Below are 56,000 nucleotides of genomic sequence, written 5' to 3'. Positions count from 1 at the left end.
CAGTCTCTCCTGGGCCGCCAGCCTGCCCGCGGGGCCGTCCATCGTGCTTACCGCCAGCGCGCTGTTCTTTATTTCCATTTTATTTGGCACGCGCAGCAGGCTGGCTGGCAGCCTGCGTGCGCTTTTTTAACGGAAGGGGAAACGATGAAACGTACGGGATTCGTAGTGGCGCTCGCGCTGGGGATGATGTCGCAAACGGTGATGGCGAAAACGCTCAATGTGGTGACCAGCTTTTCCATACTGGGGGATATGACCCGGGAGGTGGGCGGTGACCATGTGAACGTCACGACGCTGGTGGGTCCGGACGGCGATCCGCATACCTTCGAGCCCTCGCCAAAAGATAGCGCGGCGCTAAGCAAGGCAGATGTTGTGGTGGTCAATGGTCTGGGACTGGAAGGGTGGCTGGATCGCCTGGTGAAAGCCTCCGGGTTCAAAGGCCAGCTGGTGGTGGCGTCGCGTGGTGTGCAGACGCATACCCTCGAAGAAGAGGGCAAAACCGTCACTGACCCGCACGCCTGGAACAGCGCGGCGAACGGGGCGCTGTACGCGCAAAATATTCTCAACGGGCTGGTGAAAGCCGACCCAGAAGATAAAACCGCGCTGGAAGCGACCGGAAAACCGTACATCGCGCAGCTTAAGCAGCTGGATAGCTGGGCCAAAACGCGTTTTAGCCAGATCCCGCTGGTGAAACGTAAAGTGTTGACCAGCCATGACGCGTTCGGCTATTTCAGCCGCGCCTACGGGGTGACGTTTATGGCGCCCCAGGGGTTGTCGTCAGAGAGCGAGGCCAGCGCGGCACAGGTCGCTGAGATCATTAATCAGATTAAAGCGGACGGCGTGAAAACCTGGTTTATGGAAAACCAGCTCGACCCGCGGCTGGTTAAACAGATTGCTACAGCCACCGGCGCGCCGCCGGGAGGCGAGCTTTACCCGGAAGCGCTCTCGGCAAAAGGGGGCGTGGCAGAGACCTACGTTAAGGCGTTCCGCCACAATGTGGATACCCTCGCTGACAGCATGAAATAATCCTCGCCACCGCCGGTGCGCTCGCATCGGCTTTTTTCTGAAGCCCCCTCGTAAATCCTGCAGCGCATCCCCATATCTGACGAGAAAGTGCTATCTTGTGCTGCATGTTTTTCTAAGGCCTGGAGCGAGAATGACTGACCATGAATTGATGCAGCTTAGCGAAGTGGTAGGGCTGGCGCTTAAGCAACGCGGGGCGACCCTCACCACCGCGGAGTCCTGCACCGGCGGCTGGGTGGCGAAAGCGATTACCGATATTGCCGGCAGTTCCGCCTGGTTTGAACGTGGTTTTGTGACCTACAGTAATGAAGCTAAAGCGCAAATGATCGGCGTGCGGGAATCTACGCTCGAACAGCATGGCGCGGTCAGCGAACCGGTGGTGATTGAGATGGCTATTGGTGCGCTCAAAGAGGCGCGCGCAGATTATGCAATATCGATTAGCGGCATCGCGGGTCCGGACGGGGGCAGTGACGTGAAGCCTGTCGGCACCGTCTGGTTTGGTTTTGCTACCGCCAGAGGTGAAGGGATCACCCGCCGGGAGTGCTTTAGCGGCGATCGCGAAAGCGTGCGTCGTCAGGCAACCGTTTATGCGTTAAAAACGCTCTGGCAACAATTTCTACAAAATACTTGATACTGTATGACCATACAGTATAATTGCACCAACAGAACAGAAATCCACGGTGAAGCACAGTCGCTTCTCCCGGCATGACAGGAGTAATAATGGCTATCGACGAAAACAAACAGAAAGCGTTGGCGGCAGCACTGGGCCAGATCGAAAAGCAATTCGGTAAAGGCTCCATCATGCGCCTGGGTGAAGACCGTTCCATGGATGTGGAAACTATCTCCACCGGTTCGCTTTCTCTGGATATCGCGCTGGGCGCTGGCGGCCTGCCAATGGGCCGTATCGTAGAAATCTACGGGCCCGAGTCCTCAGGTAAAACAACCCTGACGCTGCAGGTTATCGCTGCGGCACAGCGTGAAGGTAAAACCTGTGCGTTTATCGATGCTGAGCACGCGCTGGACCCTGTTTATGCTCGTAAGCTGGGCGTTGATATCGACAACCTGCTGTGTTCTCAGCCGGACACTGGTGAGCAGGCGCTGGAAATTTGTGACGCGCTGGCCCGTTCCGGTGCGGTTGACGTTATCGTGGTCGACTCCGTTGCCGCTCTGACGCCAAAAGCTGAAATCGAAGGCGAAATTGGTGACTCTCACATGGGCCTCGCGGCACGTATGATGAGCCAGGCAATGCGTAAGCTGGCCGGTAACCTGAAGCAGTCCAACACGCTGCTGATCTTCATTAACCAGATCCGTATGAAAATTGGTGTGATGTTCGGTAACCCGGAAACCACTACCGGTGGTAACGCGCTGAAATTCTACGCTTCTGTCCGTCTGGATATCCGCCGTATCGGCGCGGTGAAAGAGGGTGAAAACGTAGTGGGTAGCGAAACCCGCGTGAAGGTTGTGAAGAACAAAATCGCAGCGCCGTTCAAACAAGCTGAATTCCAGATCCTCTATGGTGAAGGTATCAACTTCTACGGCGAACTGGTTGACCTGGGCGTGAAAGAGAAGCTGATTGAAAAAGCGGGCGCATGGTACAGCTACAACGGCGACAAGATTGGTCAGGGTAAAGCAAATGCAATCTCCTGGCTGAAAGAGAACCCGGCTGCGGCGAAAGAAATTGAGAAGAAAGTGCGTGAGCTTCTGCTGAACAACCAGGACGGTACGCCTGATTTCGTGGTGGATAACGCGGGTGCTGAAGAAACCAACGAAGATTTCTAATTCTCTCGTTTAAAGATGAAGGGCTGCTAATGCGGCCCTTTTTGCATTTCTGAATCAGCAGGTTTTTTATGAGTGAATCGACTTCACGCCGCCCTGCCTATGCACGCTTACTGGACCGTGCGGTGCGCATTCTTGCCGTCCGTGACCACAGCGAACAGGAGTTGCGGCGAAAACTGTCGGCCCCCGTCATGAGTAAAAACGGGCCGGAAGAGATTGATGCGACTGCGGAAGATTACGACCGCGTCATTACCTGGTGCTATGAGCACCGCTATCTGGATGACGAGCGTTTCGCTTCCCGGTTTCTTGCCAGCCGTGGCCGCAAAGGGTATGGCCCCGCGCGTATCCGCCAGGAGCTGAACCAGAAAGGGGTCGCCCGTGAAACCATTGAAAAGGCCATGCGAGAATGCGACACAGACTGGTGCGCACTGGCAAAAGAACAGGCCATCCGCAAGTACGGCGAACCCTTGCCACGTGAATTTTCAGAAAAAGTTAAAATCCAGCGCTTTTTGCTCTACCGCGGCTTTCTGATGGAAGATATTCAGGATATCTGGCGTAATTTTGCGGATTGAACGCATGCGGGATTTTACTTCCCACTAAAGAAAACTTATCTTATTCCCACTTTTTCCAGTAGCTGGTCTGTCCAACGTTTTACCGATACAGGCTTGCTACGACATTTCGTTAGCTTGATTTCAGGATAATTATGAGCAAGAGCACCGCTGAGATCCGTCAGGCGTTTCTCGATTTTTTCCATAGTAAGGGACATCAGGTAGTTGCCAGCAGCTCCCTGGTACCGAACAACGATCCGACTCTGCTGTTTACCAACGCCGGGATGAACCAGTTCAAGGATGTGTTCCTTGGTCTCGACAAACGTAATTATTCCCGCGCCACAACCTCACAGCGTTGCGTGCGTGCGGGCGGTAAACACAATGACCTGGAAAACGTCGGTTACACCGCGCGTCACCACACGTTCTTCGAAATGCTGGGTAACTTCAGCTTCGGCGACTATTTCAAACACGATGCCATTCAATATGCGTGGGAACTGCTGACCGGTGAAAACTGGTTCAACCTGCCGAAAGATCGTCTGTGGGTTACCGTCTATGAAACCGATGACGAAGCCTACGAAATCTGGGAAAAAGAGGTTGGTATCCCGCGCGAGCGTATTATTCGCATCGGTGATAACAAAGGCGCACCTTATGCGTCTGACAACTTCTGGCAGATGGGCGATACCGGCCCTTGCGGTCCGTGCACCGAGATCTTCTACGATCACGGCGACCATATCTGGGGTGGTCCTCCAGGCAGCCCGGAAGAAGACGGCGATCGCTACATTGAGATCTGGAACATCGTCTTCATGCAGTTCAACCGTCAGGCTGACGGTACGATGGAGCCGCTGCCGAAACCGTCCGTGGATACCGGTATGGGTCTGGAGCGTATCGCGGCTGTTCTGCAGCACGTTAACTCCAACTACGAAATTGACCTGTTCAGCACCCTGATTAAAGCCGTTGCGCAAGTGACGGGTGCAACCGATCTGAACAACAAATCGCTGCGCGTTATTGCAGACCACATCCGTTCCTGCGCGTTCCTGATTGCCGACGGCGTGATCCCGTCGAATGAAAACCGTGGCTATGTGCTGCGTCGTATCATTCGTCGTGCTATCCGTCACGGCAACATGCTGGGCGCGAAGGACACCTTCTTCTATAAACTCGTTGGGCCACTGATTGGCGTGATGGGCGCAGCCGGTGATGAGCTGAAACGTCAGCAGGCGCAGGTTGAGCAGGTTCTGAAAACGGAAGAAGAGCAGTTTGCTCGTACTCTGGAGCGCGGACTGGCGCTGCTGGATGAAGAGCTGGCGAAACTTAAGGGCGATACGCTGGACGGCGAAACCGCTTTCCGCCTGTACGATACCTACGGTTTCCCGGTTGACCTGACGGCGGACGTTTGCCGTGAGCGCAACATTAAAGTGGACGAAGCAGGCTTTGAAGCCGCAATGGAAGAGCAGCGCCGCCGTGCGCGCGAGTCCAGCGGTTTTGGTGCTGACTACAACGCGATGATCCGCGTTGATGGCGCATCAGAATTCAAAGGCTACGAAAATCTGGAACTGACTGGCAAAGTGACCGCCCTGTTTGTTGACGGTAAAGCCGTAGACAGCATCAACGCGGGTCAGGATGCGGTTGTCATTCTGGACAAAACGCCGTTCTACGCAGAATCCGGCGGCCAGGTTGGCGATAAAGGCGAACTGAAAGGCAACGGTTTCAGCTTCAGCGTAAGCGACACGCAGAAATACGGTCAGGCGATTGGCCATCAGGGCAAACTGACTGCCGGTTCTCTGAAAGTGGGCGAGGGTGTCCAGGCGAACGTTGATGAAGCTCGTCGTGCGCGCATTCGTCTGAACCACTCAGCTACGCACCTGATGCACGCTGCCCTGCGTGAAGTTCTGGGAACGCACGTTGCACAGAAAGGTTCTCTGGTTAACGATAAAGTGCTGCGCTTCGACTTCTCTCATTTTGAAGCGATGAAGCCGTCAGAAATCCGCGCGGTGGAAGATCTGGTGAATGCGCAGATCCGTCGTAACCTGCCAATCGAAACCCATATCATGGATCTCGAGGCGGCGAAGAAGAAAGGCGCGATGGCACTGTTCGGCGAGAAATACGACGACCGCGTTCGCGTGCTGAGCATGGGCGACTTCTCGACTGAACTCTGCGGCGGTACGCATGCCTCCCGTACCGGCGACATTGGTCTGTTCCGCATTGTTTCCGAATCAGGAACGGCGGCGGGCGTGCGTCGTATTGAAGCGGTAACCGGTGAAGGCGCGATTGCCAGCCTGCATGCGCAGAGCGATCAGCTGCACGACATCGCGCAGTTGTTGAAAGGTGATAGCCAGAACCTGGGCGAGAAAGTGCGCGTTGCGCTGGATCGCACGCGTCAGCTGGAAAAAGAGCTGCAGCAGCTGAAAGAGCAGGCTGCGGCGCAGGAGAGTGCAAACCTCTCCAGCAAAGCTGTAGACATTAAGGGCGTCAAACTGCTGGTCAGCGATCTGGCGGGCGTTGAGCCTAAGATGCTGCGTACTATGGTCGACGATCTGAAGAACCAGCTCGGTTCCACAGTTATCGTGCTGGCGACAGTGGCAGAAGGTAAGGTTTCTCTGATTGCGGGCGTCTCTAAGGATGTGACCGACCGCGTAAAAGCAGGGGAACTGATTGGTATGGTCGCCCAGCAGGTGGGCGGTAAGGGTGGCGGTCGTCCGGACATGGCGCAAGCCGGTGGTACGGATGCGGCGGCACTTCCTGCGGCATTGGCCAGTGTTGAAAGCTGGGTGAGCGCGAAACTGTAATAACTACAAAGCACAAGCAGACGCCATAGCGGTAACGTTATGGCGTCTTGTTCACTGCGCTATCGATAACGATAAAGTCAGGTTGAGTTTGTGTATATCGGCTAAACTTACGTTTAACAGAATGTGATGCCGTGACTGCTTACACTTTACGTGTTTGTCATCGCTTACTTTTTGGCGTTATATGATGGATAATGCCGGGATACAAGAGACCCGACTCTTTTAATCTTTCAAGGAGCAAAGAATGCTGATTCTGACTCGTCGAGTTGGTGAGACCCTCATGATTGGGGATGAGGTCACCGTGACAGTTTTAGGGGTAAAGGGTAACCAGGTACGTATTGGTGTAAACGCTCCTAAAGAAGTATCTGTCCACCGTGAAGAGATCTACCAGCGTATCCAGGCTGAAAAATCCCAGCAGTCCAGTTACTGATATTGTCGCGTCTCGCTGTCGGGCGAGACGCAACCTCTCCCGCCATTTTTCCTGCTTAAAGTTACCGTTTAATTTCAATCGCTCTGTTTTTAACCACTCTCTTACCCTTAACTCGCCTCAACATCACTATTCTGTCATCAGTTTTCTGAGAAGATGCCTGCAAAATCCGCTTATAAAACACCCTCTTTGCAGCTTTTGCATGCGAATTGCGTGTGATTTGTGCAAACGATAAAAGCTTTTGGAAAATTGTTTGACTTATAAGTCCCAGAAAGTAATATATGCGCCACGCAGCGACGAGAAGCTCTTAACGAGTTACTCGGAGCACTCGAAAGAGGCGTTGTGTGGTGAGGTGGCCGAGAGGCTGAAGGCGCTCCCCTGCTAAGGGAGTATGCGGTCAAAAGCTGCATCCGGGGTTCGAATCCCCGCCTCACCGCCATTTTGCATCCGTAGCTCAGCTGGATAGAGTACTCGGCTACGAACCGAGCGGTCGGAGGTTCGAATCCTCCCGGATGCACCATCTATTACTTCATATTGCTTTCGAAGTGATATGAATATCGAGTAGTACAATAGTAAATCCCGATGCATCCGTAGCTCAGCTGGATAGAGTACTCGGCTACGAACCGAGCGGTCGGAGGTTCGAATCCTCCCGGATGCACCATCTTCTCCGAGATAACAGCAAAGCTGTTGTTTCAAGGTCTGCGGGTTAGCCGCAAGCACCAGGGAGGATAACGTTGCTTTAGCAACGGCCCGAAGGGCGAGGYGCAGCCGAGTAATCCTCCCSGATGCACCATTTACTRTTTCTGAAAGCAKTWCCCTGATGCATCCGTAGCTCAGCTGGATAGAGTACTCGGCTACGAACCGAGCGGTCGGAGGTTCGAATCCTCCCGGATGCACCATCTATTACTTCATATTGCTTTCGAAGTGATATGAATATCGAGTAGTACAATAGTAAATCCCGATGCATCCGTAGCTCAGCTGGATAGAGTACTCGGCTACGAACCGAGCGGTCGGAGGTTCGAATCCTCCCGGATGCACCATCTATTACTTCATATTGCTTTCGAAGTGATATGAATATCGAGTAGTACAATAGTAAATCCCGATGCATCCGTAGCTCAGCTGGATAGAGTACTCGGCTACGAACCGAGCGGTCGGAGGTTCGAATCCTCCCGGATGCACCATCTTCTCCGAGATAACAGCAAGGCTGTTGTTTCAAGGTCTGCGGGTTAGCCGCAAGCACCAGGGAAGATAACGTTGCTTTGCAACGGCCCGAAGGGCGAGGCGCAGCCGAGTAATCCTCCCGGATGCACCATCTTCTTTTCTGTACCACTCTCTTTCTCCCTGGTTATTCCTTCGACGTTCCGTCAGCAATCATTTCTCTTTGAGCGACAAAAACCACCGTTTACGATAAAGTAATGCTTTGTTAATCGTTTAGCGAGAGCACGATGTACGCAAAGTATGACGGTTTGATCTTCGATATGGATGGCACTCTCCTGGATACCGAACCCACGCATCGTCAAGCCTGGACTGATGTCCTTGCTCGTTACGGTATGCGTTTCGATCTTCAGGCGATGATCGCCCTCAACGGAGCCCCAACCTGGCGTATAGCGCAGGCCGTGATTGAACGTAATCATGCCGATCTCGACCCGCACCTTCTGGCCCGTGAAAAAACCGATGCGGTAAAAGCGATGCTTTTAGATACCGTGCGCCCGTTACCGTTAATTGACGTCGTAAAAGCATGGCACGGGCGTCGCCCTATGTCCGTTGGCACGGGCAGTGAAAGCGCTATTGCGGAAGCGCTGCTCACCCATCTTGGCCTGCGTCATTATTTCTCTGCGGTGGTTGCCGCCGATCATGTTCAAAATCACAAGCCCGCACCGGACACTTTCCTGCGTTGTGCAGAACTGATGGGTGTGCCTGCGGTGAAATGTGTTGTGTTCGAAGATGCTGATTTTGGTATTCAGGCCGCGCGCGATGCCGGGATGGATGTTGTGGACGTCCGCTTACTGTGAGTGACGCGCTGTCACTTTTATCATTATTCGCCAGCAGTTTTTTAAGCGCTACGCTCTTGCCGGGAAATTCGGAAGTAGTGCTGGTAGCGATGCTGTTGTCTGGCGTGAGTCAGCCCTGGTTGCTCGTGTTAATAGCAACAATGGGTAATAGCTTTGGAGGGCTGACTAACGTTATTCTTGGGCGTTTCTTTCCGCTGCGTGAAAAATCGCGCTGGCAGGAAAAGGCAGTCGGCTGGCTAAAACGCTATGGCGCTGCCACGCTGTTATTAAGCTGGATGCCTGTAATAGGTGATTTACTGTGCCTGCTGGCGGGATGGATGCGCATCTCCTGGGGGCCAGTGCTCTTTTTTTTGTGCCTTGGCAAGGCGTTGCGCTATGTTCTCGTGGCATGGGCAACACTACAGGGTATGACGTGGTGGCACTAATTGGTGGAATGAATACGCGACCTTCAATCGTCAACCATTACAATTATGCTGAGTAACAATACTTTGACAGGCGGGAGGTCAATTTGATCCCGGACGTATCTCAGGCGCTGGCCTGGCTGGAAAATCACCCTCAGGCACTGAAGGGTATTCAGCGTGGTCTTGAGCGTGAAACGCTGCGCGTTAACGCGGACGGTAGCTTAGCGACAACGGGTCACCCGAAGGCGTTAGGCTCGGCGCTGACACATAAATGGATCACAACCGATTTCGCTGAAGCGCTGCTGGAATTCATCACGCCAGTGGATGGTGATATTGATCATATGCTAACGATTCTGCGCGACATCCATCGCTACACTGCCCGCAATCTGGGTGATGAGCGTATGTGGCCGCTCAGCATGCCGTGCTATATCGAACAAGGCCAGGAGATTGAACTGGCGCAATACGGCACGTCAAATATCGGTCAACTGAAAACGCTCTATCGTGAGGGGCTGAAAAACCGCTACGGTGCGTTGATGCAGACCATTTCTGGCGTGCATTACAATTTCTCTTTACCCATGGCGTTTTGGCAGGCGAAGTGCGGCGAAACGGATAAAGACGCGATCTCCGCGGGCTATTTCCGCCTGATCCGCAACTACTATCGTTTTGGCTGGGTCATTCCGTATCTGTTTGGGGCATCGCCTGCGATATGCTCGTCATTCCTGCAGGGGAAACCGACCACGCTGCCGTTCGAGAAGACAGAGTGTGGAATGTACTATCTCCCGTACGCCACCTCCCTGCGTCTTAGCGATCTGGGTTATACCAATAAGTCGCAAAGCAATCTCGGTATTACATTTAACGAATTGCACGAATATGTGGCAGGATTGAAGCGGGCGATCAAAACGCCGTCGGAAGAGTACGAGAAAATCGGCCTCGAAAAAGACGGTAAGCGCCTGCAGATCAACAGCAACGTGCTGCAGATTGAAAATGAACTGTACGCGCCTATTCGTCCGAAGCGCGTCACGCGCAGCGGTGAAACCCCGTCGGATGCACTGCAGCGCGGCGGGATTGAATACATAGAAGTGCGCTCGCTGGATATCAACCCGTTCTCACCCATCGGCGTTGATGAGCAGCAGGTTCGCTTCCTGGATCTGTTTATGGTCTGGTGCGTACTGGCGGATGCGCCGGAAATGAGTTCAGAGGAACTGCTCTGTACCCGTACCAACTGGAACCGCGTGATTCTGGAAGGGCGCAAGCCGGGTCTTACGCTGGGTATTGGCTGCGAGACAGCGCAGTTCCCGCTGACGAAAGTCGGCAAGGATCTGTTCCGTGACCTGAAGCGTGTTGCCCGAACCATGGACAGCATTGACGGTGGTGAAGCCTATCAGAACGTGTGCGACCAGCTGGTTGAATCGTTTGATAACCCGGAACTGACGTTCTCAGCGCGTATTCTGCGTTCTATGATTGATCAGGGTATTGGCGGCACCGGGCGTTCGCTCTCTGCGGAATACCGCGAGATGCTGAAGCAGGAGCCGTTAGAGATTCTGAGTGAAGCTGATTTTGTGGCAGAACGAGACGCGTCTGTCGTGCGTCAGAAAGAGGTTGAAGCGGCGGATACGGAGTCGTTTGAGGCGTTTCTGGCGAAACAGGCTTAACAGAAAAGAAAAAGGCCACATCGCTGTGGCCAAAATATACATCTCTGAATTCAGGGATGATGATAACAAATGCGCGTCTTTCATATACTCAGACGTGCATTTTGTAGAAGAGTTCAGTTTATTTTAAAAAAAATCACTATCGGAGGTGACGTATGCCGTTATTAGATAGCTTTACTGTCGACCATACCCGTATGGAAGCACCTGCAGTACGTGTGGCGAAGACCATGCACACCCCGCACGGCGACACGATCACCGTATTCGATCTGCGCTTCTGCGTGCCTAACAAAGAAGTGATGCCAGAGAAAGGCATTCACACCCTGGAGCACCTGTTTGCCGGGTTTATGCGCGACCACCTGAATGGTAATGGCGTGGAGATCATCGATATCTCTCCGATGGGTTGCCGTACCGGTTTCTACATGAGCCTGATTGGTCAGCCTGAAGAGAAACGCGTCGCGGATGCCTGGAAAGCGGCAATGGAAGATGTGCTGAAGGTGAAAGAGCAGAACCAGATCCCTGAGCTGAACGTATATCAGTGCGGAACTTACCAGATGCACTCTCTGGAAGAAGCCCAGGAGATCGCGCGTCATATCATCGAGCGTGACGTTCGCGTAAACAGCAACGAAGAGCTGGCGCTGCCAAAAGAAAAACTGCAGGAACTGCACATCTAGTGCACCTTTTCCCTCTCCCTCAGGGAGAGGGTAGGGTGAGGGGCGTTTAACCTCATGACCACAACCTCAACCTTCTCCTTTACCCATCGCCCACTTGTTCCTTATGCCCATGATTACCTTCATGGCGACAGCGAGCCGTGGCATCAGCACGACTGCGCGCAATTGCTGCACACCCTGAGTGGGGTGGTGAGAGTCGATACCGCATCAGGTTGTTGGGTGGTGCCGCCCGGACGCGGCGTCTGGCTACCCGCGGGCACTCCGCACTCTCTGCGTATTACCGGCAACGTTGCGGCGCGAACGCTGTTTATCGATCCCCTGGCGCGAGCCGATCTTCCGGCAACCTGTCAGATAGTCCAGATCTCCGGTCTGTTACGCGAACTTATCCTCACCTCGCTGACGCTTGAGGCGTCCTACTCGCCGGGCAGTCGTGATGAGCGCGTATATGAGCTCATTCTGGATGAAATCCGCACGATGCGGGTGCTGCCGTTTCACCTGCCTGAGCCGGAAAGCGAGCCGTTGCGTACCCTTTGCCAGCGGATCCGGTTGTTGCCGGGGGAAAGCTGGGGCAGCATGCAGGCCGCAAACACGCTTGGTATGAGTGAACGTACGATGAACCGCCATTTCAAGCAGCAGACGGGGTTAAGCTACGGTGAGTGGCTAAGAAGGGCGCGCCTGCTGGAAGCGCTGCTGCGCCTGGGACAAGGTCAGCCAGTGCTACGTGTGGCGCTGGATCTGGGCTACGGCAGCCACAGTGCCTTTACGGCGATGTTTCGCCGGGTGATGGGGATATCACCCAGCGATTATTTCAAAGACAGCTAGCTGACAGCATTGAACAGGGCCTGAAGAGACGCGCGGGCCACGTCGCTGTCAATGCCGACGCCCCAGCGGCTGCTACCATCCTGAAACAGACAGCGGATATACGCCACCGAGCGGCTGTCGCTGCGCTCCCCAAGCGTATGTTCGTGATAGTCCTTAATGACAAACGGGGTCGTGACCCAGCGGCTTAGACCATTGGCCGCCGCGGATAACAGCCCGTTGCCTTGCCCCTCCAGCTGGCGCATCCCGCCCTGCGTCGTGACGCTTGCCGTCAGATGTAACTGCCCGTCCTGCTGGCTGTCGCTACGGTAAGCGTGCAGGGCAAAGCCTGGCGTCTCTACCAGCCCATAACGTGTGCGGAACAGTTGCCACAGCGCATGCTGCGTCATCTCTTTACCGTGCTGGTCGGTTTCCTGCTGTACGTGCTGGCTAAAGTCCTGCTGCAGGGCGCGGGGTAATTTCAGACCATGGTTTTGTTCAATAAGCCACGCGCTGCCGCTTTTCCCTGACTGGCTGTTAACCCGGATCACCGCTTCGTAGGTGCAACCAATATCCTGCGGGTCAACCGGCAGATAGGGCATTTCCCAGCGTTCGTCAGGCTTGCGGGCATCAAAGCCTTTCTTGATGGCATCCTGATGTGAACCCGAAAATGCGGTATACGCCAGCCGTCCTGCCCACGGATGGCGCGGATGCACCGGCAGCTGGTTGCAGGTTTCTACCACCTCCACCACGTGATTCATGTCGCTAAAGTCCAGATTCGGGCTAATCCCCTGGCTGTAGAGGTTCATTGCCAGCGTGACCAGGCAGACGTTACCGGTTCGTTCTCCGTTACCAAACAGACACCCTTCGACACGGTCTGCACCGGCCATCAGGGCCAGCTCCGCGCTGGCGACACCGGTGCCGCGGTCGTTATGCGGATGGACGCTGATGCAGACATCGCTGCGGCGGCTGAAATGACGGCAGAAATACTCAATCTGATCGGCATAGACATTCGGTGTACTGACCTCAACGGTGGCCGGTAAGTTGATCACCATCGGGCGTTCGGCGCACGGCTGCCAGATGTCTGCCACGGCTTCGCAAATCGCCAGCGCAAAGTCCGGCTCAGTAAAGCAGAAAGTTTCCGGAGAGTATTCGTATTGCCAGCGAGTGGCGGGGTTCTCTTCGCACAGCGAGCGGATAAGACGCGTGGAACGGGTCGCCAGCTCAACGATTTGCGCTTTCTCCATGCCGAACACCAGGCGGCGGAACAGCGGGGCGGTGGCGTTATACAGGTGTACGGTGGCCTGCTTCGCCCCGCGCAGCGACGCAAAGGTGCGCAGGATAAGGTCTTCTCGCGCCTGGGTTAATACCTGAATGGTGACGTCATGCGGAATGCGGTTTTCGTCGATCAACTGACGCACAAAATTGAAATCCGTCTGCGAGGCAGAGGGGAAAGCGACTTCGATTTCTTTGAATCCGCAACGCAGTAACAACGCCCAGAACTGCAGTTTGCGGTTGCTGTCCATCGGCTCGGCAAGGGCCTGATTACCGTCGCGTAAATCGGTGGAAAGCCAGCGCGGCGCCTGCGTGAGGCGTTGCTCAGGCCAGCGGCGATCGGGCAGGGAAATAGCAGGTTGAGGTTGGTATTTGTCGGAAGGTGTTTTCAGCATGGTGCGCTCCTGTTGTCTTTTCACTATCGTGAATCGATTTCAGGAGCGCTGCTTTATCGTTACTGACAATCGCTGTCGCGATCTGGACACCGCACGTTAGTGCGCACCGCCGCCACCGCCTCCGGCGCCAAACGGTGGTCGGGCAAACCATACCAGTCCCAGCAGGATGATAAAGATCCCCGCCGATATCCAGAATATCTCGTTTGCCGAGATAATCAGGCCCTGGTTGGTGATCTGCTGGGCGATCCAGCCGGACGCCTGCTGCTCCGTCATCCCCATTCCCTGAAGCTGACTGTACATCTGCTGCGAGTTAGGGTTGAACGGGTTCACCGCTTCGGTCAATTGCGCATGGTGCATCGACTCGCGATTGGTCCAAAGGGTCGTGGTGATCGACGTCCCGATGGAGCCTGCCAGCGTACGCGTAAAGTTCGACAGGCTTGATGCCGCCGCCATGCGCTCAGGCGGCAAGCCGGAAAGCGTAATGGTCGTCAGCGGCATAAAGAAGCACGCCACGGCGAAGCCCTGAATGAACTGCGGCCATGCGGATGCGCCAAAGTCCATGCCCGGCTCGAACGTATACGCGCGCCAGTAGAAGCACACCGCGTACATGATAAAGCTGAAGGTCACCAGCCTGCGCATGTCGAGCTTGTGAGCGAAGCGGCCGATAATCGGCGACAGCAGGACCGGAATTAACCCCACTGGCGCAGAAGCCAAACCTGCCCAGGTTGCGGTGTAGCCATATACCTCCTGCAACAGCTGCGGCAGCAGAACGATTGCGCCGAAGTAGAGCATGTAGGCCAGGCTGATACACAGGCAGCCGATGGTGAAGTTTCGCGACTTAAACAGCGAGAGATCGACGATCGGATTATCGTCCGTCAGCTCCCAGACGATCAGGAAGCTCAGCGATATCACCGCCACAACGGTCAGGATGATAATCTCTGTCGAGTTAAACCAGTCCAGCTCTTTACCCTGATCGAGCATCACCTGCAGGCTACCGATCCCGACCACCAGCAGTGCCAGGCCAATGGCGTCAATTCGCCGCTGCTCTGTTCGGGTTTCGCGACCGCGCAGCGTTTGCAGGGTCAGCATCACCACCAGCGCACCAATTGGCACGTTGATGAAGAAGATCCAGCCCCAGTGGTAGTTGTCGCTGATATAGCCGCCGAGGATAGGCCCGCAAATCGGTGCGACAATCACCGTCATTGACCACAGCGCCAGCGCGATAGAGCGCTTAGCGGGCGGATAGTTGTTCAGCAGCAAACTCTGCGACAGCGGAATCAGCGGCCCGGCCACAATCCCCTGAATGACGCGGAAGATGATCAGCATCGTCAGGCTGTTGGACATGCCGCACGCCCAGGAGGCGAGCACGAACAATACCGTTGACCACAGGAACAGCTTCACTTCACCGACGCGCTTCGCCAGCCAGCCGGTGATAGGGATGGAGATGGCGTTTGCCACCCCAAACGAGGTAATGACCCAGGTCCCCTGGCTCAGTGACGAGCCAAGGTTACCGGCGATGGTTGGGATCGCCACGTTTGCGATGGTAGAGTCCAGCACCTGCATGAATGTCGCCAGCGACAGCGCAATGGTCATGATAACCAGTTGCGCCCCCTCCAGCGGTTTTTGCGGCTTTTGCTGTTGCATAACGCTCACCTTCGGATTAACCGGCGTTTGCCTTCACGATGTCATCGATCAGTTTATTGACCGGATCGAGGCTAATTTCACGGGCGTTACTTTCATAAGCCGGGGTGCTGCGCACCTGACTAGCCAGGATCTGACCATCGCGGTTGGCGGTATCAACCGTTACCAGCGTAGAGAGGCCAATACGCAGCGGATGGTCCGCAAGCTGTTTTGCATCCAGTTCGATACGTACAGGCAAGCGCTGAACTACTTTGATCCAGTTCCCGGTGGCGTTTTGCGCTGGCAACAGGGAGAAGGCACTGCCGGTCCCCATATCCAGGCCGACCACTTTCCCGGTGTACTTCACGTCATCACCGTAAATATCGCTGATCACCGTCGCAGTCTGGCCGATACGCATATGGGCAAGCTGCGTCTCTTTAAAGTTCGCATCAACCCACAGGTTGTCCGCCGGAACGACCGCCATCAGCGGCGTGGTTGGGCTAATTTGGGCGCCAGGCTGGACGGAACGACGAGAGACGTAGCCGGTCATCGGGCTGACAATTTTAGTACGCTGCAGGGCAAGCCACGCGTTGCGCACGTCGGTGGCAGCCTGTTGCACGGTAGGCTGGTTTTCCAGGCTGGTGCCCAGCACCATCGCTTGGTTGGCGTTGTACTGTTGAATCGCCACGTCCAGCTGCGCCTGTGCGCTGGCAACGGCATCACGCGCGTGCTGCAGCTCTTCACGGCCAATCAGGTTGGCAGTGCCGAGGGGAACGCGACGGTTCAGGTCGCTCTGCGCCTGCGCCAGTGCGGTTTTCTGCACGTCGATGTTGGCCTGCAGCTGCTTGCTGTTGATCATCAGCTGGCGGGTCTGACGGACGCTGGAGGCCAGCGCGGTCTGGGCTTTTTCAAAAGCCTGTTGGGCGTCGGTCGGATCGAGCGTGACCAATACATCCCCTTTTTGCACAAAATCGGTGTTATCAGCCCAGACTTTCGTCACGCTGCCCGATACCTGCGCCATAATTTGTACCTGGTTCCCTGCCACGTATGCATCGTCTGTATCTTCAGCATGACGCAATACTAAAAACCAATAGATCCCATATGCCACGGCAATAATAATAAAGAGCAATGTCAGTACAATAAGGGCGCTTTTGCGTTTGCCCTTTTTATTGACCGGTTGCTGCGGGGTAGTGCTCTCCGCATTTGCGCTCATTGTTGTTCTCCACGATCTTCTTATTTTCACATCGGCTGAGCCGAGCTGTTGTCAGAAAGGCCAGCAGTGTGACGTGCTGGCCTGTCGGTTTTCTTATGAGTCTGGGATTGTTGAGCGTGTTGTCGCGTTAGCGCAGCGCCTCTAGAACAGCGCCGTCTTCATCCATCTGGTCCAGACGGGTCAGCAGCTTGCGAGTAATGTGCTCAAGCTGGTCGCGCTCGGTGGTGCTGAGGGCAGACCACAGTTGATGCAGGCAATTATGCTGAGGTGGCAGCACCTCACGCAGGAATTGGTGACCTTTGTCGGTCAGCTGCAGATGCAGGCAGCGGCGATCGTTATCGCTTTCACGGCGTTCAATCCAGCCGCGTTTTTCCAGTTCATCGGCAATACGGGTGGCATTAGTACGGGATGAACCCAGCGCGCAGCTCAGCTCTGACGGCTGAATGCTGTGATTTTCCTGAGACTCCAGCGTAATTAACGCCATAAACAACGTCTCGTTAATCCCTTGAGCTTTCAGCATTTTATTACGATTTTCCAGTAGCTTACCCTGCATGTGCATGCACAGGCGGGTCAGCAGGATCTCCTGATACGGGAAGTCCTCATGACGACTGGCGCGGAATTTAAGCATTTGTTCAATGGGCGTAAACGAACTATCCATTTGGGCATAACCTCATTAATTACAGCCGATATAGTAACGATAGTGACAAATAATGTAAATGAATTATTTGTGCGGTTATATCCGCCAAACTTATGTCACCATCAGAAAGCGCCGGGTAAGTCCGTGACCCGGTGAGCACAGAGAGCGTTGGGAGTGAACCCGCGGAAGAGAGGATGTGAGGACGGGGGTCTGAACTATTCATGCCGGTAGAAAATATGTCACCCACATTAAAATTTCTGGGATAAATGATTACGTTTACATTAACAGACTGCAGGGCCCCTTTACACCCTAAGAGGCCCAAAGCAATGTAAAACTTAGTTAATTACATCCTGGCGATGGTACCCACGCCACCATACTAGCAGATTCAGCGCGGCGACGATTGCCCCTATCCCGCACACGCCTGACCAACCGGCATGCTGCCACGCCGAGGCTGAAATTAACGAACCCGCTGCGCCGCCAATAAAATAGCTGGTCATGTATCCGGCCGTGAGGCGGTTACGCGCCTCTGGCTTCACGCGGTAGATGACGGTCTGGTTAGTGATATGCACACCCTGCACGGTGAGGTCGAGTACCAGAATACCGACGATCAGCGCCAGTACAGAGGTATGGCCATACCAGATGGCTGCCCAGGAGAGCAGGAGCAGAACCAGCCCGGCAGAGGTCGTCAGATGGGATTTGCCTTTATCCGCCAGTCCGCCCGCCGGACGCGCGCCCAGGGCTCCCGCAGCGCCCGCCAGACCAAACAGACCAATCACCGCTTCGGAATAATTGAACGGCGGTGCGGCCAGCAGAAACGCCATTGAGGTCCATAAGATGCTGAAGTTGGCGAAGGTCAAACAGCCCAGCAACGCACGCGTACGCAGCAGTTTATCGTGTGTGAAGAGGCTGAAAACGGAGGCGAGAAGCTGCGGATAATTAAGGTGATTTTCCTGCTTCACCTTTGGCAGCCCGCGCCACAGAGCAAGCGCCATCACGGCCATCAGTACGCTCGCCACCCAATACACGGTACGCCAGCCACCAAGACTCGCCAGCAGCCCGGCGACGGTCCGCGCCAGCAAAATCCCCAGCAGCAGGCCGCTCATGATTGTTCCCACCACCTTGCCGCGCTTTTCCGGTGAGGCGAGAGTGGCGGCGAGCGGAACCAGAATCTGCGCCACGACGGAGAACAGACCCGTTAACGCGGTGCCGATAATCATCATCGTTAACGAGTGGCTGCTGGCGGTGATCAGCATCCCGCCTGCAGCCAGCAAGGTCATGGAGACAATCAGCATCCGACGCTCAAACATATCGCCCAGCGGCACGAGGAAAAGCAGCCCGGCGGCATAGCCAAGCTGCGCGGCGGTGACAATAAAGCCAGCTGAGCTGGCAGAAAGGTTAAATGCGCGGGCGATGGTATCGAGCAGTGGCTGCGCGTAGTAGTTACTGGCGACTGCCAGACCCGTTGCCACGGACATTAAAAGGATGAGTGCCGGGCTAAGCCCTTGAGTTGTTTTAGTCATCAGGTTCAGGAATCGTGAGTTAAGTGATTATTTTTCCGTGAACCATAATAGCGAATGATTGTGAATGTGGTGGGATTGTTACGTGCTGGATTGTGCGGTTTAGGGGAGTTCACCCTCTCCCGTGGGGAGAGGGCAGGTCTGAAGGGCTCTTATGACTTCTGCGCGTCCATCGCTTCTTTTACCCAGCCATCAAACTGCTGCTGGTGGGCTTTGATCCAGCCATCCACGTGGCCTTTGATGTCAGCTTCGGACGATTTCCCCGCGTGCATCATTGCGTTCTGGGCGTTGATGTCCGCCAGAGGCAGTTTCATCACCGAGAACAGCTTCGCTGCCGCCGGGTTTTTCTCAGCCCAGGTTTTGTTAGCAACGATATGCATCGTGTTTACCGGGAAGCCATAGTTCATGCCGTTTGGCAGTTTGGTGTCGATATCTTTCTGCTCGCCCGGCAGGGAAGAGAAGGGCACCTGCAGCCACACCACGTCTTTCCCCGGCTTCAGCACGTCGCTCACCCAGTACGGTGTCCAGGTGTAATAGATAACCGGTTTACCCTCTTTGAAGCGGGCAATGGTGTCGGCCATCATCGCCGAGTAGTTACCGTGGCTGACGTCGACCGTTTTCGCCAGGTCAAAGGCTTTGTTCTGGTGATTAATCACCGCCTCACAGCCCCAGCCCGGCGAGCAGCCCATCATGTCAGCTTTGCCGTCACCGTTGGTGTCGAACAGTTTGGCAATCTTCGGATCCTTCAGCTGCTCGATATTGGTGATGTGGTACTGGTCGGCTGTTTTCTTGTCGATCAGGTACCCCTGCGCCGCGCCGGTCACGAAGGTGCCTTCGCGGTAGAATTTCTTATCCCCGCCGGCGGCGGCATACATATCGTCGTGCAGCGGCTGCCAGTTGACGGCGGTAAAGGTGGCATCACCGGAGGCAATCGAGGTGTAGCCCACGTTGTAATCCACTTCACTTGGGGTGTTGACCGTATAGCCCAGTTTTTCCAGCGCGCGGCTGACTAACAGCGTCTGGAAGGTCTCTTCTGAAATGGTGCTCTGCACCGGTTGCACGGTAATGCCTTTGCCCGGCAGGTCTGCAGCAAACGTGCTGGTGGAGACAAGGGTGGCAAACGCTGTGGCAAAAAGTACGCGATGTCGCATCGTTGTTCCTTATTTTCTGAATGGGCGGGTGATTAACCCGACAGGGCCGGTGCTATACCAGCGACGGTTGCCGCGACTGCGTGAATCACGACCGACAGCCTGCGTCAGGCGGTCAAGGATAATGGCGAGGATCACAATGCCGACGCCGCCCACGGTGGCCAGTCCCATATCAAGACGACCAATGCCGCGCAGCACCATCTGACCCAGTCCGCCGACGGCGATCATTGAGGCAATCACCACCATGGAGAGGGCCAGCATCAGCGTCTGGTTAACACCCGCCATGATGGTTGGCATCGCCAGCGGAAGCTGAACTTTAAACAGCATCTGGCGCGGGCTGGCACCAAATGAACGCGACGCCTCGATAAGATCGGCCGGTACCTGGTTAATCCCGAGTATCGTCAGACGAATGACCGGCGGCAGGGCGAAGATAATGGTCACCACGACGCCCGGCACGTTGCCGATACCAAACAGCATCACGATCGGCACCAGGTAGACAAACGCAGGGGTGGTCTGCATCGCATCCAGCAGCGGACGAATAATCTTCGCCGCCCGCGGACTGCGCGCCAGCCAGATCCCCATCGGCAGACCGATAGCGACGCAGAAGAGCAGGGCGGTGAGCACCAGCGCTAAGGTGATCATTGCCTGCGACCAGGCGCCAATCGCGCCGATGGCTATCAGTGAGATCAGCGTGGCGACACCCATGCCGGCGCTGCCAAACTGCCAGGCAATCAGGGAGAAGAGCACAATAGCGACCGGCGCGGGCATGCCGAGCATCAGCTGCTGGAAACCGTTCAGGATGTAATCCACCGGTACGCGGATCCCCTGGAAGACCGGACGGAAGTGAGTCACTACCCAGTCGATCCCCTCCGTGACCCAGCTATCCAGCGGGATCAGCGTCTTATGAAACGGATCCATAATATTGAAGTGCTCTGGCGCAGGAGCCGGTGCACTGTTGAGCCAGTCCGCCGCGCCGCCATCGGTTGGCGCAGGCGTGGAAGAGCCCCACGCATCGGCAGATTGAGCAGCGCTGTCCGCCGCCTCGGTGGTTCCCCACGGGTTAGATTGATCAGCCATTGTTTGTCCCCTCGCGATCTAAAGCCTGCAGCAACATGCGTTTTGAGATGATGCCGACGTACTGTTGTTCCTCACTGACTACCGGTACGGCACACGGGGCCTGACCAACGTGAGAGAGCAGCTCGCTGAGCGGCGTTTCGGCGTCCACGGCAAGCGGGGAGTCGATAACCGCCGCATCAATGCCCTGGTTTTCGCTGAGTGCGGTTTTCAGGGAGTCGATGGAAACAATGCCAACAAATTTATTACCGCGTTCGATCAGATAACCGTATTCCCGATCTTCATCCTGCAACAGTTTCAGTGCAGAGCGCGGACCAAAGCCCGGTGTTTTGCGGATAAGACCGTTCGGTGAACGACGGGCGATATCTTTCGCACTAAAGACCTGACTAATATCCACGCCGCGGAAGAAGGTGCGCACATAATCATTGGCCGGATTATTCAGAATTTCATCCGGCGTGCCGACCTGCACCACTTCACCATTTTGCATAATGGCAATACGGTCACCAATACGCATGGCTTCATCAAGATCGTGGGAAATAAAAACAATGGTACGTTGATGTTTAGCCTGTAATTTTACCAGCTCATCCTGCATCTCGGTGCGAATTAATGGATCGAGTGCCGAGAAGGCTTCATCCATTAATAAAATGTCTGGGTTAATGGCTAATGCGCGGGCTAATCCGACACGCTGGCGCATCCCGCCGGAAAGCTCATCCGGGTAGGCATGCGCATAATTCTCGAGGCCCACCTGACGTAATGCATCCAGCGCTTTTTCCTGACGTTCATTAGCGGTAACGCCCGCTAATTCCATGCCAAAGGCGGCATTATCCAGCACCGTCATATGCGGCATCAGCGCGAATGACTGGAACACCATTGCAATCTTCTTTCTGCGCACCTCGCGAAGTTCAGCCTCTGATATTCTGGCGATATCAACGCCATCTATCAGCACCTGTCCACGGGTGGGTTCAATCAGGCGATTGAGAAGGCGAACCATAGTGGATTTACCCGAACCGGATAATCCCATGATGACAAAAATCTCGCCTTCTTCAATGGCCAGACTGGCGTCTTTAACGCCAAGCGACAGCCCGGTTTTTTCCAGAATTTGCTCTTTTGAAAGGCCTTTCTCAATATATTTGAATGCGCGCTGAGGATGCTCGCCAAATACTTTATAAAGATTTTTCACTTCTAATTTAATTGCCATGCAATAGAGAGTGTCCTGTTATTTGTTTATGTCGATATCATTACCATGGTAAATAGTTAACTGGCATTACCCTAACATACTGAGAATCTGAGACAACCCTGGGTTTGCTTATGGCAGGAATTTTACCGTAAGCGAAACGGCTGAATTTCCCATGAGTAAAGGGCTGAGCGTGGTTAGAATTTTTCTGAATTTTTTGCTTTTGCGCAGCGAAATTTCGCCTGAATCGGAGTGATTCAGGCGAATATGAACGGGGAATTACAGTGTAGTTGCCCGTGAAATATTAGGGAGGAAATTGTTAGAATTATATTAAATTAATGAACGTTAACCCGCGCATTAAAAATCCCAGTCCTCATCTTCGGTCTCCACCGCTTTGCCCATCACATACGACGAACCAGACCCGGAGAAGAAATCGTGGTTTTCATCGGCGTTGGGTGACAGTGCCGCCAGGATCGCCGGGTTCACGTCGGCCATTTCCGGCGGGAAAAGCGCTTCGTAGCCGAGATTCATCAGCGCTTTATTGGCGTTGTAGCAAAGAAACGCTTTTACCTCCTCCTCCCAACCGGTACCGGCGTACAATTCTTCGGTATAACTCAGTTCGTTCTCGTACAAATCCATCAGCAAATCGAGGGCAAAACCTTTTAACGCTTCGCGCTTTTCTTCGCTGACGTTCTCCAGCCCTTTCTGATATTTATAGCCGATGTAGTACCCGTGTACGGCTTCATCACGAATGATGAGGCGAATTAAATCGGCGGTGTTGGTCAGCTTGCCGCGGCTCGACCAGTACATCGGTAACCAGAAGCCCGAATAGAACAGGAAGGATTCGAGAAACACGCTGGCAATTTTTTTCTTCAGCGGTTCGTCGGCCTGATAATACTCCAGCACCAGGCTGGCCTTTCGCTGCAATGACTCGCTTTCTTCGCTCCAGGTGTACGCCGCGTCCACATCTTTGGTCTGGCACAGCGTCGAAAAAATCGAGCTGTAGGAGCGGGCATGGACCGCCTCCATAAAGCTGATGTTCGACATCACCGCCTCTTCGTGAGGTGTCAGCGCGTCGGCCATCAGCGCAGGGGCACCGACGGTATTTTGAATGGTGTCCAGCAGCGTCAGACCGGTGAACACACGGATCGTCAGCTGCTGTTCGGCGTGGCTGAGGGTTTGCCAGGCCGGAATATCGTTTGAAAGCGGGACTTTTTCCGGCAGCCAGAAGTTGCTGGTCAGGCGGTTCCACACCTCCAGGTCTTTATCATCCTGAATTTTATTCCAGTTAACGGCACTCACGCGTGACAGTTTCATCCTTTCTCCTTACAGCGCGCAGGACACGCAGCCTTCAATTTCGGTGCCTTCCAGCGCACGCTGGCGCAGGCGAATGTAGTAGAGGGTTTTGATCCCTCTCTTCCAGGCGTAAATCTGCGCCCGGTTAATGTCACGCGTGGTGGCGGTGTCCGGGAAGAAGAGTGTCAGCGACAGCCCCTGATCCACGTGTTTTGTCGCCTCGGCGTAGGTATCAATAATTTTCTCAGGACCAATCTCATACGCGTCCTGATACAGGGCCAGATTGTCGTTGGTCATAAACGGGGCAGGATAGTAAACGCGCCCGGTCTTACCTTCCTTGCGGATCTCAATCTTTGACACAATCGGGTGGATACTCGACGTGGCGTGGTTAATGTAAGAGATTGACCCGGTTGGCGGTACGGCCTGCAGGTTCTGGTTATAGATGCCGTGGCGCATCACATCGTCCCGCAGCTGCTGCCACATCTCGCGGGTAGGCAGGAGAACCCCGGCATCGGCAAACAGCTGGCGCACTTTGTCGGTTTTCGGCTGCCAGTCTCCTTCCAGATATGGCCTGAAGTACTCACCGCTGGCGTAACGCGACTGTTCAAAGCCCGCAAAGCGCTGGTTACGCTCGCGCGCCAGCATCATTGAGGTATGCAGCGCATGCCAGGTAATGATGTAAAAATAGAGGTTGGTGAAATCCAGTCCTTCCGGGCTACCGTAGGCGATACCTTCCCGCGCCAGATAGCCGTGGAGGTTCATCTGCCCAAGGCCGATGGCGTGCGAGGCGGCATTACCGGCTTCAATCGACGGCACGCTGCGGATGTGGCTCATGTCCGATACCGCGGTCAGCCCACGAATGGCGGTCTCCACCGTGCGGCCAAAATCGGGGGAATCCATGGTGTGGGCAATATTCAGCGACCCGAGGTTACAGGAGATATCTTTGCCGATGTCGGCGTAGTCCAGGTTTTCGTCATACGTGGATGCGCTGTTCACCTGCAATATCTCGGAGCAGAGGTTGCTCATATTGATTCGCCCGGCAATCGGGTTCGCACGGTTGACCGTATCTTCATACATGATGTACGGATAGCCGGACTCAAACTGAATTTCGGCCAGCGTCTGGAAGAAATCGCGGGCGTTAATGTACTTCTTACGAATGCGATCGTCGGCCACCAGATCGTGATACAGGGCGCTTATCGCCACATCACCAAACGCTTTCCCGTAAATACGCTCAATGTCGTAGGGCGAGAAGAGCGCCATCTCGGCATTTTCTTTGGCGAGTGCAAAGGTAATATCCGGAATCACCACCCCAAGCGACAGGGTCTTAATGCGGATTTTTTCATCGGCGTTTTCACGTTTGGTATCCAGGAAGCGCAGGATATCCGGATGGTGCGCGTGGAGATAGACCGCCCCCGCGCCCTGACGCGCCCCCAACTGGTTGGCATACGAGAAAGCATCTTCCAGCATTTTCATGACCGGAATCACGCCGGAGGACTGGTTTTCGATGCGCTTAATTGGCGCACCGGCTTCACGCAGGTTCGACAGCAGAAATGCCACACCACCGCCGCGTTTAGAGAGCTGCAGCGCCGAATTCACCGCGCGACCAATCGACTCCATATTGTCTTCGATGCGCAGCAGGAAGCAGGAGACCAGCTCGCCGCGCTGGGCTTTTCCGCAATTGAGAAAGGTCGGTGTGGCGGGCTGGAAACGGCCGGAGAGCATCTCATCCATCAGGCGTTCTGCCAGCATTTCATCGCCCTGCGCGAGCGTCAGGGCAACCATCACCACGCGGTCCTCGAAGCTTTCAAGATAGCGTTTGCCGTCGAATGTTTTCAGGGTATAGCTGGTGTAAAACTTCCATGCGCCAAGAAACGTCTGGAAACGAAAACCGCGGCTATGGGCTTGCCCGAACAGCGTCTCCACAAAGGCACGATCGTACCGGGCCAGCACGCGCTCTTCGTAATAGCCTTCCTTGACCAGATAATCGAGACGTTCATTCTGGCTTGCAAAGGTCATGCTGTTGGGGCGGACGTGGGTGGCGATAAACGCCTCCACCGCCTCATGATCTTTGCCAAACTGAATGTGCCCCTCACGGTCATAGAGGTTCAGCATCGCGTTTAATGCGTGGTAATCCGGTGTCGCCTGAATTACATGTTCTGCGGTTGTCGTTGCCAAAATTCGTTCACTCCTTTACGCACGTTCTCTACGTCCTGCTGTGTCCCCATCAGTTCAAAACGATAGAGATACGGCACGCCGCATTTTTGAGAAATGACATCCCCGGCACGGCCAAAGGCATCGCCGAAATTGCGATTGCCCGCCGCGATAACGCCGCGAATAAGCTGTCGGTTGTGGGGATCGTTGAGAAAGCGGATCACCTGGCGAGGCACGGCCCCCGCGGTGCCACCTCCACCATAGCTCGGGACCACCAGAATGTAGGGGGCGTCTATCCGGATCCGTTCCCGCTCGTTAAGCGGGATACGTATCGCAGGCAGCCCGACGCGCTCAATAAAGCGGAGCGTGTTTTCCGAGCTGCTGGAGAAGTAGACCAGCCCACTCATGCCCTGGCGGCCTGGGCGGCGAGGCGGTTAATCATGTCGGGGCGAAAGCCGGACCAGCTGGTCTCCCCGGCGACGACGACCGGCAGCTGGCGAAAACCTTGCGCCCGCAGGGTATCGGCAGCTTCGGGCTGCAGGTCAATATTCACCATCTCAAAGGCCACTCCACGGCTTTCCATTGCACGTTTTGTCGCGTGGCACTGAACACAATCGTTACGAGTGTAAATAATAATGCTCATGATTCGTATTTCCATTTAAAATGAGAGAGCGGCGCGAATCATCGCGTCAGGTTGTGTGTATCTTGCTAAAGGGAATACTAGATGTAGTTGTCGTAAGTTTCAACCATACAAGATATGGGAATTTCAGATTGATATGGCCCCAATGATGAGCACAGCGGGGCAGGGCGGGCTGTACGGCTTTTTCAGGCGCGCAGGCAAAGAAAAGCCCCGGGGCTGACGCGACCGGGGCGGATTCGGACAGGCTGAGACGACTATTTACGCAGGCTAAGCAGCGCCCCCACGAAGATACCCACCGCGGCTACCGTACCAAGCGTACAGAGGGGTTTTTCGCGAACGAAGGTATTGGCGCAGCTGATGGCATCGCAGGCAGCCTGCGTGGTGCGCGAACGCCCATTCATGCGGGCGCGGGTTTCACGTAGCAAAGACTGAGCCTTACGTTTTGCGGCATCCGCTTCGTCCTTCGCACCGGAACCCCAGGATTTCAGCACTTCTTCCAGCGAGTCCGCTAATTGGCTGACATCGTTACGAATATCCTGCGTGTCGTCGTTAATATCGTTTCGGTTCGGTCTGTTAAACATACGATCCTCCGTAATTTTGCGTTCCCGTTTAGTTTAGTCCAGAAATTTAATATCTGAAGCGCGTCACGCGTTATCTGGCAGTTTATGGAATATTCTGAAAGCCCTGCTAATGCTGAATACTGTAAGGTTGCCGGGCAGGAAAAGATAACGAGGAAAAGATATGTATTTACGACCTGATGAGGTGGCGCGCGTTCTTGAAAAAGAGGGATTCACCATGGATGAGGTGACATCAAAAGCGTATGGATATCGCCGTGGCGAGAATTATGTTTACGTTAATCGTGAAGCAAGAATGGGACGTACCGCTCTCATTATTCACCCGACGCTGAAAGACAGAAGTTTGTCATTTGCTGAGCCTGCCTCGGATATTAAAACCTGCGATCATTATCAGCAATTCCCACTGTATTTAGGTGGTGAAACGCATGAACATTATGGTATTCCGCATGGCTTCAGTTCGCGTATGGCGCTGGAGCGGTTTTTGAAAGGACTGTTTGGCGAAGTACAGTAAATCTGCGACTGGCATTCGCCAGTCGCCTCACATCATGCTTTGGCCTGGCTGTACTGGCTGACCTTAAACAGGCGGCGACAATAGTCGAGAAAATAGCCATACGCCGCACCCATCAGCATTGAAATCACGATATTTGAACTGACCGCTGCGACGATTTGATGCCAGTCTGCGCCCACTGTCAGCAGAATAGCCACGTAAACCGGCGACTGGAACGTCACGTATGCCAGAACGTCGGCGAGGTTTTTCACCCACCCTGACGGGCTAATACGACGCGCAAAGCGCATGACCGCATCGCGGTATAATCCGTAAGGCCACGCAATAATAATGTTGACCGGAATTGCCACCAGACGAGAAGAAAGTGACTGCTCAAAGGACATTCCGGAGAGGAAAATTTCGATCAGCATGTTCACGACGGAACAGTAAACAACCATCGCGAAGGTATCCGCTACCGCATGGCGCAGGCGAGATTGCGGTGAGAACATGTCTGAACTCCTTGAGAAGAACACAATAGAAACGATTTTCCCTCAGCGGTTAGTGCTTTAGGTTGGTTTGTCGGTCGTGTATAGCGTATATCTCTGCCTTTGAACTAACAACTAGTTATTAATTTTTATTTAGTCGCGTTTTGTCCACAAAATTCTCTAAAATTGCGTGTTTTTTGTTCGGTTCGTTATAATCTGTCCCTGCCGTCAGTTTTTGTATGTAAATCAATCTGTTGATCTTAAGCGTGCCGAAGCGAACGTTCTGCCCGAACGACGACAGTGCGGCATGCTTTGATTTGGATTAAATCTAACCGTTTATACTGAGATAAAGATTGAATCCGGCGGTACCGACAGTTATCCGCCGATATTATTAAACGCGATATTTTAAAACATTTACATTTTTAGCAAGACGTGCCCGCGGGTAGATATTCCAGGCGAAATGAATTATTCTCTTGTCGATTTTTCGATTTACCCTAAAGAAAAGGTTTTCAAATATATGTCTTTGACGTTACAGAATCTTAATAATATCCGAACTCTGCGTGCGATGGCGCGTGAATTATCCCTGGACGTTCTTGAAGAAATGCTGGAAAAAGTCAGGGTCGTTGCTGAAGAGAAACGGAGTGAGCTGGCGGAATTAGAGCAACAACGCGCTGAGCAGCAGGAAAAAATTAATGCCCTGCTGGAACTGATGAAAGCTGATGGTATTTCACCGTCCGATCTCCTCGGTTCAGATATGGCGCAGGCCGGTAAGCCAGCGAAAAAACGTAAACCGCGTGAAGCGAAATATCGCTTTATTGATCTCAACGGTGAAGAGAAAACATGGACCGGTCAGGGACGTACGCCAAAGCCTATTGCTAATGCACTGGCAAACGGTAAATCACTGGATGATTTTCTGATTTAATCCATGAGCCGGGCGGAAGACACCGCCCGGTTGCCTGTTTAGCAGACGCCGAAATCACCCTCTTCGGTATACAGGGCCAGGTCTGCGGCCTTCAGGGTAAATTTCTCGCCTTGCTCATTGCTGGCCTGAACCGCCACAACGCTATCGCCGTTCACTTCGAGTACTTTCAGTTTTGGGCCGCCTTTACGCGGTTGCACATAATCACCGACAGAAAACATACTACCTCCTCATCGTTTCAATGATCTTCACCTTAGCCCACGTCTGATGCCGGGTACAGCGTATTTCACCGATTACTGCTTACGAGGTACGCCGGTTCCAGGGCATCACTTTCAGCAGTCTCGCCATTCCGCAAAACCCGGTCAGCCCGGCAAACAGCAGCCCGGCACCCACAAAGCCGCTCAGCAGGAAAAAGCCGCTGGAGAGCGTAAAGCCCAGCACGACCCCGCACAGGGTGAGCAGCCCGGCGGCAATTTGCACCTGGCGCATCAACGGCAGCGGCTGTGATGTGTCTTCCTGCGTGATCAACCCAGCCTGCTTCCACCCCTGAATTCCGCCTTCAACGATAAATGCCTGAGCAGGCGCGGCAGCCTGAGCAGGCGCGGCAGCCTGAGCAAGGCGGGCTGCGTTCGAGGATGTCCGGGCGCCAGACTGGCAGTGAAAAATCACCGTTTCGCCCGCGTGCGTCTCAAGCCCGCCGGGTAAGGTGTCCAGCGGCACGGACCGGGCGGCGGGAATATGCTCGCGAGCATATTCGTCGGGATCGCGAATATCGATCAGTTTTGCACCTTCAGCAACGAGCGCATTGGCCTGCTGGGGTGAAATGAGCGGTAGTGACATGGTGGCTCCTTACGGGCAATAGAGGCTTTTCAGGGTGCTGATCAGCTGATGCACCGCATCGTTTTTAATGAAATACAGAATGCGCTGCGCTTCACGGGTGCTGTCGATAAGCCCCTCTTCACGCATACGCGCCAGATGTTGTGACGTGGCGGATGGGCTAAGCCCCGTCGCCCGCGCCAGATCGCCCGCGCTGGTACCCGGCGTACCGCACAGCATGCAGAGGATCAGCAACCGACGCGGATTGCTCATCGCTTTTAACAGGGCTGCGGCCTGTCCGGCACTGGCCTGAAGTTGTTCGAGTTCAGTCATATTAGTTTAGTCTTTACTTAATTAAGTAAACTCTAAACTAATGGGGAGGATTAAGCCAGTGTCAAAAGCGTAAAAGAGGGTAAAAGGGCGATAAAGAGATGGCGCAGGCCGTTAAACTGGCTACGCTTAGAGAATGTTCTCTTTTGTATTTTCAATTGGTTAGCTTGCACGGAGTCGTTATGGGTTTTTGGCGTATTGTCTTTACTATTATCCTGCCACCGCTGGGCGTGCTGCTCGGCAAAGGGTTTGGCTGGGCGTTTATCATTAACATCGTTCTGACCTTACTGGGCTACATCCCTGGTCTTATTCACGCGTTTTGGGTGCAAAGCAAAAACTAAGCGCGCCACAATAGATCGCTGTATATCCCGGTCAGCACGCCCTGTGGACCAAACTGCTGTTTGATCCAGCGCGTGACCTGGCCGGTCGCCGCATGCTGCGTGGCAAGCAGCATGCGTGAATCCTGACGCGGATTATTGATTCGCCGCGTGACCAGCAGCCCGTCCTCCACCGCCTCGCGGGCCATATACTCCGGTAAAAAACCAATCCCGTCCCCAAGGATCTGACACTGGCATTTGGTGTTGAAGTCGGGCACCAGAATCGCCTCCTGGCCGTGCAGCAGCCAGCCGACCTTCTTGTTTATGGTGTGCGCCGTGTCTTCCACCATGATGTTGGGGTACAGACGCAGCTGGCTTTCGGCTATCGGCTCCGGCACGAAGGCCAGCGGGTGTTCCGGCGCGATGGCGAATACCCAACGGATGGCACCGATCTCGGTGTAATCAATGCCGCCGCCGTCGAGCAGCGTGTCCGGTGCGCCAATCGCGATATTGGCCTGGTTGTTGATAATGGAGTCCCAGACGCCGTTGTAGACCTCGGTCGTGACGGTGATCTGGCAGGTAGGAAACTGTTTTTTCAGCACCTGCAGCAGCCGCGCCGTATGGCGTGGGGTGTACAAAAGCTGGTTGATGCAGATGCGGACCCGCGCCTCAATGCCCTGCGAAATGGTGTCTATCCCGCGCTTGATGGCATGAAAATCATTCAGCAGGTCGGTCGCTTTACGGTAAAAGTAAAACCCCGACTCGGTCAGCTCAATGCTGCGCGTATTGCGTACAAACAGCACCACATCCAGCCCGGTCTCCATTCGCTTGATGGTGTAACTGATGGCAGAGGTGGTTACGCCAAGCTCGGTGGCGGCTTTGCTGAAGCTGCCAAAGCGTGCCGCCGTGGTGAAGGCCAGCAGGTTCTCTTCAGTAAAGATGGAATTCATATTACGGCTCCTGTTAGCCATCAGTTTTGAACATATTTTAACAGCGCTGTTACAACGCATATGACGACGGTCACAGTTCTGATTATTCGCGTCGAGCCGCGTCATGTCAGGCTTCATCAGGCATAAGCAGAATGCTGTCTGAGGCGAATAAAAGCGCTAAAACATAAGTAAAAGATTGCACGGCCGCACATTTTGGCTGAATTGTTGAATTTAACTCAATAATGAATTGACTGTCGATGAATGATTTTTAAGCGGATTCTTTTCTCACCAGGCTGTTGCTATTCTCAGGTCATGAGCAATACATCATGGGGAGTCTGAATATGTCTGCGAACGAACTCGTTACTGAATTTTTGCTGGCGGCAGAGCAGGGCAATATTGACGGGCTAAAAGCCTGCCTTGAAAAAGGTGTCGATATTAATGCCACTCAACGCCAGAAAAGAACGGCCGTTATTATTGCCAGCCTGAAAAAACATTATGACTGCGTGGCATTTTTAATTGCCGCCGGAGCAGATATTGATCAACAGGATCAGACCTGTTTTAACCCCTTCCTGATTAGCTGCCTGACAAATGATTTAACCCTGCTGCGAATAGTCTTACCCGCCAACCCGGATCTTGATCGCCTGACCCGCTTCGGTGGTGTCGGCATTACGCCTGCCAGCGAGAAAGGGCACGTTGAGATTGTGCGCGAGCTGCTGGAGAAAACCGATATTAACGTCAACCACACCAACTTCGTGGGCTGGACGCCGCTGCTGGAAGCGATTGTCCTCAACGATGGCGGCGCGAAACAGCAGGAAATTGTAAAGCTGTTACTGGATAACGGCGCAAATCCGCACATGACCGATAAATACGGCAAAACACCGCTCGAACTGGCGCGGGAAAAAGGCTACCACCAGATAGCAGACCTGCTGCTGGCCGCAGGCGCGTAATTCCTTCGGCCAGCCTTTTCCGGCTGGTCGCTCATCAGACAGTATTTTACCGACGTGCCTATTGCACGACGGCGGCCCCCTTTTATCCTCATTCAGGAGAAAATAATGCCCACCAAAATCGTCATAAAAAAGAATACCTATTTTGACTCGGTGTCATTGATGTCGGTTTCCACCAGGGCCAATAAATTGCCGGGCGTTGAGCAGGCTTTTGTGGCTATGGCGACAGAAATGAACAAAGGCGTTTTAAAAAATCTCGGGCTATTAACGCCGGAATTAGCGGATGCCAAAAACGGCGACTTAATGATCGTGATTAAAGGTGAGGCGGCGAATGACGAAACGCTGGCAGCCATCGAAGCGCTTTTCACCCGCAAGGAGAGCGGCGGGAGCCATGAAGCGCGTTATGCCACCCTTGCCAGTGCGAAAACCCATCGTCCTGAGAGCAACCTGGCGGTGATTTCGGTAAACGGCACGTTTGCCGCCCGCGAAGCACGTCAGGCGCTGGAAAACGATCTCAACGTCATGCTCTTCTCCGACAACGTCAGCCTTGATGATGAACTGGCGCTGAAGCAGCTGGCACACCAGAAAGGGTTGCTGATGATGGGGCCGGACTGCGGCACGGCCATTATCAACGGTACCGGGCTGTGCTTCGCCAATGCGGTGCGCCGCGGACCGATCGGTATTATCGGGGCGTCCGGGACCGGCAGCCAGGAGCTGAGCGTGCGGATCCATGAATTCGGCGGCGGCGTGTCGCAGCTGATTGGCACCGGCGGGCGCGATCTGAGCGAAAAGATAGGTGGCCTGATGATGCTGGATGCCATCGCGATGCTGGACGCTGACGACGCCACCCAGGTGATTACCCTCATCTCTAAACCGCCTGCGCCGTCGGTGGCAGAAAAAGTGCTGGCCCGCGCCCGCACCTGCCGCAAACCGGTGGTGGTCTGTTTCCTCGGTCGTCATCAGCCGCCGGCTGATGAAGGCAACCTGCAGTTCGCCCGCGGCACCAAAGAGGCGGCGCTGAAGGCCGTGCTGTTAACGGGGGTGAAAAAAGAGTCTCTCGACCTGCATCCGCTGAACTGGCCACTGATCGAAGAGGTGCGTGCCCGGCTGACACCCCAGCAGAAATACATCCGCGGCCTGTTCTGCGGCGGCACCCTGTGCGATGAGGCCATGTTCGCCGCGCTGGAAAAGTTCGACGACGTCTACAGCAACATTCAACCCGATCCGGCAAAACGGCTGGACGATATCAACGTCAGTAAAGCCCACACCTTCCTTGATTTTGGCGATGACGATTTCACCCACGGCAAACCGCACCCGATGATCGACCCGACCAACCGCATCAGCCGCCTGTTGCAGGAGGCGCGTGACCCCGAGGTGGGGGTGATCGTGATGGACTTTGTACTGGGCTTTGGCGCGCACGAGGATCCGGTCGGCGTGATGCTTGATGCCATAAAAGAGGCGCAGGCGACGGCGAAAGCCGATAACCGTCCGCTGGCAATTCTCGGCTATGTGCTCGGAACCGACCAGGACTCACCGTCTTTGGCACAGCAGTGTCAGCTTCTGACCGAGGCAGGGGTGATCTGGGCGAGCAGCAGCACCAACACCGGATTACTGGCACGTGAATTTGTCTTTAAAGGGGAGACTGCCTGATGGCGACCTTATTTAACCAGCCGTTGAACGTGATTAACGTCGGTATCGCGCTGTTCAGTGCGGATCTCAAAAAACAGCATATCCCCGTGACCCAGCTCGACTGGACGCCGCCGGGGCAGGGGAATTTGCAGGTTGTAGAGGCGCTGGATCAGCTGGCCCTTGCGCCACTGGCTGACAAAATCGCCGCCGCCAATAAGATTGCCCTTGAGCGCATTATCCAGTCCCATCCGGTGCTGGTGGGCTACGACCAGGCGATCAACGTCGTGCCGGGCATGACCCGCACCACCATTCTTCACGCCGGTCCGCCCGTCAGCTGGGAAAACATGTGTGGCGCAATGAAAGGGGCCGTGACCGGGGCGCTGGTGTTTGAAGGGCTGGCGCGCGATATCGTCGACGCGGAGCGCGTGGCGGCGTCAGGGGCGATCACCTTCTCGCCCTGTCACGAGCACGACTGCGTAGGCTCAATGGCGGGTGTCACTTCGGCATCGATGTTTATGCACATCGTTGAGAACAAAACCTACGGCAACCGGGCGTTCACTAACCTTAGCGAGCAGATGGCGAAGATCCTGCGCATGGGTGCCAACGACCAGAGCGTTATTGACCGCCTGAACTGGATGCGTGACGTGCTCGGCCCGATGCTGCGCGATGCCATGAAAATCATCGGTGAAATCGACCTGCGCCTGATGCTGGCCCAGGCGCTGCACATGGGCGACGAGTGTCATAACCGCAACAACGCCGGCACCACGCTGCTGATCCAGGCGCTGACGCCCGGGCTGATTCAGGCCGGGTATCCGGTGGCACAGCAGCGTGAGGTGTTTGAGTTCGTCGCCAGCAGCGATTACTTCTCCGGCCCGACGTGGATGGCGATGTGTAAAGCCGCCATGGATGCCGCACACGGTATTGAGTACAGCACCGTGGTCACCACCATGGCGCGTAACGGCTACGAGTTCGGCCTGCGCATCTCCGGGCTGCCGGGGCAGTGGTTCACCGGCCCGGCGCAGCAGGTGATGGGGCCGATGTTCGCGGGCTACAGGCCGGAAGACTCCGGGCTGGATATTGGCGACAGCGCCATTACCGAAACCTACGGTATCGGTGGTTTTGCGATGGCCACAGCCCCGGCGATCGTGGCACTGGTGGGTGGCACGGTGGATGAAGCCATCGATTTCTCCCGTCAGATGCGCGAGATCACCCTCGGTGAAAACCCGAACGTCACCATTCCGCTGCTCTCGTTTATGGGCATTCCAACCGCCATTGACATCACAAAAGTCGCGGGCAGCGGCATTCTGCCGGTCATTAATACCGCCATTGCTCACAAAGACGCAGGTATTGGCATGATTGGGGCGGGCATCGTTCACCCGCCGTTTAGCTGTTTTGAAAAGGCGCTGTTGACCTTCCGCGATCGCTACTTTTTATAAGGCATGCATCCATGAAAAACATGAAACTGGAGTGGAAAAGAGGTGACTGGGCGGCGTATTTCGGGTTGATGACCAACAACCTGACCAATTTGCTGACCATGATGGGGCTGCTCATTTTTGTCGTCGGCATCCCGAAGGAGATTGTTTATGGACGCATTGCGCCAGCCTTCGGGCTGGCGGTGCTGGTCGCGAGCGTCTGCTACGCGTGGTTTGGCCTGCAGATGGCGCGCCAGACCGGGCGTACGGATGTCACCGCGCTGCCGTCTGGCCCAAGCGCGCCGTCAATTTTCACCGTGACCTTTCTGGTGCTGATGCCGGTCTACCAGCAAACCGGTGATGCGGATTTCGCTATCCAGATTGGTCTGGTGTGGTGCTTCGTGGAGGCGATGATTCTGGCGGGCGGTTCGTTCCTGGGGGAAACCATCCGCAAGATGATCCCGCGCACCGTCCTGCTGTCGTGCCTGTCCGGGCTGGGCCTGTTGCTGCTGGCGATGAACCCGATGCTGCAGGCGTTTGAGGCACCTACCGTGTCGTTCATCGTACTGCTGCTGATCTTTATTAACTGGTTTGGTAAAAAGCCGATCTTCGCCAAAATCCCGACCGGCCTGCTCTTGCTGATTGCCGGTACCGCGCTGGCGTGGATCTCTGGTCTGCAAAGCCCGGAGGCCATCAAAGCCTCAATGTCGTCGTTTGGCTTTAACCCGCCGGAAGTGCATGTCGACAGCTTTATGAAGGGACTGCCACACGCATTACCGTACCTGGCCTCTGCCGTCCCGCTGGGTCTGGCGAACTACATTTTTGACCTGGAAAACATCGAAAGCGCCCACGCGGCGGGGGATGAGTACCCGACCCGCAAGGTGATGCTGGCAAACGGGCTGGCCTCCATGCTCGGGTGTCTGATGGGTAACCCGTTCCCGGTGACGGTTTACGTCGGCCACGCGGGCTGGAAAGCGATGGGGGCCAGCATTGGCTACACGCTGGCCTCCGGTGTGACCATGTTTATCGTACCGCTGTTCGGGCTGGGGGCGTTTATGCTCGCCATCATACCGATGACCGCCATCGTGCCGATTCTGGTGTTTATCGGGGTGGTGACCGCCAACCAGGTAGTAAGGGAAACGCCCAAAGTGGAGGTCCCCGTGATCTTCATCTGCCTGTTCCCGTGGATCGCTAACTGGGCGCTGACCATGATGAACAGCGTGATGGGCGCGGCGGGGACCAGTGCGGCGAAAATTGGCACCGACGTGCTGCACAGCAAAGGTATCTACTACCAGGGACTGGTGCATCTGGGTAACGGCGCACCGCTCGCCAGCATGCTGTGGGGCTGCATCGCTATCTTCGCCATCATCAACAAACCGCTGCGCGGAGCCGTGGCCGCCGCCGTTGGGGCGTTGCTGGCGCTGTTCGGCGTGATCCACGCGCCAGTGGTTGGCTTTGCCGAAGGCAGTTCGCTGATGTTTGTCACGGCCTACCTGATGATGGGGGGCATGTTTGTGGTGAAACATTTTCTTGATAGCCGCGACGCGGTGAGCGCGGCAGCGCCGGTTTCGGAGTCCTGATAATGGCTGATGTCCTCACCCCGCACCATTTCAAAGGAAACACTATGAAAGAGCTCATGGTCGTCGCCATTGGCGGCAACAGCATTATCAAAGATAACGCCAGTCAGTCCATTGAACACCAGTCACAGGCCGTGAAATTGGTTGCAGAGTCAGTGCTGGAGATGCTGGCGTCTGACTATGACATCGTGCTCACTCACGGTAACGGCCCCCAGGTGGGGCTGGATCTGCGCCGCGCTGAAATTGCTCACGAGCGGGAAGGGCTACCCCTCACGCCGCTGGCAAACTGCGTGGCGGATACCCAGGGCGGTATCGGCTACCTGATCCAGCAGGCGCTCAATAACCGCATGGCCGCCCACGGCGAGCAAAAAGCGGTCACGGTCGTCACGCAGGTGGAAGTGGATAAACACGATCCGGGTTTCGCTCATCCCACCAAACCTATCGGCGCGTTTTTCAGTGAGACGCAGCGTGATGCGCTCCAGCACGCCCATCCTGACTGGCATTTTGTTGAAGACGCCGGGCGCGGTTATCGTCGGGTGGTGGCTTCGCCGCAGCCGCTGCGTATCGTTGAAGCGGAGGCTATCAAGACCCTGACGCAAAAAGGCTTTGTGGTGATCGGGGCGGGCGGTGGTGGTATTCCGGTGGTGCGCACAGCGCAGGGGGATTACCAGAGCGTCGATGCGGTGATTGATAAGGATCTCTCGACCGCGCTGCTGGCCCGCGAGATCCATGCCGACGTGCTGGTGATCACCACCGGGGTGGAGAAAGTGTGCATCAACTTTGGTAAGCCAGACCAGCAGGCGCTGGATACGGTGAATGTGGCGCAGATGAAACGCTACGTGGCGGAGGGGCACTTCCCGGCGGGCAGCATGCTGCCGAAAATCGTCGCCTCGCTGGCGTTTCTGAACGACGGCGGCAAGCGCGTGATCATCACCTCGCCGGACTGCCTGCCTGCGGCGCTGCGCGGTGAGACCGGTACCCACATTGTGAATGCGTAAGTAAAAGGAAGAGAAGATGAGTGAGAATAAAAGCCGACGCGAGTTTATTAGCCAGAGCGGCAAAATGGTTACCGCCTGCGCCCTGTTTGGCACCACCGGATCCGTCGCGTATGCTGCAGAAACCGCGAAACCACGTTGTGAGACAGGCAAACCGATGAACATTACCGCCAGACACTACTACCTGGATAACGTGCTGCTGGAGGCCGGGTTCAACGTTGACGGCGGCGTGGCGACAAGCACCCGCACCGAACTGAAAACACTCGAAATTAATGACGGCAAAATTGTCGCCCTGCGTGATAACAAAAGCCATGCCGATGCCGCGCTGCCACACTACGATGCAGGCAGTAAGCTGATGCTGCCGGCGATGCGCGACATGCATATTCACCTGGATAAAACCTTTTACGGCGGTCCCTGGCATTCCCTTAACCGCCCGGCGGGCACGACCATTCAGGACATGATCCGTCTTGAAGAAAAATTGCTGCCAGAGTTACAGCCCTACACGCAGGAGCGTGCGGAAAAGCTTATCGATCTGATCCAGTCGAAAGGCTCCACCCTCGCCCGCAGCCACTGCAATATTGAGCCGACATCCGGCCTGAAGAATCTGGAAAATCTCCAGGCCGTCTTAGCGCGCCGCAAGCCGGGGTTTGACTGTGAAATTGTCGCCTTCCCGCAGCACGGCTTGCTGTTATCGCACTCCGAAACGCTGATGCGCGAGGCCATGCAGGCTGGCGCGCACTACGTGGGCGGTCTGGATCCGACTAACGTGGACGGTGCGATGGAAAAATCCCTCGACACGATGTTCCAGATTGCGCTGGATTATGACAAAGGGGTGGACATCCACCTGCATGAAACCAGCCCGGCAGGCGTCGCGGCGGTGAACTACATGGTAGAGACCGTGGAGAAAACGCCCGCGCTGAAGGGGAAACTGACCATCAGCCACGCCTTCGCTCTGGCCACGCTCAACGAGCAGCAGGTCGATGAAATCGCCACCCGCATGGCGGCGCAGCAGGTGACCATTGCCTCTACGGTGCCGATTGGCACCCTGCATATGCCGCTGAAGCAACTCCGTGACAAGGGGGTGTTCGTCATGAGCGGCACCGACAGCGTCATTGACCACTGGTCGCCGTATGGGCTGGGCGATATGCTGGAAAAAGCCAATCTTTACGCCCAGCTCTATATTCGCCCGAATGAACAGACGCTCTCCCGCGCGCTGGGTATCGCCACCGGTGATGTTCTGCCGTTGAACGACAAAGGCGAGCGCGTGTGGCCAAAAGCGCAGGACGATGCCAGCTTTGTGCTGGTGGACGCTTCCTGTTCCGCCGAGGCCGTGGCGCGGATTTCACCGCGTACCGCGACCTTCCATAAGGGCCATCTTGTGTGGGGCACCGTCTCCTGACGCCACGTCGGGGTATTGCTACAGGTGATACCCCGACAGACGCAGCTCGCGATCAATCCATTCAACAAACTGCTGGATCTTCCAGGTGCGCTCGTTCATGTGCGGCATCACCAGATGATGCGCATTAATGGCGATCCCCGTTTCATCTGGTAGCACCTGCACCAGGGAGCCATCGTTCAGGTGATCGGTGGCCATCATCTTGCTTTCCAGAATAAATCCCAGCCCCATGCGCGCGGCTTCAAAGCTCATGTAAGAACGATCAAAACTCAGGCTGAAGTTGAGCCAGGGGCGGTCGATATTGTGCCAGGCAAACCATTTTTCCCAGTTGACCAGGGTGCTGGTCGACGAGATAAGCGCCTGTGAAAGCAGGTCCTGCGGCGTGTTGACGGGATGTGCACGCAGATATGCCGGTGAGGCCAGCACCACCAGCGCATCGTTTTTAATGGTCATGACCCTGTAAGCGTCCCAGTCCGGGATGCCGTGGCGAATATCAATATCGATGTTATCGCGTGCAAACTGCAGGTTCTCATAGGAGCAGGAAAGATTGACCGTAATATCCGGGTATTCACTGCGAAATTTGCCGAGCCGGCGCAATAACCACGTCAGGCCAAACGTTGGTGAAGAGTGAACGCGCAATACCGGATTATCGGCCTCTTTCATCACCTGTTCGGTTGCACGGCCGATGGCGCTCATCGCTGCGGAGACGTCGCGCAGATATTTTTCCCCCGTCGGGGTCAGGGTCACGCCTTTGCCGCTGCGGATAAATAACTTCTTCCCCATCCAGGATTCCAGCGAGGCGATCTGATGACTGACGGCTGACGCGGTGACGTTAAGCTGTTCGGCCGCCAGATGGATACTGAGAGAGTTGGCCACGGCGATAAAGGACTGAATATTTCGCAGCGAGGGTATGGGGAGGGTCTGGCGATCCTGCGCGGGCATGGCCCACTCCTTTTAAACGAGACAATTTTAAAAAACATAACATTGCGGCATCGCGTCAGCAATTTTTACCCGGCTGAATGGATTAAACATGATCCTGTTCACAGTGTTTTATCGATGAATATTGATGAGGGTTACATTTTATTTTTATGACCTGCATCGCGTATCAAATTTATCTCAGCAATAAATGAGTTTTATTGAATGGTGTTTCGTTCGATAGCCGATATATTGACGTTGAACGCATAAATAAAACGACTCACGTTGTTCGAATAATGAGGTAAAACATGTCTCGTATAGAACAAGTTGCCCCCTACATAGCGACAAAGAAAACCAATTACCGTTTCGTTGTGCTGGCATTAATTTTTATTGTGTATGCCATTAACTATGCCGACCGAACAAATATTGGTGCTGTACTTCCTTTTATCATCGACGAGTTTCATATCAATAATTTCGAAGCCGGTGCGATCGCCAGTATGTTCTTTTTGGGATACGCCCTGAGCCAAATACCGGCGGGCTTTTTTATCGCCAAAAAGGGCATTCGCGGGATGGTGGCGCTGTCGATATTTGGCTTCTCGGCGTTTACCTGGTTGATGGGGACTGCGACCTCAGTGCTGGGCCTGAAGTTTATCCGCCTCGGGCTGGGGTTAACCGAGGGGCCATGCCCGGTGGGGTTGGCATCAACGATCAATAACTGGTTTCCACCAAAAGAGAAGGCCACGGCGACCGGCGTCTATATCGCTGCCACCATGTTTGCCCCCATCCTGGTGCCGCCGCTGGCAGTGTGGATTGCCATGACATGGGGCTGGCGCTGGGTCTTTTTCTCTTTTGCCATTCCGGGGCTGGTCATTGCTGTCCTGTGGTATTTACTGGTACGTACCCGGCCTTCCGAGAGCCCTTTCGTGTCAAAGGGCGAACTGGAGACCATTACCGCAGGTCAGGCGACACCGGATGCCAGACGGGAAAATATCGTGATTTCCCCCGGCTTCTCCCGCCTTGACCGTCTGATCCGCGTACGGGATCTGTCGCCCATCAGCACGGTAAAAGGTCTGTTCACATCGAAAAATATTCTCGGTGACTGTGTGGCCTACTTCATGATGGTCAGCGTGCTGTATGGCCTGCTGACCTGGATACCGCTTTATCTGGTGAAAGAAAAAGGCTTTACGTTCATGAGCATGGGCCTCGTCGCGAGTATGCCGTGTATCGGCGGTTTTATCGGCGCGATTTTTGGCGGCTATGTCTCCGATAAATGGCTCGGGCGCAGGCGTAAACCGACCATGATGTTTACAGCCATCAGCACCGTACTGATGATGGTCATCATGCTGAATATCCCGCAAAGCACCGTTGCGGTTTGTGTCGGCCTCTTTTTTGTTGGTCTCTGTCTGAATATAGGCTGGCCCGCCTTCACCGCTTATGGAATGGCCGTTGCGGACAGCAAAACGTATCCCATCGCCGCATCAATTATTAATAGCGGCGGTAATCTCGGCGGATTTGTTTCGCCGATGCTGGCAGGTTATCTGCTGGATAAAACTGGAAGCTTTAATTCTGTCTTTATTTATTTCGGTATTTGCGCAGCAATTGGATTAGTCATGATTATCTTGCTGGAAGAACCGAAATAATAAATAAAACCTCTCTTACAATACTGGAGTAAATATATGCTTCTGAAAGATAAAGTCGCCGTGATTACCGGCGCGGCTTCTGTGCGCGGTTTGGGTTTCGCCACGGCAAAATTATATGCCGAGCAGGGCGCGAAAGTGGTCATTATTGATTTAGATGCCGAGGCCAGCCAGCGTGCGGCTGCATGTCTGGGTGAAGGGCATCTGGGGCTTGCGGCAAACGTCAGCAACGAGTTGCAGGTGAACGCAGCCATTGAGCAGGTTCTGGGTAAATATGGGCGCATCGACATTCTGGTGAATAACGCCGGGATAACCCAGCCGCTCAAACTGATGGATATTAAGCGCGACAATTACGATGCCGTACTGGATGTCAGCCTGCGCGGTACGCTGCTGATGTCCCAGGCGGTGATTCCCACTCTGCGCGCGCAGAAGTCCGGCAGCATTGTCTGTATCTCTTCAGTTTCGGCACAGCGCGGCGGCGGTATTTTTGGCGGCCCGCACTACAGCGCTGCAAAAGCCGGCGTGCTGGGACTGGCCAAAGCCATGGCCCGTGAGCTTGGGCCGGATAACGTGCGCGTGAACTGCATCACCCCGGGGCTTATCCAGACGGACATCACCGCTGGCAAGCTGAGCGATGAGATGAAAACCGCCATTCTGGCGGGTATTCCGCTCAACCGTCTTGGTGATGCACAGGATGTTGCCCGTGCCGCGCTGTTCCTGGGCAGCGATCTCTCTTCTTATTCCACCGGTATCACGCTCGACGTGAACGGCGGCATGCTGATCCATTAAGGGGAGACGAGAATGACGAATACGACAGTTCAACAGGTTGCCGCGGCCGCGTGGCGCATTCGCCGCTACGCGCTGCGAATGGGCGAAGTACAAGGTCAGGGCTATATCGGTCAGGCGCTGGGCTATGCCGACGTGCTGGCAACTGCGTTTGCGCACGGTATGACCTTCAGGGCTCAGGAGCCGGAGTGGGAAGGCCGCGACCGCTTCCTGCTCTCCCACGGACATTACGCCATTGCGTATTATGCGGCGCTGATCGAGGCGGGGATCGTTCCTGAAGAGGAACTTGAAACCTACGGCTCGGATGACAGCCGCCTGCCGATGTCCGGCATGGCAACGTATACACCCGGCATGGAGATCTCCGGCGGTTCTCTGGGGCAGGGACTCAGCATTGGTGTGGGAATGGCGCTGGGGCTGAAACATAAACAGAGCACGGCGTGGGTAATTAACTCCATGTCTGACGGTGAGCTGGACGAAGGTTCAACCTGGGAAGCCGCCATGTCAGCCGCGCATCATGGGCTCTCGAACCTGATTGTGCTGGTGGACATTAACCGGCAACAGGCGGACGGTAATTCACATAACATCCTCGGTTTTGAGCCGCTGGAAGATAAGTGGACCTCCTTTGGCTGGTATGTACAACGCGTTAACGGTAACGATATCCCCGCGCTGGTGTCGGCGTTTGATAATGCCAGACGCTATCCCGAACAACAGCCGCGCGTCATCTTGTGCGACACGCTGATGGGCAAGGGCGTGCCTTTCCTCGAGCAGCGTGACAAGAACCATTTTATTCGCGTGGATGCCGATGAGTGGCAACAGGCGCTCGCCGTGCTCGATGCGAATAAACCAGAAGGAGTCCTGTAATGAGCCAGCCCGTCGAAAATAAACCGCGTTTAACCACCTCCGCCATGATTGCCTCGATTGCAGAGGAAGGGCAGGAAACCCGGGCCGCGCCGTTTGGCCACGCGCTGGTGAAACTGGCGGCTCAGCGCCAGAACATTGTCGGCATGACGGCAGATTTATCGAAATATACCGACCTGCATATCTTTGCTCAGGCATACCCTGACCGTTTCTTCCAGATGGGAATGGCGGAACAGCTGTTAATGGGGGCGGCAGGTGGGATGGCTAAAGAGGGCTTTATTCCCTTTGCCACCACCTATGCCGTGTTCGCCACCCGCCGTGCCTACGATTTTATTCATCAGGTCATTGCTGAGGAACACCTCAACGTCAAGATTTGCGCCGCGCTGCCGGGGTTGACCACCGGCTACGGGCCAAGCCATCAGGCAACGGAAGATATTGCGATCATGCGCGGCATTCCGGGCATGACCATTATCGATCCTTGCGATGCGATTGACACCGAACAGGCGGTGCCTGCCATTGCCAGCCACGAAGGGCCGGTTTATATGCGTTTGTTACGCGGTAAGGTTCCGGTGGTGCTGGATCAGTACAATTACCGGTTTGAAATAGGCAAAGCCGCGCTGCTGGAAGAGGGCAGTGATGTGCTGATTATCGCCTCAGGGCTGATGACCATGCGCGCACTGGAGGCGGCAAAGCAGTTGCGCAAGGATAATGTCAGCGTGGCGGTACTTCACTCACCCACGATTAAGCCCCTGGATGAAGCGACCATTCTGGTGCAAGCCGCGAAACCCGGACGTCTGGTTATTGTGGCTGAAAACCACAGTAGCGTTGGCGGGCTTTGTGAAGCCGTGGCGTCGCTGTTGATGCGCCATCGCGTTAACGTCGACTTTGACACCGTTGCGTTGCCGGATGCGTTCCTTGATGCGGGTGCGCTACCGACCCTTCACGCGCGTTACGGGATTTCGACTGCCGCCATGGTGGAGAAGATCCGGCGCAGGCTCTGATTTTCAGACGGGTATGTTGTCAACGGGCGAGGGGTGTTTTACCCTCGCCTCTGTTGCGATAAAGGAGTCCGTCATGGCACAAAACATCTACGACAACCCGGCGTTTTTTGAAGGCTATGCCCGGCTACCGCGTTCGGTGCAGGGTCTGGACGGCGCACCGGAATGGCCTGCGCTGAAAAGCATGCTGCCACCGTTATCCGGCAAGTCAGTTATCGATCTTGGCTGCGGTTACGGTTGGTTCTGTCGCGCTGCACGCGCGCTGGGGGCGGCAGAAGTGACCGGCGTTGATCTCTCCGAAAAGATGCTCGCCCGGGCGGCTGAACTGACGGACGACGTGCAAATACAGTATCAGCGCAGCGATCTGGCATCTCTGGCGTTACCTGAGAACAGCGTTGATTTGATCTACAGTTCACTGGCGCTGCACTACCTGCCGGTGCTGGAGACCCTGTTTGAAAAAATCCGGCGGGCGCTTAAACCCGGCGGCAGCCTCGTCTTTTCAATGGAACATCCGATTTACACCTGCGCCTCACGTCAGGGCTGGCTGACCGACGATAACGGCGAGCGTTTCTGGGGCGTTAATCGCTATCAGGATGAGGGCGAGCGCGTCAGCAACTGGCTGGCGGACGGGGTGATCAAATATCACCGTACGCTCGGTACCACGCTCAATGCGCTTATTAAGGCGGGGCTGACAATAACGGAAGTGAACGAATGGGGACCAACGCAGGCACAAATTGATGCATGGCCCGCGCTGGCCGAAGAGGCGGAACGTCCGATGCTGGTCCTGATTTCTGCCGCTAAGGCTCAGTAACCCACTTTATACACTCGTCCATTCTGCACTCCTTCCACGCTGCGACGATAGGCCTGCGCCACCGTTGCGGCGGGAACACTTTCAAAGCCCGGGAAGAAGCCTTCGTACGCTTCCGCTGATTCGGTAAGTACCGTCGGGCTAATCAGGTTGATGCGGATCCCGCGCGGCAGTTCACAGGCCGCAGCGCGGACAAACCCTTCCAGAGCGGCGTTCACCGTGGTGGCATTCACCCCCTGAGCGATAGGCTCATGCGCCACGATCCCGCTTATCAGGGTGATGGAGCCGCCTTCATTGAGGTAATGCTGGCCGGTCAACGCCAGACGAACCTGTCCCAGCAGCTTATCCTGCAAGCCCTGGTTGAAATCGCTGTCTTTCATGGTCGCGAGCGGGCCGAAGTGCAGGCCGCCACTGGCAGAGACAATCGCATCCACCGCACCGATGTTTTCAAACAATGCCTGCACGCTGGCCTGAGAGGTGATATCCACCTGGTAGTCGCCCTGCGTGCGACCCACGCGGATCACGTCGTGGCGACGGCTCAGCTCTTCTGTTACCGCACGACCGACCGTACCGCTGGCACCAATAATCACGATTTTCATAGCTGACTCCTTAGGTTGTGAGCCTTCATTCTTTAATAAATCAAAACTCAGATAAACTGGGCTAAAGTTAGAGGATTGCTAACCAGGGGTTTGGAATATGGATAAGCTTCGCAGCATGGAGACCTTCATTGCTGTCGTTGAGAGTGGCAGTTTTACCGGCGCGGCAGGCCGCCTGGAGATGTCGGCGGTGATGGTGGGGAAGTACATTGCGTTGCTGGAGTCTCAGCTCGGCACCCGGCTGCTGGAGCGAAACACGCGGCGTCAAAGTCTGACGGACGCCGGGCGGGTCTATTTCGACGAGGCGAAGCGGGTGCTGGAGCAGATCTCTATTGCCGAAAGCGCGGTTGAGCGACTGCGTGCCGCCCCAGCCGGGACTTTGCGGGTCACGGCGCCCACCTCGTTTGGCGGTTGTGTGATAGCCCCCCTCACCGCGACCTTTTTGCAGCGCTACCCGGACGTGCGCGTGGAGCTGGATCTGACCAACCGAATGGTGGATCTGGTGGATGAAGGGGTCGATCTGGCCATTCGCATCGGTGACATTCATAACGACGATCTGGTGGCGAAATACCTCTGCCCGTACCGAATGGTGATCTGCGCGGCCCCGGCGTATCTGGCGCGTTACGGCACGCCGCGAACGCCTGCCGATCTGGCGGATCATCTCTGCCTGTCACACACGGTGTGGACCGCGCGTAACGAATGGCGGCTGCCGGGGGTTGAAGGCGAGATGCGCTGGAAGCGCGATGCCATTCTGCGCTGCAACGATGGCTATGGGCTACGGATGGCGGCGAGAGCGGGGGCGGGATTATTACTGCAACCCGAAGTGCTGTTGGCAGAAGAGCTGGCGAGCGGCAGGCTGGTGCAGGTGCTGGAGAACTATACGCCTGCGCCACGACCGGTACATTTGCTGTGGCGCCAGGATTTACGTCCGCTACCCAAGCTCACGCAATTTGTCGCGCATATTCAGCAGGGCGCGGAATATTTCGGCCATGCCGTTGAAGAAAAGTAATTATCAAAGCCGCAGACTTATGCTACTAAGATTAGGCACATTATAAAAAAGAAGGTAAGCAAAGAATGTCTGTGAATAAACTCGCCAGCAGCGCACAGGGCCTGCAATCATCTGCCATCCGTGAATTATTAAAACATAGCAAAATGGCCGGGGTGATTTCGCTGGGTGGCGGTATTCCTAACCCTGCACTGTTCGATCATGAAGGCCTGAAAATTGCCGCTGATGCCGTATTATCACAGCATTTTGGTGAAGCTTTTCAGTACGGTCTGACCGAAGGCATCCCGGGGCTGCGTGAAGAAATTAAGCTCATCTGTGAAGGCCGCGGGATCTCCTGCAAGGCCGATGACGTGGTCATTACGTCCGGTTCGCAACAATCTCTCGACGTGCTGGCGCGGGCGTTAATTAACCCGGGCGATACCGTCGTCGTCGAACGTCCAACGTATCTCGCGGCACTGCAGGTATTTGGTCTGGCACAGGCCAAATTTGAATCCGTGGGCACCGATGGCGACGGAATGAAAGTGGATGAACTTGAAGCACTGGTGGCGAATAAAACCATCAAGGCGGTTTATATTGTTCCGACATTTGGTAACCCGGGTGGGGTAACGCTTTCTGAGGTGCGTCGTAAACAGCTGGTGGAATTATCGAAGCGCTATGACTTCGTTATTATCGAAGACGATCCGTACAGTGAAATTAATTATACCGATGAAGTGTTCCGCCCGTTAATTGCCCATGCCAAAGATATCGGCAATGAAGAGAACGTCGTCTATACCTCGACCTTCTCCAAAATCCTCGCGCCGGGCACTCGTGTGGGCTGGGTGCTGGTACCGGAGTGGCTGAAACGCGCGGTGGTTAATCTCAAGCAAACCACCGATCTGCACACCAGCACGCTGTCACAGTTGATGACCTACGAGTACCTGAAAACCGGTCGTCTGGTCGATCAGATTAAAATGATCCGTGAAGCCTACCGCCAGAAATACCAGACCTTTGCAAATGAACTGGAGGCGGAACTGGGTGATGTCATGACGTTCCATAAGCCGAAGGGCGGAATGTTCCTGTGGGCCAAAATGAACAATGGCATTAACACCACGCGCTGGCTGGAAAAAACGTTAAGCAACGGCGTGGTTTTTGTGCCGGGTGAGTTCTTCTATTGTAATGAGCCAGACCATACGACGCTGCGCATGTCGTTTGTCACGCCAACCGATGAAGAGCTGAAAGAGGCGGTTCGTCGCCTGAAAAAATCGCTGTAACAGACCTGCGCATAATGGCACCTGTGCTGTTATGCGCATTACTTGTGCAGTGCGGCCAGCGCCGCAAGCGTTCATGGTGAATCCCATGTTTGAATTTCTGATCGGTATCCTCACGCACACCCCCGTCTGGGTGTGGGTTCTGTTTATTTTTCTCATCTCCCGCGGCCTCAACGCCCGTAAGCCTGCCACCGTTACGCTGGAAAGGCTGGCCATCATTCCTGCCATCTTTCTTATCTGGGATATCTACGATCTGGTGGTCTATCGCGATCTTACTCTCGCGACGGTGGCCCTTTGGGTTGCGGGGATTGTGGCGGGCGCGGCGCTGGGGTATGTGCTGATTAAGCAGACGGTCATCACCCGCACCGACGCGCCGCGCACCCTTTATCGCCAGCCGGACTACACGGCACTGCCGTTTATGATGCTGGCATTTGGGGTAAAATACGTGCTGGGGGTGATGAACGCCCTCTCTCCCCATACGTTGCAACAGCCCGCCATGAGCGCGCTGGCGATAGTCTCCGGCGGGGTATTTGCCGGGGTCTTTATCGGGAAGTTTACGCGCTATGTAGGGGTATATCTCAGCAGCGCACCGCAACCGGCTGAGTAACGTTAGCCCGTTGCATGGGCCAGCGCGCGAGCAGAAGCTTCACCGTTAGCTACTCGCGTGACTTCGTGGATCCGGCAGATTTTTCCTGCGCATAGCGTGGCAAACATATAAACCTCTATTTCAGCCTGATGGCCTTCGGGATACGTGACGGTCACGATATGTCGGTCAGCCAGCAGTGTGTCATGACACCCTATCTGTTCCACGCGGAAGGCGATATCGCGGATCTGCGAACGCACGTGCTCCAGGTGCTGAATAAAGCCAGAATAATCAAGAGAGTGACCGTCCGTGATCTGCTGATACTTTGGCGAAAAAACGTCTTTCGGATCAATCTCGCCTTTAAACAGGCCGGTCAGTAAACGGGACATTTCCTCACGCAAAATAGCATTGTCAGACTGGGTAATCAGGCGGGTGATGATGTTCATGATGACTCCTCGTTGCGTTGAGCCGCCATTATCCTTGACAGACAGAGACGTAGTTTCTGTAATAAGCCAATGAATACCGATTTTCGGCCAAATTACGTGGTCAGCTTTGAGACACTTTTGCATCCAGGTGGATACCATACGCCGTGGCACAGCCATCAGGCCGGTCAGCTCTGGCGGATTACGACGGGTCTGCTGGTTGTCGAAACAGCGTCTGGGCGTTCGGTTGTACCGGCGCAACATATCGGCTGGATCCCGCCCGGTCAGGAGCATGCTGCCTTTGCCGGGAGTGCGATTGACGGTCGTGCGATCTATCTGGATCCCGCAGGGTGTGAAGCGCTGCCCGGTGAAACGACGCTTTTCGAACCCGACGAGCTCACCAGCGCGCTGTTTTCACGCTTAAACGCTGAAGGAAGCGGGTACGATCCGCGAAAGCTCACCCTGCTGCTGGATGAGCTGGCGCGGGGCCGTCAGGTGCGCTATCTGCTGCCCATGCCAGCCGATCCCCGATTAAAGAAGGTAGCCAGCCATCTGATGCAACGTGTGGACGACAACCAGACGGTTGAGCACTATGCCTCCCTTGCGGGAATGAGCGTGCGAACATTCCACCGTCGGTTTAGCGCGGAAACGGGAATGAACGTTGTTAACTGGCGGCAACTTGCCCGCGTAATGCGGGCAATGGAGTGGCTGGCAGCAGGTAAACCGGTTGGCTGGATCGCGCTGTCGTGCGGCTACAACAGTATCAGCGCGTTTATTGAGGTTTTCAGGGCCTTTACCGGCAAAACCCCCAGGCAGTGGGCGCTTAAAGAAGCCCCTTCTGTGCGAAGGTAATGCGCGTGGCTTCGTTCAGATCCAGTGCTTTGATCGCTTCCGGGCGAACCCAGGCAACCTCCTGAAACTCGTCGTTAAACGTCACCTGCCGATTTGCGCTGATGCAGTCGAAAATCAGGTAAATCATATAAATCTCTTCCGTGGTGCCATCGGCATAGGTTTTCACCCGAATGTCGTCGCGAAACGCCCAGGGTTTGACCTCCGTGATCTCCAGCGCGCCGCCCAGCTCTTCGCGAATTTCACGGCGCAGCGCCTGCTCCATGGTTTCTCCCGGCTCCATCCCGCCGCCCGATAACGCCCACTGGCCGGGAAATACGCCGCGGTCATCGGCCATTTTGCACAGCAGATACGCCCCGTCGTTCTGAATGATGGGGCAGACAATAGTTCGTTGACGCATGGTTTCTTCCTGAAAAATGAGTTTGGGCTATTTTAACAGAAGGCGGAAAGGGAAAAGGTAAACGAGGTCAGACTTTCGCCGCTGGCTTAAGCGGTATTGTTGCGGGTTACGGATGCCATGACTCCGGCCCTCTTCCACGGGCAGAGGGCCGGACAAACAAACCGCCAGTGATTAGCGCTCTCGCAGCGCCTCTTTCGCCCGGTTGAACGGCTTGATCATGTAATCCAGTACCGTTTTCTCACCGGTTTTAATGTCCACCGTCGCAATCATCCCCGGCACGATTGAGAAGTGCCTGCCTGCTTTATTCACCAGGTAATCCTGGCTGGTGCGGATAAATACCCGGTAATAGAACACCTCCGGCTTGGCTTCGTCCTGAATGGTGTCCGGCGAAATGGTTTCAACCACGCCGTGCAGCCCGCCATAAATGGCGTAATCGTAGGCGGTGATTTTTACCAGCGCTTCCTGATTCGGATGGATAAAGGCGATATCGCGCGGGGAGAGGCGGGTTTCGATCAGCAGGTGATCGTCCACCGGTACAATCTCCATCAGCTCGCCGTTAGGCGGGATGACGCCACCGATGGTGGTGACTTTGATGTTTTTCACGATCCCGCGCACCGGAGATTTCACCGTTAAGCGGGTCACTGAATCCTCGCGGCCTTTGAGGATCGCCGAGACCATATCCACTTCAGCGTTGGCCTTGGATAACGCCTCGCGGGCCTGAACATAGTACTGGGATCGCACGTCGGTGAGTTTCAGCTCCAGATCGCTTTTCTGCCGCTGCAGGCGCAGTACCTCCACGTGGCTGGCGGCGCCGGTTTTCACCAGACGCTGAGTGATCGCCAGCTCCTTATTCGCAAGATCCAATGCCGCACGCAGCTCCCGCTGGGTATCTTCCAGCTGCGCACGGCGTGAGTTATAGAGCCGGGTTTCGGCAGCGGTCAGATCGGTCCACTTCGCCAGCGAAGGGGGAAATTTCAGCGGCAGATCGTTTACCTCGGCGTACAGTCGCACGCTGGAGGCCAGCGAGGCACGGTAGCGCGCCGCGCTTTCACCAACGTTAGATTCTGAACGCGTGGGATCGAGCCGCGCCAGCACTTGTCCGGCCTGCACCTGGTCACCCTCATGGACGTTCAGCTCGGTGAGGATCCCCCCGTCGAGCGACTGTAAAACCTGCTCGCGCGAACTGGGGATCACTTTGCCCGTGCCGGTTGAGACTTCATCCAGCACGCCAAACCACGCCCAGACGCCGAGTACGACGAACATCAGTAAAGAGAAGATAACAATCCGCCGCGCACCGGTGTAGCCGCTTTCGGAGTCGAGCGCATTGTCCAGGTCGTCCATTGCGGCGACGTCACGCTGACTGATTTTCATTTTTCCACTCCCGTCCGGTTGCTGCCTGCTGCTGCTGTTGCTGCATGCGGCTGTTGTTCAGCGCCTGCGCTTTCGGCGCGTCCATCACCAGCATTCCCTCTTTGAGCACCACGACCCGCTCCACCAGTTCCAGCACCGGCACGCGATGCGTGGCGACAATCAGGGTGCGGTTGCCAAGCCAGGCGCTCAGACGCTGGATAAATTCCCGCTCGGTGTGCTCATCGAGCGACGCAGTCGGTTCATCCATCAGCACAATATTGGGGTCGCGAAGCAGCATGCGCGCCAGCAGAATGGATTGCCGCTGGCCGCCGGATAACCCCACGCCGTTCTCCATAATTGGGTAGTCCAGACCCTTCGGCAGTTTCTGCACAAAGCCCGCAGCGCCGGTTAACTCCAGCACCTCGAAAATCGCCTCATCGGTGGCGCGCGGCATGCCGAGGGTGATGTTTTCGCGCAGGGTGCCGTAAAAGAGCCGGGCGTTCTGGGTCATAAAGCCGACGTTGCGCCGGACATCGGCGACATCGAGGTGCGGGAGGCTGAAGTTATCGAGCCGCAATTCACCGCCGGCGAGATCCATTCCGCCCGCCATCGCCTGCAGCAGGGTCGATTTTCCGGCGCCGTTACGCCCGAGGATCGCCACTTTTTCACCTGGCTTAATCTCCAGACGGTTAATGCGCAGGGCCATGCGCGGATCTTCCGGGTGATAGCGGAACTGTGCCTGCTCGAAAAGATAGTGACCGCGCAGTACATCCTGGCGGATCGGCGTCTCCTCACGCTGGTTTTCTGTGGGGAGCTGCATGATGCTGTCCAGTCCCTCTTTCGCCGCTTTGACCTGCTGCCAGCGCGCCAGCACGCCGCACAGGGTGGCCATCGGAGCGATCATCCGCGAGGCCAGCATCGAGGCGGCGACCACCGAACCGGTTGTCAGCGTGCCGTCGATCACCATCGGCGCACCGACCACGATCACCCCGGCATAGACCAGGCTCTGAATCGTCATTCCCCAGCTGATCAGATTCTGGGTCAGTTCACGGGTGCGCAGGCCAGATTCAGCGGTGATCTGGATGTAGCTGTTCCACTGCTGCAAAAAGCGGTTTTCCGCCTGCATCAGCTTTATGTCCTCCAGCCCCTGCACGCTCTCCACCAGCACGGCGTTGCGCAGGGTGGATTCATGCGCCGACTGCTTCGCGAGCTCTGCCAGCTTTTTCTGCAGCAGCAGACCGGGCAGGACCATGATCACCGCGGCGACCGGTGCGATCCACGCCAGTTGGGGAGCGATGATCGCCAGCACCACCACGAACAGGAAAAAGAAGGGCAGATCGACAATTGTGGAGATGGTGGAGGAGGTGACCATCTCGCGGATCTGCTCCAGCTCGCGTAGCTGGGAGATAAAGCTGCCGGTCGAGCGAGGAATGGCGCTGTTGCGCAGCCGCAGGGCGTGACCGAAGACCCGATCCGATACGCGCAGATCGGAGCGTTTGCCCAGCAGATCCATAATGTGCCCGCGTGCCACGCGCAGCACAAAGCCAAACAGGGTGGCGATCAGCACGCCGATGGTCAGGACATACAGCGTCGGGTAGGACTGCGCGGGGATCACCCGGTCATACACCTGCATGGAAAAGACAATCCCCGACAGGGACAGGACGTTAATAAACAGCGCGGCGAGCATCACCCAGCTGTAGGGGCGCAAGTCGCGCATCACCAGCCGGTAAAGCCAGTCCGGACGGTATTTCGAAATATAGGCATCCACGCGGCTGTCTTTCAGCGCGGCCAGTGGGCGCAGGGCAATGACGTGGCGGATGGCGGGCAGCATGGCGGTCATCGAAAGCCGGTTGGTGTAGGTCTGATCGTCGAAAAAGCTGACCTCCAGCGTATCGTCGCCATCGAAATGTTCGATCACGCCGATCCTGCCGTCGTTCATTGCCGCCACGACCGGCAGACGCCAGCTGTTGATCGCCTGCTGATCCGCCGTCAGCAGCTGAAACGACAGCCCTGCTTCACGGGCCAGCTGAGTCAGTGCAGGCACCATCGGTTTGCCTTTTAGCCACGGCGCGCCCGCGAGCAGCGCACCGGGGGAGCAGGCGACGCGGTAGCGCGTGGCGACAAAACCAAAGGCCTGCGCCCACTGCGCCAGGGCCTCATCCGTCATGGTCTCACCTTGCGGGATATCGCGTTGCTTCATGGCTGGATCTCCACGGTCTGGATGGTGCGGTTATCAAGATCGAACGCGTGACGCAATTGCCCGGTGTTATAGAGGCAGTTGAGCTGCAGCTGGTGCAACTGTCCGAGGGTCTGCTGCTGGGTAAAACGCGCCTGATAGACCTCCTGCTCGGCGTTAAGCACATCGAGCAGCGGGCGCGAACCCAGATCGAGATATTGCTGCTGATAGAGTTCACGGGTGCGGGCGCTGAGCGCCTCCTGACGGCCCTGAATCTGCAGCGTGCTCAGCAGGCTTAAGACCTGGCTGCGCGACTCCAGCAGCTTCTGGCGTACCTCGAGGCGGGTACGCTGAATGGTGGACTGTGCGGCTTCTACCGCGTGGCCTGCGGCGTTACGCCGGGCGGTGAGGCCGCCGCCCTGATAGAGCGGCATCTGCACTTTCACCCATGCAGAGTATTGGGTGCGATCCCGCGTTTCGTTACCCGCATAGCGTTCGTTCAGGTAGTGGCGCACCTCCGGCTCCAGCGAGACGGTCGGTGTCATCTGGGCGTCGGCGTAGTCGAGATTGGCCTGGGCGACGTTAGCCTGCGCCCAGGCGGCTAATACTGCCGGGACCAGGCGATCGTCCGGCTCGGCAATGTCGCAGCTGTGGGCCAGCTTTTGTGGAAAATCGTTGCTGATCGTGTTGAGGGTGTTCCAGCCAAGAAAGCTCATCAACGTGGCACGGGCGCTGTCGAGGCTGGCCTGGTACTGCATCAACTGGGCGCGCGCGCCTTCGATACGTGCATCGGTCTGCACCACGTCAGAGAGTGAGGTGGCCCCTTCGTCATTACGCTGGCGGGTGAGGGTACCAATCGAAGAGAGCGCCTCAAGCTGCTCTTTGGCGGTGTCGACCATTTGCTGCCAGGTTTGCACCTGCACCATCGCGATGGCGGTATCGTGAGCGATAGTGTCGATGCTGACCAGCACGTTGGCCTGCTGCTGGGCGACGCCGGCACTTTCTGCACGCACCTGGCTTGCCACCTTGCCAAAGTCGTACAGCATTTGTGAGAGGGAGAGCACCAGCGACGGAGTAAAGCCATTATCGTCGCCATCATGGGTATAACCGTTATCCATGCCGGCATTAATTTGCGGATAGTATTTCGATTTGGCGACGTCCACCTCTTCGCTTTGTTGGTAGAGTTTCCCCACGGCTTCACTGATGGCAGGGTGCCAGGTGACGGCGCGGTTGACGGCTTCGCCAAGCTGCAGCGTGCCGGGGGCAGCCTTGCCGACGACAGGTGCCACGCGGCCATTCAGAGAGGGGAGTTCCTGCGTTTCACGGAGTTGTCCGGTATTGATCATCGCCGCCGGCGTCGCGGAGAGGGCGGGCACAGATATCAGGCAGCACGAGAGCCACCAGTAAGGCATCTTCATTCCCATGTCTTATCCCTAATAAAAATGTACTGCTTTATTGTTTATGCCCGGGCGCTGTGCGCCCGGGTCATTTGTGCAGGTGCTATCAGGTAACGATGTGTTGCTGGTTCACTAACTCGTCGTAGGTGGTCTGGACGTTATCCAGCGTCACGAGCGTCGTATTAGTGTAGGTGCCCCCTGAACCATCACGGTCGATGGAGATCACGGTATTGCCATTACTATTAGTAACATGCAGATAATTACCGAGCGTTGAACTGCTCCCGTTCCAGCCCACCAGCAGATCGCCGATATCGATTTTGTCCCCCTGCGTGAGCGAGAAGTTGGTCCAGTGATCGCCAGCAGTGCTGCTGACGTTGCCCGCGGTCGCGTTGCCTGCGGTGGCGTTCAGCACCTGGTAAATCAGGGTGTCGCCGTAGGCGGTGCCGGTAATGACGTCGTTATGTTCCGAACTGATGAACTGCGGCGCCATATTGATGGTCAGCGTGGCACTGTCTGTTTTCCCGTCGGCATCGGTCAGGGTGTAGTTGAAGGTCTCCTTCGAGGTGATGGTTGAGAGCGACACCCCGGTGTTGAGGGTGTAGGTGTAGTGGCCGTCCGCAGCAATTGCCAGCGTGCCGTAATGGCCGACGACGTTGACCGTTGCGCTGCCGGTGTACGGATCCAGCGTGGTGGTCACGCCGTTGTAGCCGGTCACGCTGAGGCGGGTATCCACCGAATGCAACTGATCCATCGCCCCGGCAGAGTCGGTGCCATCGAAGATGTTGCCGTCAACGGTGTGGCCGCTGGTAGAGTCGAACTGGGTCAGCGAGTAGGTGGTGCCGTTCACGCTTGGGGTGATCGTAATGTTCCCCACGCTGAGCCCCGGTACGCTGCCGGTATAGCTCAGCGTATAGGTTCCGGCATTCAGGTCCAGCCCGGAGAGCG

Annotated in this window: 56 protein-coding genes and 6 tRNA genes (1 of these 62 cut by a window edge); 36 read left to right on the top strand and 26 right to left on the bottom strand. The window is 55.7% G+C overall.

The window, feature by feature from the left end; translation table 11 throughout:
* The 18 genes from JTA15_RS12650 to JTA15_RS12565 all read left to right on the top strand — a co-directional run.
* Positions 1 to 130, top strand: partial view of a metal ABC transporter permease gene (locus JTA15_RS12650; RefSeq protein ID WP_025203390.1) — the 3' portion only. It extends 731 nt beyond the left edge of the window; 130 of the gene's 861 nt are visible here — the last part of the coding sequence; its start codon lies beyond the left edge, outside the window; it ends in the stop codon at positions 128 to 130.
* A gap of 14 nt (positions 131 to 144) precedes the next feature.
* A complete protein-coding gene (locus tag JTA15_RS12645; protein WP_153852638.1) occupies positions 145 to 1,023 on the top strand; it encodes a metal ABC transporter substrate-binding protein in 879 nt (292 codons plus the stop codon).
* 130 nt (positions 1,024 to 1,153) lie between these two features.
* Positions 1,154 to 1,651 (top strand): nicotinamide-nucleotide amidase, encoded by a 498-nt coding sequence (pncC, locus tag JTA15_RS12640; protein ID WP_020883854.1) that lies wholly within the window; start codon positions 1,154 to 1,156, stop codon positions 1,649 to 1,651.
* Positions 1,652 to 1,740: 89 nt separating this feature from the next.
* Positions 1,741 to 2,799: a recombinase RecA gene (gene recA / locus JTA15_RS12635; RefSeq protein ID WP_020883855.1), complete on the top strand. Its 1,059-nt coding sequence runs from the start codon at positions 1,741 to 1,743 to the stop codon at positions 2,797 to 2,799.
* Positions 2,800 to 2,867: 68 nt separating this feature from the next.
* Entirely contained in the window at positions 2,868 to 3,368 is a 501-nt protein-coding gene (recX, locus tag JTA15_RS12630; RefSeq protein ID WP_219372365.1) for a recombination regulator RecX, read from the top strand.
* A 131-nt stretch (positions 3,369 to 3,499) separates the two neighbouring features.
* Positions 3,500 to 6,127, top strand: coding sequence for an alanine--tRNA ligase (gene alaS, locus JTA15_RS12625; protein ID WP_014171332.1), 2,628 nt, complete (start codon positions 3,500 to 3,502; stop codon positions 6,125 to 6,127).
* Positions 6,128 to 6,368: 241 nt separating this feature from the next.
* Complete coding sequence (csrA, locus tag JTA15_RS12620; protein ID WP_000906486.1) at positions 6,369 to 6,554, top strand: carbon storage regulator CsrA; 186 nt, start codon at positions 6,369 to 6,371, stop codon at positions 6,552 to 6,554.
* Between the two features lie 343 nt (positions 6,555 to 6,897).
* A tRNA-Ser gene (locus JTA15_RS12615) sits at positions 6,898 to 6,990 on the top strand.
* A gap of 4 nt (positions 6,991 to 6,994) precedes the next feature.
* Positions 6,995 to 7,071, top strand: a tRNA-Arg gene (locus JTA15_RS12610).
* A 64-nt stretch (positions 7,072 to 7,135) separates the two neighbouring features.
* Positions 7,136 to 7,212: transfer RNA gene (locus JTA15_RS12605), tRNA-Arg, on the top strand.
* Between the two features lie 161 nt (positions 7,213 to 7,373).
* A tRNA-Arg gene (locus JTA15_RS12600) sits at positions 7,374 to 7,450 on the top strand.
* A gap of 64 nt (positions 7,451 to 7,514) precedes the next feature.
* Positions 7,515 to 7,591: transfer RNA gene (locus tag JTA15_RS12595), tRNA-Arg, on the top strand.
* Positions 7,592 to 7,655: 64 nt separating this feature from the next.
* Positions 7,656 to 7,732 (top strand) — tRNA-Arg (locus JTA15_RS12590).
* A gap of 264 nt (positions 7,733 to 7,996) precedes the next feature.
* A complete protein-coding gene (yqaB, locus tag JTA15_RS12585) occupies positions 7,997 to 8,563 on the top strand; it encodes a fructose-1-phosphate/6-phosphogluconate phosphatase (protein ID WP_219372364.1) in 567 nt (188 codons plus the stop codon).
* The gene (locus tag JTA15_RS12580) at positions 8,560 to 8,988 is read left to right on the top strand and encodes a YqaA family protein (RefSeq protein ID WP_032678833.1); all 429 of its coding nucleotides are present in this window, start codon (positions 8,560 to 8,562) and stop codon (positions 8,986 to 8,988) included. Before yqaB ends, JTA15_RS12580 begins: the two co-directional genes overlap by 4 nt.
* 83 nt (positions 8,989 to 9,071) lie before the next feature.
* The gene (gshA, locus tag JTA15_RS12575) at positions 9,072 to 10,616 is read left to right on the top strand and encodes a glutamate--cysteine ligase (RefSeq protein ID WP_014171329.1); all 1,545 of its coding nucleotides are present in this window, start codon (positions 9,072 to 9,074) and stop codon (positions 10,614 to 10,616) included.
* Positions 10,617 to 10,768: 152 nt separating this feature from the next.
* On the top strand, positions 10,769 to 11,284 hold the full coding sequence (gene luxS, locus JTA15_RS12570) for an S-ribosylhomocysteine lyase (RefSeq protein WP_008499539.1): 516 nt from the start codon (positions 10,769 to 10,771) through the stop codon (positions 11,282 to 11,284).
* A gap of 54 nt (positions 11,285 to 11,338) precedes the next feature.
* Entirely contained in the window at positions 11,339 to 12,103 is a 765-nt protein-coding gene (locus JTA15_RS12565) for a helix-turn-helix domain-containing protein (protein ID WP_047356661.1), read from the top strand.
* Here the strand turns inward: JTA15_RS12565 and leuA are convergent.
* The 13 genes from leuA to JTA15_RS12500 form a co-directional block, all read right to left on the bottom strand.
* On the bottom strand, positions 12,100 to 13,749 hold the full coding sequence (gene leuA, locus JTA15_RS12560) for a 2-isopropylmalate synthase (RefSeq protein ID WP_219372363.1): 1,650 nt from the start codon (positions 13,747 to 13,749) through the stop codon (positions 12,100 to 12,102). The two genes, JTA15_RS12565 and leuA, sit on opposite strands and share 4 nt — an antisense overlap.
* Before the next feature lie 96 nt (positions 13,750 to 13,845).
* Positions 13,846 to 15,393, bottom strand: a complete 1,548-nt coding sequence (emrB, locus tag JTA15_RS12555) for a multidrug efflux MFS transporter permease subunit EmrB (protein ID WP_020883860.1) — start codon at positions 15,391 to 15,393, stop codon at positions 13,846 to 13,848.
* 16 nt (positions 15,394 to 15,409) lie between these two features.
* Positions 15,410 to 16,582: a multidrug efflux MFS transporter periplasmic adaptor subunit EmrA gene (gene emrA / locus JTA15_RS12550; RefSeq protein WP_219372362.1), complete on the bottom strand. Its 1,173-nt coding sequence runs from the start codon at positions 16,580 to 16,582 to the stop codon at positions 15,410 to 15,412.
* Positions 16,583 to 16,709: 127 nt separating this feature from the next.
* A complete protein-coding gene (gene emrR / locus JTA15_RS12545) occupies positions 16,710 to 17,240 on the bottom strand; it encodes a multidrug efflux transporter EmrAB transcriptional repressor EmrR (RefSeq protein ID WP_014171323.1) in 531 nt (176 codons plus the stop codon).
* A 314-nt stretch (positions 17,241 to 17,554) separates the two neighbouring features.
* A complete protein-coding gene (locus JTA15_RS12540; protein ID WP_014171322.1) occupies positions 17,555 to 18,739 on the bottom strand; it encodes an MFS transporter in 1,185 nt (394 codons plus the stop codon).
* 149 nt (positions 18,740 to 18,888) lie between these two features.
* The gene (proX, locus tag JTA15_RS12535; RefSeq protein ID WP_025203399.1) at positions 18,889 to 19,887 is read right to left on the bottom strand and encodes a glycine betaine/L-proline ABC transporter substrate-binding protein ProX; all 999 of its coding nucleotides are present in this window, start codon (positions 19,885 to 19,887) and stop codon (positions 18,889 to 18,891) included.
* A 9-nt stretch (positions 19,888 to 19,896) separates the two neighbouring features.
* The gene (proW, locus tag JTA15_RS12530) at positions 19,897 to 20,961 is read right to left on the bottom strand and encodes a glycine betaine/L-proline ABC transporter permease ProW (RefSeq protein WP_014171320.1); all 1,065 of its coding nucleotides are present in this window, start codon (positions 20,959 to 20,961) and stop codon (positions 19,897 to 19,899) included.
* Entirely contained in the window at positions 20,954 to 22,156 is a 1,203-nt protein-coding gene (gene proV, locus JTA15_RS12525; protein ID WP_020883862.1) for a glycine betaine/L-proline ABC transporter ATP-binding protein ProV, read from the bottom strand. Before proV ends, proW begins: the two co-directional genes overlap by 8 nt.
* A gap of 333 nt (positions 22,157 to 22,489) precedes the next feature.
* A complete protein-coding gene (gene nrdF / locus JTA15_RS12520) occupies positions 22,490 to 23,449 on the bottom strand; it encodes a class 1b ribonucleoside-diphosphate reductase subunit beta (RefSeq protein WP_020883863.1) in 960 nt (319 codons plus the stop codon).
* A gap of 9 nt (positions 23,450 to 23,458) precedes the next feature.
* Positions 23,459 to 25,603, bottom strand: coding sequence for a class 1b ribonucleoside-diphosphate reductase subunit alpha (gene nrdE / locus JTA15_RS12515; protein ID WP_219372361.1), 2,145 nt, complete (start codon positions 25,601 to 25,603; stop codon positions 23,459 to 23,461).
* Positions 25,576 to 25,986, bottom strand: coding sequence for a class Ib ribonucleoside-diphosphate reductase assembly flavoprotein NrdI (nrdI, locus tag JTA15_RS12510; RefSeq protein ID WP_219372360.1), 411 nt, complete (start codon positions 25,984 to 25,986; stop codon positions 25,576 to 25,578). The genes nrdE and nrdI overlap by 28 nt, the downstream gene beginning before the upstream one ends.
* Positions 25,983 to 26,222 (bottom strand): glutaredoxin-like protein NrdH, encoded by a 240-nt coding sequence (gene nrdH / locus JTA15_RS12505; protein ID WP_020883865.1) that lies wholly within the window; start codon positions 26,220 to 26,222, stop codon positions 25,983 to 25,985. The genes nrdI and nrdH overlap by 4 nt, the downstream gene beginning before the upstream one ends.
* A gap of 251 nt (positions 26,223 to 26,473) precedes the next feature.
* Entirely contained in the window at positions 26,474 to 26,800 is a 327-nt protein-coding gene (locus JTA15_RS12500; protein ID WP_014171314.1) for a DUF883 domain-containing protein, read from the bottom strand.
* A 160-nt stretch (positions 26,801 to 26,960) separates the two neighbouring features.
* Between JTA15_RS12500 and JTA15_RS12495 the strand changes: the two genes are divergently transcribed.
* A complete protein-coding gene (locus tag JTA15_RS12495; protein WP_219372359.1) occupies positions 26,961 to 27,305 on the top strand; it encodes a DUF2002 family protein in 345 nt (114 codons plus the stop codon).
* 32 nt (positions 27,306 to 27,337) lie between these two features.
* On the opposite strand, the gene alaE is transcribed toward JTA15_RS12495, so the two are convergent.
* Positions 27,338 to 27,787, bottom strand: coding sequence for an L-alanine exporter AlaE (alaE, locus tag JTA15_RS12490; RefSeq protein ID WP_047366126.1), 450 nt, complete (start codon positions 27,785 to 27,787; stop codon positions 27,338 to 27,340).
* Between the two features lie 493 nt (positions 27,788 to 28,280).
* Between alaE and stpA the strand changes: the two genes are divergently transcribed.
* Positions 28,281 to 28,685, top strand: coding sequence for a DNA-binding protein StpA (gene stpA, locus JTA15_RS12485; protein WP_020883867.1), 405 nt, complete (start codon positions 28,281 to 28,283; stop codon positions 28,683 to 28,685).
* Positions 28,686 to 28,723: 38 nt separating this feature from the next.
* On the opposite strand, the gene JTA15_RS12480 is transcribed toward stpA, so the two are convergent.
* From JTA15_RS12480 to JTA15_RS12470, 3 genes are all read right to left on the bottom strand, one after another.
* Positions 28,724 to 28,903, bottom strand: coding sequence for a hypothetical protein (locus JTA15_RS12480; protein ID WP_014171310.1), 180 nt, complete (start codon positions 28,901 to 28,903; stop codon positions 28,724 to 28,726).
* Positions 28,904 to 28,982: 79 nt separating this feature from the next.
* Positions 28,983 to 29,522 (bottom strand): rhodanese family protein, encoded by a 540-nt coding sequence (locus tag JTA15_RS12475; protein WP_219372358.1) that lies wholly within the window; start codon positions 29,520 to 29,522, stop codon positions 28,983 to 28,985.
* 9 nt (positions 29,523 to 29,531) lie between these two features.
* On the bottom strand, positions 29,532 to 29,831 hold the full coding sequence (locus JTA15_RS12470) for a helix-turn-helix transcriptional regulator (protein ID WP_020883869.1): 300 nt from the start codon (positions 29,829 to 29,831) through the stop codon (positions 29,532 to 29,534).
* A gap of 179 nt (positions 29,832 to 30,010) precedes the next feature.
* On the opposite strand from JTA15_RS12470, the gene JTA15_RS12465 reads away from it, so the two are divergent.
* Positions 30,011 to 30,169: a YqaE/Pmp3 family membrane protein gene (locus tag JTA15_RS12465; RefSeq protein WP_032678825.1), complete on the top strand. Its 159-nt coding sequence runs from the start codon at positions 30,011 to 30,013 to the stop codon at positions 30,167 to 30,169.
* Here JTA15_RS12465 and JTA15_RS12460 read toward each other — a convergent pair.
* The gene (locus JTA15_RS12460) at positions 30,166 to 31,095 is read right to left on the bottom strand and encodes a LysR substrate-binding domain-containing protein (protein ID WP_020883871.1); all 930 of its coding nucleotides are present in this window, start codon (positions 31,093 to 31,095) and stop codon (positions 30,166 to 30,168) included. The genes JTA15_RS12465 and JTA15_RS12460 overlap by 4 nt on opposite strands.
* Positions 31,096 to 31,415: 320 nt before the next feature.
* On the opposite strand from JTA15_RS12460, the gene JTA15_RS12455 reads away from it, so the two are divergent.
* From JTA15_RS12455 to JTA15_RS12430, 6 genes are all read left to right on the top strand, one after another.
* Positions 31,416 to 32,021, top strand: a complete 606-nt coding sequence (locus JTA15_RS12455; protein ID WP_020883872.1) for an ankyrin repeat domain-containing protein — start codon at positions 31,416 to 31,418, stop codon at positions 32,019 to 32,021.
* Between the two features lie 105 nt (positions 32,022 to 32,126).
* On the top strand, positions 32,127 to 33,668 hold the full coding sequence (gene fdrA, locus JTA15_RS12450; RefSeq protein WP_219372357.1) for an acyl-CoA synthetase FdrA: 1,542 nt from the start codon (positions 32,127 to 32,129) through the stop codon (positions 33,666 to 33,668).
* A complete protein-coding gene (locus JTA15_RS12445; RefSeq protein WP_219372356.1) occupies positions 33,668 to 35,083 on the top strand; it encodes a DUF1116 domain-containing protein in 1,416 nt (471 codons plus the stop codon). The genes fdrA and JTA15_RS12445 overlap by 1 nt, the downstream gene beginning before the upstream one ends.
* A gap of 11 nt (positions 35,084 to 35,094) precedes the next feature.
* On the top strand, positions 35,095 to 36,639 hold the full coding sequence (locus JTA15_RS12440; RefSeq protein WP_219372355.1) for a xanthine permease: 1,545 nt from the start codon (positions 35,095 to 35,097) through the stop codon (positions 36,637 to 36,639).
* A gap of 44 nt (positions 36,640 to 36,683) precedes the next feature.
* Positions 36,684 to 37,634, top strand: coding sequence for a carbamate kinase family protein (locus tag JTA15_RS12435; protein WP_025203405.1), 951 nt, complete (start codon positions 36,684 to 36,686; stop codon positions 37,632 to 37,634).
* 16 nt (positions 37,635 to 37,650) lie between these two features.
* Positions 37,651 to 39,030, top strand: a complete 1,380-nt coding sequence (locus tag JTA15_RS12430; protein WP_219372354.1) for an amidohydrolase family protein — start codon at positions 37,651 to 37,653, stop codon at positions 39,028 to 39,030.
* 18 nt (positions 39,031 to 39,048) lie between these two features.
* Here the strand turns inward: JTA15_RS12430 and JTA15_RS12425 are convergent, their stop codons facing one another.
* The gene (locus JTA15_RS12425; RefSeq protein WP_020883878.1) at positions 39,049 to 39,969 is read right to left on the bottom strand and encodes a LysR substrate-binding domain-containing protein; all 921 of its coding nucleotides are present in this window, start codon (positions 39,967 to 39,969) and stop codon (positions 39,049 to 39,051) included.
* A gap of 281 nt (positions 39,970 to 40,250) precedes the next feature.
* Between JTA15_RS12425 and JTA15_RS12420 the strand changes: the two genes are divergently transcribed.
* The 5 genes from JTA15_RS12420 to JTA15_RS12400 all read left to right on the top strand — a co-directional run bounded on the left by JTA15_RS12420 (position 40,251) and on the right by JTA15_RS12400 (position 45,032).
* Complete coding sequence (locus JTA15_RS12420) at positions 40,251 to 41,582, top strand: MFS transporter (protein WP_014171298.1); 1,332 nt, start codon at positions 40,251 to 40,253, stop codon at positions 41,580 to 41,582.
* Between the two features lie 36 nt (positions 41,583 to 41,618).
* A complete protein-coding gene (locus JTA15_RS12415) occupies positions 41,619 to 42,368 on the top strand; it encodes an SDR family NAD(P)-dependent oxidoreductase (RefSeq protein ID WP_014171297.1) in 750 nt (249 codons plus the stop codon).
* A 12-nt stretch (positions 42,369 to 42,380) separates the two neighbouring features.
* Positions 42,381 to 43,226: a transketolase gene (locus tag JTA15_RS12410; RefSeq protein ID WP_020883879.1), complete on the top strand. Its 846-nt coding sequence runs from the start codon at positions 42,381 to 42,383 to the stop codon at positions 43,224 to 43,226.
* Entirely contained in the window at positions 43,226 to 44,224 is a 999-nt protein-coding gene (locus JTA15_RS12405; RefSeq protein ID WP_219372353.1) for a transketolase family protein, read from the top strand. Before JTA15_RS12410 ends, JTA15_RS12405 begins: the two co-directional genes overlap by 1 nt.
* A gap of 73 nt (positions 44,225 to 44,297) precedes the next feature.
* Positions 44,298 to 45,032, top strand: a complete 735-nt coding sequence (locus JTA15_RS12400; RefSeq protein ID WP_182268869.1) for a bifunctional 2-polyprenyl-6-hydroxyphenol methylase/3-demethylubiquinol 3-O-methyltransferase UbiG — start codon at positions 44,298 to 44,300, stop codon at positions 45,030 to 45,032.
* Here JTA15_RS12400 and JTA15_RS12395 read toward each other — a convergent pair.
* Positions 45,026 to 45,628, bottom strand: coding sequence for a short chain dehydrogenase (locus tag JTA15_RS12395; RefSeq protein WP_025203409.1), 603 nt, complete (start codon positions 45,626 to 45,628; stop codon positions 45,026 to 45,028). The two genes, JTA15_RS12400 and JTA15_RS12395, sit on opposite strands and share 7 nt — an antisense overlap.
* 97 nt (positions 45,629 to 45,725) lie before the next feature.
* Here JTA15_RS12395 and JTA15_RS12390 point away from each other — a divergent pair, with 97 nt between their 5' ends.
* From JTA15_RS12390 to JTA15_RS12380, 3 genes are all read left to right on the top strand, one after another.
* On the top strand, positions 45,726 to 46,634 hold the full coding sequence (locus tag JTA15_RS12390; RefSeq protein WP_219372352.1) for a LysR family transcriptional regulator: 909 nt from the start codon (positions 45,726 to 45,728) through the stop codon (positions 46,632 to 46,634).
* Positions 46,635 to 46,699: 65 nt separating this feature from the next.
* Positions 46,700 to 47,881: a PLP-dependent aminotransferase family protein gene (locus tag JTA15_RS12385; RefSeq protein WP_063213965.1), complete on the top strand. Its 1,182-nt coding sequence runs from the start codon at positions 46,700 to 46,702 to the stop codon at positions 47,879 to 47,881.
* A gap of 85 nt (positions 47,882 to 47,966) precedes the next feature.
* Entirely contained in the window at positions 47,967 to 48,485 is a 519-nt protein-coding gene (locus JTA15_RS12380) for a DUF6622 family protein (protein ID WP_219372351.1), read from the top strand.
* A gap of 2 nt (positions 48,486 to 48,487) precedes the next feature.
* Here the strand turns inward: JTA15_RS12380 and JTA15_RS12375 are convergent, their stop codons facing one another.
* Positions 48,488 to 48,907 (bottom strand): nuclear transport factor 2 family protein, encoded by a 420-nt coding sequence (locus JTA15_RS12375; RefSeq protein WP_219372350.1) that lies wholly within the window; start codon positions 48,905 to 48,907, stop codon positions 48,488 to 48,490.
* Positions 48,908 to 48,976: 69 nt separating this feature from the next.
* Here JTA15_RS12375 and JTA15_RS12370 point away from each other — a divergent pair, with 69 nt between their 5' ends.
* Positions 48,977 to 49,735, top strand: a complete 759-nt coding sequence (locus tag JTA15_RS12370; RefSeq protein WP_255580110.1) for a helix-turn-helix domain-containing protein — start codon at positions 48,977 to 48,979, stop codon at positions 49,733 to 49,735.
* Here JTA15_RS12370 and nudI read toward each other — a convergent pair.
* From nudI to JTA15_RS21835, 5 genes are all read right to left on the bottom strand, one after another.
* Positions 49,707 to 50,132 (bottom strand): nucleoside triphosphatase NudI, encoded by a 426-nt coding sequence (gene nudI / locus JTA15_RS12365; protein WP_219372349.1) that lies wholly within the window; start codon positions 50,130 to 50,132, stop codon positions 49,707 to 49,709. The two genes, JTA15_RS12370 and nudI, sit on opposite strands and share 29 nt — an antisense overlap.
* Positions 50,133 to 50,303: 171 nt before the next feature.
* Positions 50,304 to 51,473 carry an HlyD family efflux transporter periplasmic adaptor subunit gene (locus tag JTA15_RS12360; protein ID WP_086462978.1) on the bottom strand — a complete coding sequence of 390 codons (1,170 nt, stop codon included), beginning with the start codon at positions 51,471 to 51,473 and terminating at the stop codon, positions 50,304 to 50,306.
* 10 nt (positions 51,474 to 51,483) lie between these two features.
* Positions 51,484 to 53,682: a type I secretion system permease/ATPase gene (locus tag JTA15_RS12355; RefSeq protein ID WP_219372348.1), complete on the bottom strand. Its 2,199-nt coding sequence runs from the start codon at positions 53,680 to 53,682 to the stop codon at positions 51,484 to 51,486.
* Entirely contained in the window at positions 53,679 to 55,082 is a 1,404-nt protein-coding gene (locus tag JTA15_RS12350; RefSeq protein ID WP_078774248.1) for a TolC family outer membrane protein, read from the bottom strand. Before JTA15_RS12350 ends, JTA15_RS12355 begins: the two co-directional genes overlap by 4 nt.
* Before the next feature lie 79 nt (positions 55,083 to 55,161).
* The coding region (locus JTA15_RS21835) for a type I secretion C-terminal target domain-containing protein (protein ID WP_255580109.1) at positions 55,162 to 56,000 on the bottom strand (839 nt) is incomplete at its 5' end.

This window comes from Enterobacter sp. BIDMC 29 (assembly GCF_019378755.1).
Classification (GTDB): domain Bacteria; phylum Pseudomonadota; class Gammaproteobacteria; order Enterobacterales; family Enterobacteriaceae; genus Enterobacter; species Enterobacter ludwigii.
This window is presented reverse-complemented; position numbering and strand designations above follow the sequence as displayed.

What these genes read in the sequence shown, in the direction of transcription:
- JTA15_RS12645 (WP_153852638.1), top strand. Translation starts at nt 145, where the DNA reads ATGAAACGTACGGGATTCGTAGTGGCGCTCGCGCTGGGGATGATGTCG.
- pncC (WP_020883854.1), top strand. Translation starts at nt 1,154, where the DNA reads ATGACTGACCATGAATTGATGCAGCTTAGCGAAGTGGTAGGGCTGGCG.
- recA (WP_020883855.1), top strand. Translation starts at nt 1,741, where the DNA reads ATGGCTATCGACGAAAACAAACAGAAAGCGTTGGCGGCAGCACTGGGC.
- recX (WP_219372365.1), top strand. Translation starts at nt 2,868, where the DNA reads ATGAGTGAATCGACTTCACGCCGCCCTGCCTATGCACGCTTACTGGAC.
- alaS (WP_014171332.1), top strand. Translation starts at nt 3,500, where the DNA reads ATGAGCAAGAGCACCGCTGAGATCCGTCAGGCGTTTCTCGATTTTTTC.
- csrA (WP_000906486.1), top strand. Translation starts at nt 6,369, where the DNA reads ATGCTGATTCTGACTCGTCGAGTTGGTGAGACCCTCATGATTGGGGAT.
- yqaB (WP_219372364.1), top strand. Translation starts at nt 7,997, where the DNA reads ATGTACGCAAAGTATGACGGTTTGATCTTCGATATGGATGGCACTCTC.
- luxS (WP_008499539.1), top strand. Translation starts at nt 10,769, where the DNA reads ATGCCGTTATTAGATAGCTTTACTGTCGACCATACCCGTATGGAAGCA.
- JTA15_RS12565 (WP_047356661.1), top strand. Translation starts at nt 11,339, where the DNA reads ATGACCACAACCTCAACCTTCTCCTTTACCCATCGCCCACTTGTTCCT.
- leuA (WP_219372363.1), bottom strand. Translation starts at nt 13,749, where the DNA reads ATGCTGAAAACACCTTCCGACAAATACCAACCTCAACCTGCTATTTCC.
- emrB (WP_020883860.1), bottom strand. Translation starts at nt 15,393, where the DNA reads ATGCAACAGCAAAAGCCGCAAAAACCGCTGGAGGGGGCGCAACTGGTT.
- emrA (WP_219372362.1), bottom strand. Translation starts at nt 16,582, where the DNA reads ATGAGCGCAAATGCGGAGAGCACTACCCCGCAGCAACCGGTCAATAAA.
- emrR (WP_014171323.1), bottom strand. Translation starts at nt 17,240, where the DNA reads ATGGATAGTTCGTTTACGCCCATTGAACAAATGCTTAAATTCCGCGCC.
- JTA15_RS12540 (WP_014171322.1), bottom strand. Translation starts at nt 18,739, where the DNA reads ATGACTAAAACAACTCAAGGGCTTAGCCCGGCACTCATCCTTTTAATG.
- proX (WP_025203399.1), bottom strand. Translation starts at nt 19,887, where the DNA reads ATGCGACATCGCGTACTTTTTGCCACAGCGTTTGCCACCCTTGTCTCC.
- proW (WP_014171320.1), bottom strand. Translation starts at nt 20,961, where the DNA reads ATGGCTGATCAATCTAACCCGTGGGGAACCACCGAGGCGGCGGACAGC.
- proV (WP_020883862.1), bottom strand. Translation starts at nt 22,156, where the DNA reads ATGGCAATTAAATTAGAAGTGAAAAATCTTTATAAAGTATTTGGCGAG.
- nrdF (WP_020883863.1), bottom strand. Translation starts at nt 23,449, where the DNA reads ATGAAACTGTCACGCGTGAGTGCCGTTAACTGGAATAAAATTCAGGAT.
- nrdI (WP_219372360.1), bottom strand. Translation starts at nt 25,986, where the DNA reads ATGAGTGGGCTGGTCTACTTCTCCAGCAGCTCGGAAAACACGCTCCGC.
- nrdH (WP_020883865.1), bottom strand. Translation starts at nt 26,222, where the DNA reads ATGAGCATTATTATTTACACTCGTAACGATTGTGTTCAGTGCCACGCG.
- JTA15_RS12500 (WP_014171314.1), bottom strand. Translation starts at nt 26,800, where the DNA reads ATGTTTAACAGACCGAACCGAAACGATATTAACGACGACACGCAGGAT.
- JTA15_RS12495 (WP_219372359.1), top strand. Translation starts at nt 26,961, where the DNA reads ATGTATTTACGACCTGATGAGGTGGCGCGCGTTCTTGAAAAAGAGGGA.
- alaE (WP_047366126.1), bottom strand. Translation starts at nt 27,787, where the DNA reads ATGTTCTCACCGCAATCTCGCCTGCGCCATGCGGTAGCGGATACCTTC.
- stpA (WP_020883867.1), top strand. Translation starts at nt 28,281, where the DNA reads ATGTCTTTGACGTTACAGAATCTTAATAATATCCGAACTCTGCGTGCG.
- JTA15_RS12480 (WP_014171310.1), bottom strand. Translation starts at nt 28,903, where the DNA reads ATGTTTTCTGTCGGTGATTATGTGCAACCGCGTAAAGGCGGCCCAAAA.
- JTA15_RS12475 (WP_219372358.1), bottom strand. Translation starts at nt 29,522, where the DNA reads ATGTCACTACCGCTCATTTCACCCCAGCAGGCCAATGCGCTCGTTGCT.
- JTA15_RS12470 (WP_020883869.1), bottom strand. Translation starts at nt 29,831, where the DNA reads ATGACTGAACTCGAACAACTTCAGGCCAGTGCCGGACAGGCCGCAGCC.
- JTA15_RS12465 (WP_032678825.1), top strand. Translation starts at nt 30,011, where the DNA reads ATGGGTTTTTGGCGTATTGTCTTTACTATTATCCTGCCACCGCTGGGC.
- JTA15_RS12460 (WP_020883871.1), bottom strand. Translation starts at nt 31,095, where the DNA reads ATGAATTCCATCTTTACTGAAGAGAACCTGCTGGCCTTCACCACGGCG.
- JTA15_RS12455 (WP_020883872.1), top strand. Translation starts at nt 31,416, where the DNA reads ATGTCTGCGAACGAACTCGTTACTGAATTTTTGCTGGCGGCAGAGCAG.
- fdrA (WP_219372357.1), top strand. Translation starts at nt 32,127, where the DNA reads ATGCCCACCAAAATCGTCATAAAAAAGAATACCTATTTTGACTCGGTG.
- JTA15_RS12445 (WP_219372356.1), top strand. Translation starts at nt 33,668, where the DNA reads ATGGCGACCTTATTTAACCAGCCGTTGAACGTGATTAACGTCGGTATC.
- JTA15_RS12440 (WP_219372355.1), top strand. Translation starts at nt 35,095, where the DNA reads ATGAAAAACATGAAACTGGAGTGGAAAAGAGGTGACTGGGCGGCGTAT.
- JTA15_RS12435 (WP_025203405.1), top strand. Translation starts at nt 36,684, where the DNA reads ATGAAAGAGCTCATGGTCGTCGCCATTGGCGGCAACAGCATTATCAAA.
- JTA15_RS12430 (WP_219372354.1), top strand. Translation starts at nt 37,651, where the DNA reads ATGAGTGAGAATAAAAGCCGACGCGAGTTTATTAGCCAGAGCGGCAAA.
- JTA15_RS12425 (WP_020883878.1), bottom strand. Translation starts at nt 39,969, where the DNA reads ATGCCCGCGCAGGATCGCCAGACCCTCCCCATACCCTCGCTGCGAAAT.
- JTA15_RS12420 (WP_014171298.1), top strand. Translation starts at nt 40,251, where the DNA reads ATGTCTCGTATAGAACAAGTTGCCCCCTACATAGCGACAAAGAAAACC.
- JTA15_RS12415 (WP_014171297.1), top strand. Translation starts at nt 41,619, where the DNA reads ATGCTTCTGAAAGATAAAGTCGCCGTGATTACCGGCGCGGCTTCTGTG.
- JTA15_RS12410 (WP_020883879.1), top strand. Translation starts at nt 42,381, where the DNA reads ATGACGAATACGACAGTTCAACAGGTTGCCGCGGCCGCGTGGCGCATT.
- JTA15_RS12405 (WP_219372353.1), top strand. Translation starts at nt 43,226, where the DNA reads ATGAGCCAGCCCGTCGAAAATAAACCGCGTTTAACCACCTCCGCCATG.
- JTA15_RS12400 (WP_182268869.1), top strand. Translation starts at nt 44,298, where the DNA reads ATGGCACAAAACATCTACGACAACCCGGCGTTTTTTGAAGGCTATGCC.
- JTA15_RS12395 (WP_025203409.1), bottom strand. Translation starts at nt 45,628, where the DNA reads ATGAAAATCGTGATTATTGGTGCCAGCGGTACGGTCGGTCGTGCGGTA.
- JTA15_RS12390 (WP_219372352.1), top strand. Translation starts at nt 45,726, where the DNA reads ATGGATAAGCTTCGCAGCATGGAGACCTTCATTGCTGTCGTTGAGAGT.
- JTA15_RS12385 (WP_063213965.1), top strand. Translation starts at nt 46,700, where the DNA reads ATGTCTGTGAATAAACTCGCCAGCAGCGCACAGGGCCTGCAATCATCT.
- JTA15_RS12380 (WP_219372351.1), top strand. Translation starts at nt 47,967, where the DNA reads ATGTTTGAATTTCTGATCGGTATCCTCACGCACACCCCCGTCTGGGTG.
- JTA15_RS12375 (WP_219372350.1), bottom strand. Translation starts at nt 48,907, where the DNA reads ATGAACATCATCACCCGCCTGATTACCCAGTCTGACAATGCTATTTTG.
- JTA15_RS12370 (WP_255580110.1), top strand. Translation starts at nt 48,977, where the DNA reads ATGAATACCGATTTTCGGCCAAATTACGTGGTCAGCTTTGAGACACTT.
- nudI (WP_219372349.1), bottom strand. Translation starts at nt 50,132, where the DNA reads ATGCGTCAACGAACTATTGTCTGCCCCATCATTCAGAACGACGGGGCG.
- JTA15_RS12360 (WP_086462978.1), bottom strand. Translation starts at nt 51,473, where the DNA reads ATGGACGACCTGGACAATGCGCTCGACTCCGAAAGCGGCTACACCGGT.
- JTA15_RS12355 (WP_219372348.1), bottom strand. Translation starts at nt 53,682, where the DNA reads ATGAAGCAACGCGATATCCCGCAAGGTGAGACCATGACGGATGAGGCC.
- JTA15_RS12350 (WP_078774248.1), bottom strand. Translation starts at nt 55,082, where the DNA reads ATGGGAATGAAGATGCCTTACTGGTGGCTCTCGTGCTGCCTGATATCT.